The organism is Staphylococcus pettenkoferi (assembly GCF_002902685.1).
GTDB lineage: Bacteria > Bacillota > Bacilli > Staphylococcales > Staphylococcaceae > Staphylococcus > Staphylococcus pettenkoferi.
Genome location: NZ_PPRN01000020.1, coordinates 1 through 57671 on the forward strand (window position 1 = coordinate 1; position 57671 = coordinate 57671).

Here is a 57671-nt window from a genome sequence, read left to right on the forward strand (position 1 = left end):
CCTTATATAAACTATTACATTCACATACATAATTCAATATAATATTAGAATATGTCTAGTAATTTGAAATATCTATTTAATTTTAAATAAATATTTATAATACGACGTACTCGTCATATTTTGTATAAATTTTTAAATTTTGGTTAGCTTACAACGAACTTAATGAAAGTACATCATAGAGATGGATATCATAAAACGAATTTAAGAAATTAGATAAGATGGAGTATATAGAGGGGGGAACGATAAAAATTACCAAACTAAAAAAACTGGAAAGGCAAATGCCTTTCCAGCGTTTCTTCAATAAATATTATACAGTTTCAGCCCAGTGACTTGAACCTGCACCGCCGTTCCATACTTTGTGAGCTACTTGGTCTTGTACGTGTTCAGGTACTTTAGCTGGAGAAACACCTTGGTATTGAGAAGGTGCTACGCTGTCCCATGTACTTTGTAAGAATTGGTATTTACCTGCTGCACCACTTGATGGGTTTACTGCAGTTGGGTCACCGCCTGATTCACGTTGAACGATGCCTTCCATACCAGCTGGTGTACCAGCGCTTGAACCTTTAGATGAAGTTGATTGTTGTTTTGGTTGAGCTTGTGTAGTTGATTCTTGTTTAGGTTGTTGAGTTTGAGCTGTTTGTGGAGCTTGTTGTTGTTTAGGTTGTTGTTGAGTTGAAACTTGTTGAGTGTTTACGTTACTAGTAGTTGCTGCTTCTTCTTGAGTGTTGTCTTGTTGAGCAGCTTCACCGTATCCGTTCCAGCTCCAGCTCCAAGTTGAACCATTTGATTCGAAGTGGTAATGAGCACCATTGTAGTCAAAGTCATAGTTATATGAACCCTCTTGTACAGGGCTTTCGTTTAATTGTTGTGGATTGTTTTGAGCTAATTGAGCTAATTCAGCTTTGTTTACTCCTTGTTCAGCTGCGTCTGCTGAGTGATGACCACCCGCTACGCCTGTTACTCCTAATCCTACTGCTACTGTTGAAGCAATTAATGTTTTTTTCATTATCAAAAATCCTCCTATAAGGTAATTAGTTTTATGATCAATTTGCAAGTACTACTATAACATCCATATTTGCCTCGTAGGTTACAGTGAAATAAAAAAAACACGCACTTCTTTACAACATAATTACATTAAATTCTTTTAAGATTAAAGTTAATTTAACTTAAATTCCTTTCATGACAGTTCTCATTTCTATAAATTTACGTATTACTATGTAACATTCATGTAATTTGTCTGATATTTCTTCACTAAAATAGCCTTGTATTTATGTATATTTGCGAGTTGTCAAAAGGAAATTCAGCTAAATATTAAGCGGCTACTCTCTATTAATAGACAAGGTCAATAGAAAGTAGCCATATGAAAGTATAAATTTAGGAGAAATAGAAAGTTAGTTTGTGTTCGTTAAACAATTTCAATAATTTCGTCTGGATTGATAGTTAAGGGATCTGGATTATCAAATGGATTATATGATTCTATAGTTGAAGTGTGAGTTTGGACTGTATGATCTGATTTGGGTGATGACATAAATTTAATATATTCGATATTGATCTCGGAAATGAAATGTGTCTGGCCTTCTTTATCGTATTTGCTTGAGTGTAATTGACCGGTTATGCCTACGAGAGAACCTTGCTTGAGGTAGTGTTCAATATTCTCAGCTAGTTTCCCAAAGGCTTTACAGAATAAAAAGTCAACGATGGGTTGATTGTTCTTATCACGATAATTGCGCTCCACTGCAACAGTGAAAGTCGCTCTCTTCCTCCCTTCCTTATCATAAATTTGAGGGTGTTTAGTAAGTCGCCCTACTACTGTAATATTGTTTAGCATGTGTCACCTCCTTTGGTAAGCTTATCTTATGCTAAAGCTTAAGAGAGAGTCAAAGTGCAGTTTTAAAGATAATCAAGCAATTCTCTCTAAAGTAATTGACGAAATTTGCGTGTTGCATTAATTTATAAGTTATAATGTATCTATAATGAAAAAAATCGTAGTATTTAAAATTTTTTAAATGGATGTGAGACGATGAAGACTTTCAAAGCTGTACGGTTTCAAATCGTATCTGAACAAGGCGGTTTAACTGAATTTGAACTCGAAGACGGCGTCATTATTAATAAAGAGAATAGAGGAACAGGTTGGTTGCTTGAAATCGTCATCTCTGATGCACATTATGAAGCGATGAAGCAATATCAAGATGAGGGTCGTCTTCTTGATATTCGTGTAGTAATTACACGTCCATCTAACGACCCTGCACTCTTTGATGCAACGATTCAACGTATAACGAAACTAGACAAGACGATTTCCGTAGTCTTTGAATGTCATATCTATACGTTACGTCAAGTCTACGCTGAAAGCTTACTTGAGCAACTCATAGACGAAGGTTTATCCGGCGAAGAATTGAAGAAGACCTTTAATCGCATGATGAAATCGAAACCGAAACTTAAGGATGAGCGAGCGAATAAGTAACCGCACAATGATCTTTCCCTTAAATAGCCGTTCTCTCTATACATTGAAAAAGCTCGTAGATGCATTTAACACATCTACGAGCTTTTTCTTATTTCTTCTATTATTGTGGGTCTTGCAATGCAAATGTGAGTTCACAACTACATGCAAGCTCGCCATCTACTGTTGCTTTAGCTGAGCCTTTACCGATTGGCCCTTTCATTTTAGTAATTTCCACTTCAAGTCTTAAAGTATCGCCAGGCGTAACTTGACGTTTAAAGCGACATTTGTCAATTCCAGCGAATAAAGCAAGTTTACCTTTATTTGCTTCGTTATTTAAAAGTGCTACTGCACCCGTTTGTGCTAACGCCTCTGTAATTAAGACACCAGGCATAACCGCATATTCAGGGAAATGACCTTGGAAGAAAGGTTCATTACCTGAAACTTGTTTAATGCTCACACAGCGTTGACCTGCTTCGTACTCAACTACTCGATCGATGAGCAAGAAAGGTTGTCTATGTGGGATAATGTCTTTAATTTGATTGTAATCGAATATCGTTTCCATAAATCTGCCTCCAATTTTAACTCAATCCATTTTACCTAGAACTGTCATTTAATCATTCACACGTTGAATATCCGCGCCTAATGATTTCAACTTACCATGTAAATCGACATAGCCACGGTCAAGATGTTTCAATTCAGTCACTTGCGTCGTTCCATCCGCAACGAGACCTGCGAGAATCAGTGCTGCTGCAGCTCTTAAATCCGTCGCTTTCACTGTGGCACCTTGTAAGTGACTCTTGCCTTCAAGCTTAGCACTACGCCCTTCTACAGAGATATTGGCGTTCATGCGCTTGAATTCACCTACGTGCATGAAACGGTTCTCAAAGACAGTTTCTGTAATTACTTTATGACCTTCTGCAGTTAAAAGCAAGGCCATCATTTGCGACTGCATATCTGTAGGGAATCCTGGATGTGGAAGTGTCTTGATATCCACTGGCTTGAGTTCGCCTTCAGCTGACACACGAATCGCATCATCTTGATAGTCTAGTTGAACGCCCATCTCTTCAAGCTTGTAAACAAGACTCGTCATATGTTCTTTAATCGCACCTTTGACGAGAATATCACCACGTGTAATTGCACCAGCAATGAGTAATGTACCTGCTTCGATACGGTCTGGGATAATCGCGTGTTCTACACCATGTAACGCTTCAACACCATTGATTGTAATAGTATCCGTACCGGCGCCGACAACATTACCTCCCATTTCGTTGATGTAATTTGCTAAATCAACAATTTCAGGTTCGCGTGCTACGTTCTCAATCACAGTCTTACCTTGCGCTAATGACGCAGCCATCACAATGTTCTGAGTCGCACCAACACTTGGGAAGTCTAAGTGAATTGTCGTACCTTTCAAACCATCTTTGGCATTGGCGTAGATAAATCCACCATCCATATGAATGTCAGCACCGAGTTCTTCAAATCCTTTGATATGTTGTTCAATTGGACGAGAACCAATCGCACAACCTCCCGGAAGTGCTACTTTCGCATGTCCAAGGCGTGCCAATAATGGTCCCATCACGAGTATGCTTGCACGCATTTTACTTACATATTCGTAGGGTGCTTCTTCGTTAAGTGTCTTCGTCGCATCCACTGTGACGCTTTCGCTGTCCTTGTCATAAGCAACTTCAGCGTTCAACGTTGAAATTACGTTGTTAATTGTTTCAACATCGCTGAGCGCTGGTACATTGCGCAAGATACTTTGTCCTTTACTAGCGAGAAGCGAAGCCGTTAACACGGGTAATACTGCGTTCTTTGCGCCAGAAACTTGCACCTCTCCTCTCAACGTGTTGCCACCATTAATTACTATCTTATCCATCTTAAATCCTCCACTTAATTCCGATTCCACTGGGATAGTTGAAGTCATCGTAACGATGCTTCCTCTCCCCTCATTTCTATCCGATAAAGAGTTATTTGATTTACTTTCTTTAACTGAGATGACGTCAGCTGACCTCAGTATTTCACTAAGTTCAGAAATCGTTCACAAGGGTTGACGACGTCATCGCGTCATTGTAATGCATACCCTTTCTCAATTATTTATAACGTTGATGCCCTAGCCTTTCATACTTAAGGTTGAATGTTCTTCTTATAGTAAAATTAAGAAACAGTTGCAGTACAATAATAAAGTTGTTGACGTTTCATAGCATCAATTCAATAAATATTTAATTTGTGTTGAATATTGAAGTAAGTCGACGATAAAGTTACTTACTGCAGTACCCAATAATATCGCGAGAAATATCATGACGACCTGTACTTGGAGTGGATAGCCTTTTTTAAAAATCTGATCCAACCGCAATGAATGAATCGCCCAATAAGCTACACAAATACAGACTACATGCAGTAGAATATGTATTATCGCGAATTGACTCAAAAAATTCATTTTTCAAGCTCCTTACTCTATTCGTTATCTATAATTGTACATGAAAGTACGTTGAAATGATACTTTCTAAGTTGATGGTCAGCAACCATTGATAAAAATTTTAAGAGCCACTTATAACGATACTTACCTAAAGAAACTACCGAACAACTTGTGATTGCTCGGTAGTAAAGAGATTCATTTCAAATTTTACGCTTTATTGCCCATCGAAATAGAGATTCTGTTCCAAGTGTTGATTTGACCAATAATAAAGATTAAATCTGTATACTCTTCTTCGCTATAATATGCTCTTACTTTATCATAAAGATTGCCAGGTACTTTGCGTTCAGAAATTAAAGTAACAGATTCAGCTAGTTCTAACGCTGCTTTTTCTTTGTCACTATAGATATCTGTGTCATTCCAAGCGTTGAGTAGATAAATGCGTTTTTCATCTACACCTATTTTTCGTGCATCATCAGTGTGCATATTCAAGCAGAACGCACAGCCGTTAATTTGGGAGACTCTAATTTTAATTAATTCTTGTAATTCTTTATCGATAGTGTTGTTTGCCAGTAATTTTTCCATTTCAAACATAATTTTTATATTATCAGGTCTCACTTTTTCGTAATTGATTCTGTTAGACATTTCAACAACTCCTTTATTTCTATTTCTCTCTACTTAAATTATTAATCTGAATATGTATTTTCACAAAACTTTTGCTTATAAAGTTAATTTAATTATATCTATTTTACAATCAGGGATTGCAGCCGTTAGCTTAAGAGCGTTTAAACCTGACGTTTCAGGTAATAATGATAGCGAGGTGATAAATATGGCAGTTAAAATTGCACGTATCTATGATGCTAAAGAAGAGAAAGGCGTACGTGTGCTCACAGATCGAGTCTGGCCTCGAGGTGTATCGAAAGAAGATGCTAATTTAGATCATTGGCTTAAAGAAGTGGCACCAACGAGTGATTTGAGAAAATGGTTCAACCACGATCCACAATTATTTGGTGCTTTTAAAGAAAAATATGAGAAAGAGCTTAGAGAAAACGAGGATCAAAAAGAAGCATTTGAAGAATTGAAACAAATTGTTAAAGAAAGTAAGCAAGACGTCTTACTTCTCTTCGCTGCGAAAGATACTGAACATAACCAAGCCGTAATCTTAAAAGATTTACTAGAAAATCAATAATCCTTACGCATTGGTTAACAACTCAATAACGAGAAACCAAAAAAGAAGTTCCCATAACAGGAACTTCTTTTTCTATATTATTGCATGTTAGCGACACGAATTCTATTGTTCGCACGTTTCAAAGCACGTTTCGCTCTATAGATGTCGCTGTTATCATCTTCACTACTCAAATGAGATTCTGCTCTAGATTTTGCTAATTCAGCTCTAGCTACATCTATTTCAGTAGCAGGCTCTGCAGTTTGAACGATTATAGACAATTTGTGTTGTCTAATTTCAACAAAGCCTTCACTTACTGCAATGTATTCTGAACCATTCGCAAAGTTTACTTTGACGTGGCCAATATTAAGTGCTGCAACTGTAGGTATATGTCCATGCATAACACCCATTTCACCAGCTGTTGTCTTTAAGACAGCAAGTTCAACATCTTCGCGTTCATAAACAGAACCATTAGGAGTGACTATGTTTAGGCTTAATGCTTTCATCATCCATACCTCCTAATATATTAAACTTCAACACCCATATCTTTCGCTTTTTCAAGTACGTCTTCCATACCACCAACGAGACGGAATGCGTCTTCTGGGATATGGTCATATTTACCTGCTAAGATGTCTTTAAAGTCTTCAACTGTCTTCTTAACTGGTACATATGAACCTTTTTGACCTGTAAACTGTTCAGCTACGTGGAAGTTTTGAGATAAGAAGAATTGAATACGACGTGCGCGTTCAACTGTCTTCTTGTCTTCTTCTGATAATTCGTCCATACCGAGGATAGCAATGATATCTTGTAACTCACGGTATTTCTGTAATGTAGATTGTACGCCACGTGCAACTTCGTAATGTTCTTCACCAACGATTGCTGGTTCTAATGCTCTTGAAGTTGATGCAAGTGGGTCTACGGCTGGGTAGATACCCATTTCAGTTAATTTACGTTCTAAGTTTGTAGTTGAGTCTAAGTGAGCGAATACTGTTGCTGGTGCAGGGTCAGTATAGTCATCGGCTGGTACGAAGACCGCTTGGATAGAAGTTACTGAACCTTTAGTAGTAGAAGTGATACGCTCTTGTAATTGACCCATTTCTGTAGCCAATGTTGGTTGGTAACCTACTGCTGATGGCATACGTCCTAATAACGCTGACACTTCAGAACCTGCTTGAGTAAATCTGAAGATGTTATCGATGAAGAGAAGTACGTCTTGTCCTTCTTCATCACGGAAGTATTCAGCCATTGTTAAACCAGAAAGTGCAACACGCATACGCGCACCTGGTGGTTCGTTCATTTGACCGAAGACCATCGCAGTCTTGCTAATAACACCACTGTCGCTCATTTCGTAGTAAAGGTCGTTACCTTCACGTGTACGTTCACCAACGCCGGCGAATACTGAGATACCACCGTGCTCTTGAGCGATGTTATTGATTAATTCTTGGATTAATACAGTCTTACCTACTCCGGCACCACCGAATAATCCGATCTTACCACCTTTAATGTAAGGTGCTAATAAGTCTACTACTTTAATACCTGTTTCAAGAATTTCTACATTTGTAGAAAGTTGATCAAATGCAGGTGCTTGTCTATGGATAGGATCACGACGAGCTGAGCTATCGATTTCACCATTTAAGTCGATTGGCTCACCAAGTACGTTGAATACTCTTCCTAAAGTCTTCTCACCTACTGGAACACTGATGCTTTGTCCGCTGTCTTGAACTTCAGCACCGCGTTTTACGCCGTCTGTTGAGTCCATAGCAATCGTACGAACGACATCGTCGCCGAGTTGTAACGCTACTTCTAAAGCAAGTTTATGTGTACCGTCTTCTCTTTCAACTTCAAGGAAAAGCGCGTTATTAATATTAGGGACTTCGTTATGTTCGAAACGAACATCAATGACAGGACCCATGATTTGTGTGACACGGCCTACTCCCATGCTTTATTCCTCCTTTAATTATTATTCAAAAGCTGTCGCGCCACCAACAATTTCAGTGATTTGTTGTGTAATGGCTGCTTGACGTGCGCGGTTATATTCTAATGATAAGTCATCAATAAGTTCGCTCGCATTATCAGATGCATTCTTCATCGCTGTCATACGTGCAGCGTGTTCACTTGCTTTAGCATCTAGAATCGTACCGTAGATTAAGCTTTCTACATATTGAGGTAAGATTACATTCAATATAGAAGCCTTATCCGGTTCGAATTCATATGAAGACATCTGTCCATGTCCGAGACTTGAATCTTCAGGAGATAATGGAAGAACTTTTTTCTTGCTTGGCTTGTTTTCTAAGACACTCACAAAGTGACTAAAGAAGATTTCTAATTCGTCGATTTCTTCATCACTATATAAATCTACTGCTTTAGTAGCGATGGATTGAATATCTTTGAATGTAGGTTGGTCAGGTACATCAGTCATTACTGTACGGATGTTATATCCTCTGTTTTCTAAGAAATCTATACCTGATTGACCGATGACGAGCAATTCAAATTCGTCTTGACTGTTGTGCTTTTCATCTAAAGTTTGAACGAGATTCTTAAGGATATTTGCGTTATACGCTCCGGCTAAGCCTTTATCACTCGTAATCACTAAGTAACCGCTCTTCTTAACTTCACGTTGTCGAAGCATAGGATGGTTCGCTGTTTTGTCAGCACCTGCAACTGCAGTAATCGCATCTTGCATCTTGTCCATGTAAGGTTTGAATTGCTTAGTATTCTTCTCAGCACGACGAAGTTTAGAGTTAGAAACCATGTTCATCGCTTGAGTGATTTGCTTCATCTTCTTCGTCGATTTAATTCGAGTATCTATTTCCTTTAGAGACGCCATTATCTCACCACCTTCTCATTCACAAAGTTAATTATTCTGATACACTGAAGCTTCGTTTGAATACGTTAATTGCTTGTTCGAATTTAGCATCGTCAGGTAAAGCACCTGAAGTTCTAATTTCGTTTAATAAATCACTTGCATTAACTTTAGCCCAATCATTAAATTCACTTTCGAAACGAGTGATATCTTCTGTTGGGATGTCATCTAAGTAGCCTTTAGTAAGTGTGTAAATAATTAACACTTGGTTCTCAACAGGTAGTGGTTTGTTCTTAGCTTGTTTAAGCACTTCAACAGTACGTTTACCACGCTCTAATTTCGCTGCAGTAAATTCGTCTAAATCTGAACCGAATTGAGCGAATGATTCTAACTCACGGAATGAAGCGAGGTCGAGACGTAATGTACCTGCGACTTTCTTCATTGCCTTAATTTGAGCAGAGCCACCTACACGAGATACAGACTGTCCGGCGTTGATCGCTGGTCTTACACCTGAGAAGAATAAATCAGATTGTAAGAAGATTTGTCCGTCTGTGATTGAGATAACGTTTGTTGGAACGTATGCTGAAATGTCCCCTGCTTGCGTTTCAATGATAGGTAAAGCAGTGATTGAACCGCCGCCTAATTCGTCATTGAGTTTCGCTGCTCTTTCAAGAAGTCTACTATGTAAGTAGAACACGTCACCTGGATAAGCTTCACGGCCTGGTGGACGACGTAATAATAATGAAAGTTCACGGTAAGCTGCCGCTTGTTTAGTTAAATCATCATACACAATTAGGACGTCTTTACCTTGGAACATAAATTCTTCACCCATTGATACACCTGCATATGGAGCGATGTATAACATTGGAGAAGGTTCAGATGCTGACGCAGATACGACGATTGTGTAGTCTAATGCACCAGCTTGACGTAATTTTTCAACGTTTGCACGAACTGTTGATTCTTTCTGTCCGATTGCAACGTAAATACAAATTGTGTCTTGATCATGTTGGTTCAAGATAGTATCGATAGCGATTGTTGTCTTACCAGTTTGGCGGTCACCGATAATTAACTCACGTTGACCTTTACCAATTGGTACAAGTGCGTCAATCGCTTTAATACCTGTTTGTAATGGTTCGTCTACTGATTTACGATCCATAACACCAGTTGCTTTCTTCTCTACTGGACGTGTTTTCTCAGTATGAATTGGACCTTGTCCATCAATAGGTTGACCTAATGGGTTAACAACACGACCGATAAGTTCGTCACCTACAGGTACTTCCATGATTCTACCTGTACGTTTCACTTCATCGCCTTCGCTAATGTCATCATATGGCCCTAAAATAACGACACCGACATTTGATTCTTCTAAGTTCTGTGCTAAACCTAGAACGCCGCTTTTGAATTCTACAAGCTCACCAGCCATAACGTCATTCAAACCATGGATAAGTGCGATACCGTCACCAATTTGAAGTACCGTACCAACATCAGTTACAGACATTTCCGACTCATAATTCTCAATTTGTGAGCGTAATAATGCACTGATTTCTTCAGCTTTAATGGCCATCTATGTCACTCCTTCTTCGTTTATTAATTCACTCTAGTAAATTGCTTTTCTAGCTTTCTTAGATCATTCTGTACACTTGCATCCATCACTTTAGTATTTACTTTCGCTCTAATACCACCGATAAGAGAAGGATTAACATGATTAGTCACAATGAGATGATCTAAATTAGTTTGTTGTTTGATTACTTCAGAAAGACGTTCTATCTCTTCTTCTGATAGTTGATATACAGACTCGATCTCTGCGAAGTCTTGGTTGTGATGCTCATTGTAAAGTGCTTGGAACACTTTGAATACGTCTGCTACATAGCTAAGATGACGATTGTCAGCTAGTATGTAGAGCATATTCTCTATATAGTCGTTCACATCTTTGAATACATTTGTGACGAATCTACGTCTTTGATGCACATCTTTAGCAGGATCTTCGTCTAAATCTCTCAAAGCGTCGACATAAGATTCGACAGCTTGATCAATCGTAGCGAATTCTTCATAAATCGCTTCAAGCATATCTTTATCAAGGGCGACATCATAAAGGGCTTTGGCATATTTCTTTGCTACTTGTGCCATTATTTATCCCCTGCCTCTTTGATATACTTTTCAACTAAAGCTTTCTGATCTTGTTCAGAAATTTCTTTTTGAAGAACTTTAGACGCAATCAGAACTGAAAGCTCTGATACTTGATTATTAATATCTGCTAAAGCACGCTCTTTTTCACTATTGATTTCATTTTGTGCTGTTTCAATCATACCGTTTGCACGCACGTTCGCTTCATGAATAATTTCTTCATGTTGTTGACGTGCTTGGACTTTAGCGTCCTCAATAATACGATGTACTTCTTCTTGAGTTTCTTTAAGCGTTTGTTGGTTTCTTTCTTCTAACTCTTGTGCGCGAGCTTTTGCTTGTTCTGCATCGTCGATATCTTTGTTGATATCACGTTCACGTTGATCCATTACTTCTTTTAATGGTCCCCAAGCAAATTTCTTCAGTAAGGCAAGTAAGATTGCGAACGTAATTAACGTTACAATAATAGTACCCCACTGAGGGACGTGCGCCGCACCGAGTACGAAACTGTTTGTAGTCGCAGTCACTTCCTCAGTACACTCCTTTCATTCATAATAGCGTAATGCTTGTAAACAAAAATGAATGGCGAAAGTCGGCTGACTTCGCCTTTAATTGACTGTAATTATCTAGACATTACGATGAATGAAATTACAAGACCAAGGATAGGCAATGCCTCAACTAAACCAATACCGATGAACATAATTGACATTAATTGTCCACGTGCTTCTGGTTGACGCGCTACACCTTCGACTGTTCTTGAAACGATAAGACCGTTACCGATACCTGCACCTAATGCTGATAAACCGATTGCAATTGCTGCTGCTATTAAATTCATATTATAAAATCCTCCTAATTATAAATAAGTAATAAGTTAAATATTAATGGCCGCTTTGAACTTTGTGGGACATGTAAACCATAGCTAACATAAGGAATATGTAAGCTTGGATTGTACCGACGAACACTGAGAAACCTTGCCAAACGACAAGACCAGGTAGCCCAATGATCCAGCCCCATGCTGGTTGTGCGAACACAAGTGTTGCAAGTAAACCTAAGAGAAGTTCACCAGCAAAGATATTACCGTAAAGACGGAGACCTAACGTAAGAGTTGAAGTGAACTCTTCAAAAATGTTGATGATTGCTAAAGGCCAATACGGTTTTGCATAATCAACAAAGTACGTCTTAGCACCTTTCATCTTCACACCATAGAAGTGTGTAAGAAGAACCATCAATGTTGAGAGTGTCAATGTGACAGTAGGATCAGCTGTCGGTGATTTCCACCACAATTTATCATCACCGGAAGCGATAGACATTGGAAGACCCAACATGTTTCCGACGAAGATAAAGAGTATCAACGTGACAGCTAGGAAGTGGAACTGGCCACCTTTCTTCCACGCCATGTTACTCTCAATAATCCCTCTTACGAAGTCAAACACCCATTCGATGAAGTTCTGCTTGCCAGATGGACGTTTCTTCAGATTACGAGTACATATGATTGCGATAATAAAAACGATAAGCGCTGTAATCACCATCATAAGAATGGAAGATAAATCAAAAATGATATCGAATCCGAAGAGTTTCCATGTGACAAGAGGATGATCGTGTTCCATAAACTCACCTCTTTCTTGTAGAACTATTTAGTAAGATAGAAAGGTCTAAATATCATTAAAAGATAAGAAATAATTAGACCGATGACCACACCAAAAATATTAATATGCTCTTTGAACATAAACCATATGACACAGACAATAAACACTGTTAAATATCTCCAAATGCTGCCCGTAGAAATATGTATGGAATCTGCACTACTACTTCGTGCAAGGTAATATTCAAATATAAAAGTATTTACCAGTGATCCCGTCGTGCCTAGGATTAAGCCTAATATAAATGGTGAGTTTGTGAAAAAAAGCACAATACCCAGTACAATTATAGCATACAGGTAGTATTGAATAAATTGTTGAAAAATGACGTAGAAACGTTTCAAATTATGAGCCTCATTTCTCTCGAAAAGTCCGCATTGAAAACCGTTCCACTCACATAGTTTTAATAATAATATAGGGGGAAATATGTGTCAATTCCATTAGAATTTTTCTCTTAAAAACACCTAAAAAATTCATGATTTTGTCACATTTCCCGCCATATTATTAACGAAATGGTTCCGGTTTCGTCTTTGATAAACCTAAATAATACTTAATGTGCCCTACTATTCTTTCCGAAGCATGACCATCACCATATGGATTGGATGCCTCGCTCATAGCACGAAATACAGCTTCGTCAGTAAGTAATTCATGTGTTGCTTCATAGATGTTCTCTGTTTCAGTTCCTACTACTTTTAACGTACCTGCTTCAACACCTTCAGGACGCTCAGTAGCATCTCTCAAGACAAGTACAGGCTTTCCTAGTGAAGGTGCCTCTTCTTGCACACCGCCAGAGTCAGTAAGAATAAGATGTGCTTGTTGCGCAAAGTTGTGAAAATCAACAACCTCTAGTGGTTCAATTAATTCTATTCGATCATGCTGTCCTAAATATTTGTCTGCCAACTCACGTACTTTTGGATTTTTATGCACAGGATAGACGACAGTCACATCAGAATGGTCATCAACGATGTTTTTAACTGCCTGAAAGATATTGCGCATAGGTTCACCGATATTCTCACGTCGATGAGCAGTTAATAAGATGACACGTTGACCAGGATGTCGATTCATCACTGTAGATTCATAGTCATCACGTACAGTATAAGCCATCGCATCAATAGCTGTGTTACCTGTGATAACAATGGACGATTCAGGCTTACGCTCTGCTCGAAGGTTCTCTGCTGCTGTTACCGTAGGAGCAAAGTTCAAGTCAGCCATCACGCCAACCATCTGTCTATTCATCTCTTCTGGAAACGGAGCATATTTATCCCACGTTCTTAATCCCGCTTCCACATGACCAATAGAAACCTGATTATATAAAGCTGCAAGACTGCCTGCAAAGGTGGACATCGTATCGCCATGTACGAGTATCATATCTGGTCTCACTTCTTTAATGACATCATCAAGTTGCGTCAAGATACGTGAGGTCACTTCAGTAAGTGACTGCCCTTGTTTCATGATGTTCAGATCGTAATCCGGTTCAATATGAAAGCTGTGCAATACAGAATCTAACATTTCACGATGTTGCGCAGTTACGACAACAATGGGCTCAAGCTTTTCCTCTTTCTTTAAGGCTTGAATCAGAGGTGCCATCTTTATAGCCTCTGGTCTTGTGCCAAACACCGTCATTATCTTCTTCATCGACGCCACTCCTAAGCTTGACTATTTCGTACCGAATAATCGGTCACCGGCATCACCAAGACCCGGAATAATGTACGCATTCTCATCTAATTTCTCGTCTAACGCTGCGATGTAGATGTCAACATCTTCGTGTGCCTCTTTCAATTTCTCTACACCCTCAGGCGCAGCAATGAGACACATAAAGCGAATATGTTTTGCCCCTCTTTTCTTCAATGAGTGGATCGCTTCGATTGCTGAAGCTCCAGTCGCTAACATAGGGTCAATAACGATAATTTCACGATCTTCAATATCTTGTGGGAGTTTCACAAAGTATTCCACTGCTTTCAACGTTTCAGGATCGCGGTATAAACCTACATGACCTACTTTAGCTGCTGGCACTAAGTGGAGGATTCCTTGCGTCATGCCAAGACCTGCTCTCAATATAGGGATAAACGCAAGTTTCTTACCTGATAAACGTTTCGCAGTAGTTCGTGTCACTGGTGTATCGATTTCAACATCTTGTAACTCGAGATTACGCGTAACTTCGTATGCCATAAGCATACCTACTTCGTCTACGAGCTCTCTAAATCCTTTCGTACCAGTGTTCACATCTCGAATATAACTTAATTTGTGTTGAATCAACGGATGATCAAATACATGTACTTTCCCCATGGTTATGTTCCTCCAATATTAATTATATAGTGGGTACTTAGAGGTTAGTGTACGCACACGTTCTTTCCCTTCTTTAAGTACTTGTTCATTCTCTGGGTCTTTCAAGACTAAGCTCATTATTTTAGCCACTTCTTTAAAAGCCGCTTCGTCAAATCCACGCGTCGTCGCTGCTGGCGTACCTAGACGTAAGCCACTTGTCACGAAAGGTTTTTCCTCATCAAATGGAATTGTATTCTTGTTGCAAGTAATTCCGATATCATCTAATACTTCTTCAGCAATTTTACCAGTAATGCCTACTGAACCTTTAACATCTACACAAACGAGATGGTTGTCAGTACCACCTGAGACGATACGGAACCCTTCTTGTTGAAGCGTTTCAGCTAACACGCGTGCATTAGCGATAACTTGAGCTTGGTAGTCTTTAAAGTCAGGCTGTAAAGCTTCTCCTAATGCGACAGCTTTAGCAGCGATAACATGTTCTAATGGTCCGCCTTGAATACCTGGGAAGATCGTCTTATCTACAGCTTTCTTGTACTCCTCTTTGCAGAGAATCATACCGCCACGTGGTCCACGCAACGTCTTATGCGTCGTTGTCGTCACGAAATCTGCATACTCTACAGGGTTAGGATGTAAGCCTGCTGCAACTAAGCCAGCGATATGTGCCATATCCACCATTAATTTCGCTCCAACTTCATCTGCAATTTCCTTAAAGCGTTTAAAATCAATTTGGCGTGAATAAGCTGAGGCACCTGCTACAATGAGTTTCGGTTGATGTTTCTGCGCTAAACGTCGCACTTCATCATAATCAATCTTCTCAGTTTCTTGATCTACGCCATACTCGACGAAATTATAGAACTGCCCGCTAAAGTTCACTGGCGCACCATGTGTAAGATGTCCGCCCTGACTTAAATTCATGCCTAATACAGTATCTCCATGTTCTAATGCTACAAGGTAAACGGCCATATTCGCTTGAGACCCAGAATGAGGTTGTACGTTTGCGTGTTCAGCGCCAAACAGCTCTTTCGCATGCGCGATAGCGAGACGCTCAGACACATCGACGTAGCTACATCCCCCATAATAGCGACGGCCCGGATACCCCTCAGCATATTTATTCGTTAATACTGAACCTTGTGCCTCCATTACCGCTTCTGAGACAAAGTTTTCTGAAGCAATAAGTTCAATATTATTATTCTGACGATTAAATTCGTTCTGAATTGCGTCATAGATTTCTTGATCTTGTTTCTGTATGAATGACATAAGATAACCCCTTTTCTGTATTAGTCGTATTTCGCTCGCTCGCCACCTATCTTCTTAGGTCTTGAGGATGCGATAGTGACAACTGCTTCCCCTATTTGTTTAACTGATGTACGAATTGGAATAGCAACATGTTTCAAATGCATACCAATCAACGTTTGTCCGATATCAATCCCTTTAGGTACTGTGATAGATTCCACGACCATCGGATCTTTCATATGTTGATAAGCGTATGTTGCGAGACTTCCTCCTGCATGTACATCTGGAACGACTGTCACTTCTTCCATCTTGTATGGATCGTAATCAGCTCGCTCTATGGTGATCGCTCGGTTAATATGTTCACAACCTTGATAGACGAAATGCACTCCTGTTTCTTTCTCGATTTGTTGAAAATGCTCAAATAATGATTCAGCAATGTCCATCGAACCAACTGAACCAATGCGTTCACCGATTACTTCGGACGTCGAACAACCAATGACACATAATTCGCCTTTACGGAAGAATTGTTGTGCTTTGAGTTCGTCTAGTAGTTGTTGTAACTTTTCCACACTCCCACCTCTTTCATTAGCAGATTGGAGGCAAGCGCTCGCATGCTTCGTCGAATGATGTTGTCGCTTGCTCATTCACTTGAAGTAAAATCTCGGCTCTCCATCATGTCTTCTTCTTGCCTGGCAAACGCTTTCTCTCAATCTTCTTTTGCGATTTAGAAGGCAAGCGCTCGCATGCTTCGTCGAATGATGTTGTCGTTAACTCATTTACGTGAAGTAAAATCGCGACTCTCCATCATGTCTTCTCCTTGCCTAACAAACGCTTTCTCTCAATCTTCTTTTGCGATTTGGAAGGCAAGCGTAGGCAATCGAGTTTAAAAGTTGTTGCTCACATATTTTAGTGAAGCAACACCACTTTTATTAAAATTAATGCCACACGCTCCACCTTCATTCATCGTCAATCGCAATAAATAATAATAAACAGACTCATAGCATGGTGCTATACAACTTCAATTATAACGTATTTATTGGCCGTCTCATACTATAAATATATGCGTCACACATTTCATAAGATCTTCTCAGCTTTACTGCTCATTTTTCAACTTTTTACTTAATAGACGAACTGCATGGTCAATCTGCTCAAATGTCTCCTCATAAGTCGCTTTACTGCCACCAATTGGATCAGCAATATCCCCGTCTAGACCAACATATTCATTAAGCGTAAAGACATGACGCGCATCCGGGTTCATCGACTGAATGATCTGCTGATGTTCACGCGTCATCGTCAGAATTAAATCCGCTTCCTTAACGCCATCCCCTAACGACCGTGCAGAATCAGGTTCAGGATAGCCTTTCGATTTGAGAACATCTATGCTATGCGCGGAGACTGGGGCGCCATCCATCGCAAAGATACCTCGTGATTCGCTTTCTACATCCGGCATATAATGTTGCGCGCTACTCTCTGCTAGTGGGCTTCGACAAGTATTTCCCGTACACACGAAGATTATTTTCATAACTCATCCCCCGTTACTACTTCTTGATTCGCAGCCTTCATCAAACGATTCATATACGCTTCCGCTTTCGGCTGATGAGTAAAACCATAAATGTACGCACTCGTAATTTCATCATCCGTATCTAAATCATGTAGGATGCGATATAGATTATGGTTAGCCGCTTTTACATCTTCTTCGTCGTCACACAGTGAGATAAAATGACCGTTGTTAGGCACCCATTCTTGAAGGCTTTTCGGAACGACAAATGCAGTATGTTGCCAATCTTTGTCATTTGGGAGTGGACCATCCAATTGTGTTAACACGGTTACCGGCGTATCAGGTGCATAATGTTTATATTTCATACCCGGCGCAATGGGTTTCCCATCTTTCAAACCACTTTTACCCTCTACACTGTGTGGTAACACAGCTTCAATCATCTCTTTCGTAACCGCTCCAGGTCGTGCAATTTGGAACGGATAAGTCGTACAATCTAAGACCGTACTCTCAAGTCCTTCTTCACTTTGATCGCCATTTACTATGCCAGCAACACGGCTATTCAAGTCATCGAAAGCATGTTGAAACATAGTGGGTGAAGGTCGGCCACTTAAATTGGCACTCGGCGCCGCGATAGGTAGATTGACATACTGCAGTATACGACGTCCCACAGGATGGCTTGGCATTCTTACCGCGATAGAATTTAAGCCCCCTGTCACTCGTTCACAAAGATATCCTGCTTTCAACGGTAAAATAAAAGATATCGGTCCAGGCCAGAAAGCACGCATTAGCTCACGAACTTCTGGGGATACTTCCTCAACGAAATCATTGAGTTGGGTCATGCTATAAATATGCACGATTAATGGATTATCTGAAGGTCGCCCTTTCGCTTCATAGATACGCTTTACCGCTTCGTCACTACATGCGTTACCACCAAGACCATAGACCGTTTCAGTAGGAATGACGACTAGTTCTGACGCTTCAAACTGTTCTTTAATTTCATTTAAATCTTGTTCACTAATGTGATCGCGCATATGCCAAACTTTCGTTTCCATCCGACTTCCCTCCTTTGAGATAAAATGTATTATCGTTATCGCTAAACTATATAAAAAAAGAAGGTGTGAGCGAGCATAACTTTAGTTTGTGATCTAAAGTTTGCTCTTCTCACCCCCTTATACTCAAGCATTCTAATATGAGTCACTTATAGCTATTGTCATGTCTTTAACGCAATTACGATTCTGACGTCCATACAAATGACGCTATACGCTCATTGCCATTGATATCTTGAACGACCTCGACATTGAGCCATGGGTATAACGCATGAATCAATTGTGTAATACGTTCCCCTTGTAGGTAACCTATTTCAAAGGTGACTACTGCCTCTGGATTCAGTACTTGAGGAAGTTCTTTTAAGATTTTATGATAAATCGCTAAACCTCGCTCTTCTGCAAATAACGCTAATTGTGGCTCATAACGTCGTACAGACTCACCCATCACCTCAAGCTCATCTTCACTGATATAGGGTGGATTTGAAATTAACCCATCTACTTTAATCCCTTGCTCTATCAATGGTTCAAGTGTGTTTCCCTCAAGAAATTCAATATCTACCTCGTGTTCAGCAGCATTAGCACGAGCGACTTGCAACGCCTCTGTCGAAATATCCGTAGCGAACACTTCCGTTGATGGCGCAAGATGCTTAATCATAATTGGCAAGTTGCCACTGCCAGTACCTATATCGACTACTCGCGCGTGAGGACGAAGTTGTTTCACAAAGTGCAACATGACTTCCTCCGTTTCCGGACGAGGGATGAGGCAAGATGGATTCACTTTGAACCGTTCCCCATAAAAGTACTGATAGCCGAGGATGTATTGAACAGGTTCACCTTGAAGTAAACGTTGCATTCCTCGCTTAAACTCGGTCTGCTCGTTCTCAGGCATCGCTGCGTCTTTCTTCATTATAAAGTCATTACGACGCCAGTCTAATAACTCGAAAAAGAGCCATTCGACACTTGCATGTTCCACACCGTATATTTCTGCGTCGTTTTGTGCTTGTTGAAGAACGTCGCTATAGCTCGCCATTATTAAGTTCTTTCAATTTCTCAGTTTGCTCTGATAGTGTGAGCGCATCAATAATTTCATCGAGTTTACCTTCGACGATTTGATCTAATTTTTGAATCGTTAAACCGATACGATGGTCTGTTACACGATTTTGTGGGTAGTTATACGTTCTAATACGTTCTGAACGGTCACCTGTTCCTACTGCGGACTTACGTTCAGAAGCGTATTTTTCTTCTTCTTCTTGAACTTTCATATCGTAAACACGTGCTTTTAAGACTTTCATCGCTTTTTCACGGTTCTTAATTTGAGATTTTTCATCTTGAGAAGTTACAACCGTACCTGTTGGTGTGTGCGTAATACGTACAGCTGAGTCAGTTGTATTAACGTGCTGACCACCTGCACCGCTTGAACGATACGTATCAATTTTAATATCTTCGTTTCGGATTTCGACCTCTACGTCTTCAGCTTCTGGCAGTACCGCCACAGTCGCTGTAGAGGTATGGATACGACCGCCTGATTCTGTCTCAGGTACACGTTGAACACGGTGCGCACCGTTCTCATACTTCAATTTAGAATAAGCACCTTGTCCTTGAATCATGAAACTGACTTCTTTATAGCCGCCGTGATCACTTGCGTTCATTTCCACGATGTCTGTCTTGTAACCTAATGTTTCGCTGTAACGTGAATACATTCTTAATAAGTCACCTGCGAAGATAGCTGCTTCATCTCCACCAGCTGCGGCACGAATTTCCACAATAACGTTCTTATCGTCATTAGGGTCTTTAGGGATGAGTAGAAATTTCAGTTGTTCTTCAAGTTCAGGAACTTGAGGTTTCAAATTGCTAGCTTCTTCTTTAAGCATATCGATTTCGTCTTTATCTTTCGTTTCTCTTAACATCTCATCGATATCAGCTAAATCCTCTTTAACCTGTTTATATTCGCGGTACACATCGACCGTCTTTTGCAAATCTGCTTGTTCTTTAGAATAAGCACGGAGTTTGTCCGAATCATTGACAACTTCTGGGTCACTCAATAGTTCGTTTAATTGTTCATATCTTTCTTCAACAATATCTAATTGATCAAACACTTAAAGTTCCTCCTTCTCTTTCTCGTCATCACTCGGTGCAACGATATGATGTGCACGACACCGTGGCTCATAACTTTCATTAGCACCTACTAATATTACAGGATCATCTACTTTCGCTGGCTTACCGTCAATGAGTCGTTGTGTACGGCTTGAAGACGACCCACAAACTGCACAGACTGCTTGAAGTTTAATGATAATTTCACTTACAGCAAGCATTGCAGGCATCGGTTCAAACGGCTGTCCACGAAAGTCCATGTCTAGTCCTGCTGTCACAACACGATGACCTTGATCAGCGAGTTGTTCCGCTATATGTACAATTTCAGCGTCGAAGAACTGTACTTCATCAATACCAATAACATCGACGTCTGATAAATCATATTTTAGAATTTCGGCAGCGGTAGTGATATTAAATGCTTCTATCGCATTACCATTGTGGGACACAATCTTGTCTTTGTCGTAACGATCATCAATCGCAGGCTTAAACACAATCACTTTCTGTTTCGCGTAAAGCCCTCTGCGTAATCGTCGAATCAACTCTTCAGATTTCCCACTAAACATGCTTCCTGTAATACACTCTATCCAGCCAGAGTGATAAGTTTCGTACATGATGTGATCCACCTTTTTAAAAACATAATCGGTTTATTATATCATATTTTGGGGAGTGAGACAGAAATCAATTTATTGATTTCGTAGTCTCACCCCCGCAAAGACGACTAGTGTTCGAAACTGCATAAGCAATTTCGAATTCAGTCGTCTACTGCGCTAATGTCTAATTAAAAGTAATAGTGAAAGTCCATAATATTATTTGATAATCCTACTATAGACAGAAATTAGAATAATTTCGTTGTCTTGCCTCGCAAGGTTAATTTGTATTTGAGACAGCGCTATCTATCTCAAGTATAGACAGCTACTGCGATTATGTATAAACAGAAAAAAGCATCCCCATACACGGATGAGAATGCTTGAATGTTAGAATTAATTGTTGTTGTTTGATTTGAAACCAAATTTCTTGTTGAAACGTTCCACACGACCATCCGCAGCTGCGAATTTTTGACGTCCTGTGTAGAATGGGTGTGAATCTGATGAAACGTCTAAACGAATTACTGGGTATTCGTTGCCGTCTTCCCATTCCATAGTTTCTGATGATGTTTTAGTAGAACCACTTAAGAATTTGTAGTTAGTTGTAGTATCTAAAAAGATAACTTTGTGGTAATCTGGATGGATTCCTTGTTTCATTATTTTCAGCTCCTTTGCCCTGAACCATCTGGAACAGAGTTATTTATGAGTTTTTAACCAATACTAAACCATTATAAGTGCTATATGAGTAAAACGCAACCCCTTGAGGAAGAACTCTTCATTCTTTCTCTCTTACGATAAAACGCTTGGCATCAGCACAGTTTCACTAAATAATTGGCTTACCGGTCTTCGTACTTTCTTTCGCTGCCTCTTGTAATTGAATAAAGAATTCATGGTTGTTATCAGTACGTTTTAACTTGCGGATAAAACGCTCTGTGAAATCGAGTGAATCTGTGAACATGTTGCGTAACTGCCATAGGGATTCAAGCTCTTTGCGAGAAATAAGCAATTCTTCTTTACGTGTAGAACTGCGACCGATATCAATCGCTGGGAAGACACGACGCTCAGCGAGTTTACGATCAAGATGGAGTTCCATGTTACCTGTACCCTTGAACTCTTCGTAAATCATATCATCCATACGTGAACCTGTGTCGACAAGTGCAGTAGCAAGAATCGTTAAACTGCCGCCCGCTTCGATATTACGCGCCGCACCGAAGAAAGCTTTCGGTTTGTGTAATGAAGCAGGATCAAGCCCACCTGATAATGTACGACCACTTGGCGGGATAACTAAGTTATATGCACGAGCAAGACGTGTGATAGAATCCATCAAGATAATCACGTCTTTACCGATTTCGACGAGACGCTTCGCACGTTCTAATAATAACTCAGCAACTTTCACGTGGTGTTGCGGCGGTTCATCGAAAGTAGAGTGCACGACTTCCGCACTTTCAACAGAACGCTCAATGTCTGTAACCTCTTCAGGACGTTCACCAACAAGTAAGACGAAGAGCTCTGCATCTGGCTTGTTCTCAGCCATCGCATTAGCGATTTCTTTCAAGAGTGAAGTCTTACCTGCTTTCGGTGGTGCAACGATGAGACCACGTTGTCCTAGACCGATCGGCGTGATTAAGTCCATGATACGTGTTGAATAATTTGTTCGCGTTGTTTCGAGCATGATGCGTTCTTCAGGATAGAGAGGTGTGAGCGCTTGGAAGTGAGGCCGTTTCTTTACTTCTTCCGCATTCTCATCATTGACGAAGTCGACTTGAAGTAGGCCGTAGTATTTCTCGTTGTCTTTTGGCTTTCTCACTTTACCTGTGACCTTGTCACCACGTTTAATTTCAAAGCGACGAATTTGGCTAGCAGAAATATAAATGTCCTTCTCACCTTTGGAGTAGTTGACTGTTCTCAAGAATCCGTAGCCATCTGGTTGTATATCATCGAGAATCCCTTCCATGTAGTAATTCCCGTCTTTTTCCATTTGCGCTTCCATAATCGCAAGCACTAATTCTTTTTTATTTAATTTACTATAATTGGATAGCTTTAAGTTTTTAGCTTTTTGAGTGAGCTCTTTAGTAGTGTTGTGTTTATATAACTCGTGGAACGATTCATATTGAGGAGATGTACGTTCTTTTTCAGGCATAATCTTGCACCCATTTCATTTAAATTTAGTTAACAAGATTGATTGTTATATAACATTCTGGCATATCATCCAATAAGTCGAAGAGCGCCTTATAAGATGATGAGTTAAGATATGTATAATTAAGCTGTATAACGTACAATTTACACGCGTTCTCGGTGCACTATCGTCTGAGTTGAATCGCAGTCCTATATTCAGTAATAGGTGACTACCAATTTCTTAAATTATATAATCTTCTCAATCTTATTACCTTAATTACTATAGCAAAATTTATCCGCAAATACAAAAACATTCTTGTCCTGACTTAACGTTTTAAAATAGCAAGTAGTTGGCAGTTATCGCCATGCCCCTCATCACGATTCATACATATTTAAAAGAGCCCGTTCAAAGCATATGCCTTGAACGAGCTTGAAATCATCTTCATCTATTATTTGTAATAACCTGCGATAGATTTCACTTCTAAGAATTCTTCGATACCGTAGTCGCCCCATTCACGACCTAAACCTGATTGTTTGTAACCACCGAATGGAAGATCAGGTTTTCGTCCAGCTTCGTTAAGTTCTACAGTACCTGCTTCAATGTAGTGTGCGATGTGACGCATTGTTTCTTTATCTTTACCGAAGACGTAAGAAGCAAGACCGTATTTCGTATCGTTCGCAATTTCGATTGCTTCGTCAATGTTATTGTAAGTGATGATTGACATTACTGGACCGAAGATTTCTTCTTGTGCAATAGTCATTTTATTATCTACATTATTAAAGATTGTTGGACGTGCGAAGTAACCTTGTTCGAGACCTTCTGGTTTACCAGGACCACCGAAGAAGAGTTCTGCGCCTTCTTCAACACCTTTATCAATATAAGATTGAACTTGATCGAATTGTTTTTTACTAATGATTGGACCTACTTGCGTACCCTTTTCACGAGGATCGCCAACTTTCACTGCTTCGAATTGTTTCTTCACAGCAGTTAAGAAATCGTCTTTAATGCTTTCTGGAACGAGTGTACGTGTACCTGCAGTACATACTTGCCCAGTGTTGTTGACAACTTTCATTGTTGCGGCTTTCGCTGCTTCTTCGATATCAGCATCATCAAGGATGATATAAGGTGACTTACCACCTAACTCAAGAGATACTTTCTTGAAGTCCTTAGACGCTTTCTCCATAATCTTGCTACCTGTACCGCCTGAGCCAGTGAATGACATCATGCGTACTTTAGGGTGTTCACTAAGTGGGTTACCTACACCTTCACCGTCACCGTTAACGAGGTTGAACACACCTTTAGGTACACCGACTTTATCGAAGATTTCAGCTAAGATGATTGCCGCGTAAGGTGTTTCTTCAGACGGTTTCAAGACAACTGGACTTCCTGCTGCAAATGCTGCTGCAAGTTTCAAGGAAGTTTGGTTTGTCGGGAAGTTCCAAGGTGTTACGAGACCAGCAACACCAATACCTTCTTTAACTACTAAGTCGTCGCCACGACGTTCTTCAAATTCAAATGAATCTAAGGCATCTCTTGCCGCTTGGAAGTGGTTGATGCCTGCTTGGTAGTGTACATCTTCAGAAACTTTAAGTGGTGAACCTAATTCATCAGTAATTGCTTCGATGATATCTTGCTTTCTATTCTTGTATTCTTGCAAGATTTTGTCTAATAATTCTTTACGTTCTTCTACTGAACTATGACGGAATTCCACTGCAACTTGATCTGCAGCTTCTACCGCTTTGTCGACATCTTCTTTATTACCTGCTGCGATTGTTCCTAATACTTCTTCTGTCGCAGGGTTGATGACTTCGAGTGTTTCACCGCTTGCACTCTCTACCCATTCACCGTTGATATATTGTTTATTATAGTTTCTCATGATTATTATACACTCCTTATTTCGTGTTGGTATTACTATTTCCTTTTTCCCAAATCATTAAACATAGTAAAATGGTAAGGTTTATGCTATTAGAAAAAGCGATAGTACGCAACGAAAGTGCTTTCCGTCGCATGACTACCGCTTAATGAGTTGAAATTATACTATAGTGACCCGCCAACACTAATGTTCTTCAAGTTGAATGTGTTCTTGAGCCCACTCTTCAATCGGTTCGAGTGCTTGAGCGAGTGATATACCTTTATCTGTAAGTTTATAGACAATCGTTACCGGATCGGTAGAGACAATGTCTTTCGTTAGCAATCCCCAATCGCTCAATTCCGTCAGTTTTAAACTGAGTGAACGTGGCGTGATTGTCTTTAAATCTCTCTTCATTTCTGTAAAATGCGCTTGGTGCTCAGGACATCGTGAAAGATAATTGATGATTAAACCGTTCCAACTACGCCCGAGTATTTTAAAGGTTTCTTCGAGATAAGGACATACTTCCATTTGCATCACCTTTTAACCAAAGTTGGGATAACGACTTTAACTGAAATGATTACCTCACAAATTAACTATGGCGATTCAATAAATGCCAACTTAGCCTTCTCATTTCAGTACAAATCTTATATTAAGTATAGCACATGACTTTAAACTTCTTCAGTCCAAATATCTGCACCTAAACGCTTCAATGTTTCTACAATTTGTGTATAACCGCGATAAATATGTTTCACGTTGTAAATCGTAGTGACACCTTCAGCAAGCAATGCAGCAACAATCAGACATGCACCTGCACGCAAATCACTCGCATAAACACTTGCTCCGTGAAGTGTTGAAGGTTTGATTGTCGCAGTACCCTGATCGGCAGAAATATCTGCGCCCATGTTCTGAAGCTCTTCGACATGTTTGAAACGGGCTGGATAAATCGTATCCGTCACAAGTGAAATCCCTTCACTCAAGAAGAGTAGAGGTGTAATCGGTTGCTGTAAATCTGTGGCAAACCCAGGATAAACGAGGGTCTTGATATTCACACTATCATACGGCGATTGACGACGAATCGTTACACTATCTTCATGCATATCCACGTCGACACCTAGTTCTTTCAATTTCACTGTGAGTGGTTCTACATGCTTAGGAATAATATGGTCAATTGTCATTTCTTCGGCGCAAGCAGCCGCGATACACATATAAGTTCCTGCTTCAATGCGGTCTGGTATCACTTGATGGCGTGAACCGTGAAGATGTTCTACACCTGTGATCTTAATCGTACTCGTTCCTGCGCCCTTAATATTTGCACCTAGACTAGAGAGAAAGGCAGCGACATCCACGACTTCAGGTTCTTTCGCCGCATTCTCGATTACTGTCTGTCCTTTCGCACGCACAGCAGCAAGCATAATATTAATTGTCGCGCCTACACTGACCATGTCTAAGAAGATATTTGCACCTACGAGTTGATCCGCTTCAATCTTCATAGATGTCTCACTCGACTCATCCACGACAGCACCTAATGCTTTAAATCCTTTAATATGCTGATCAATCGGTCTTGGTCCTAGTGGGCAACCGCCTGGCAGACCAATGACACATTTTTTAAAACGGCCCAGCATTGCGCCCATCATATAATAAGACGCACGTAAAGATTGTACTTTATTGTTCGGTAATGGTGCATTCTCAATTTCTGTCGGATCTATATCTAGCGTTGTACCGTCTAACTCAGTATGGATATTCAAATCGCCCAATAAGCTTACTAGCGTATCGACATCAGAAATTTGCGGCAACCCTTCTACCGTTACCTTATCTTCCGCTAGAAGCGTAGCGGGTATTATCGCTACGGCACTGTTCTTAGCACCGTGATTATGTACTGTACCAGAAAGTGTTTGACCACCTCTGATTTTAATCACTTCTTGAGTCATGCCTATGTTCTCCTTTATCTCATCTCGATCAATTTTCTAAAAATACATTATTAGCATTATAAATTATTATAATATAGTTTGCAAAGTTTCGTTAGCTTTGTCTGAATATAAGTGTAAAAATATTTATATTGTGCGCGTAAATCTAAATCATGTAAGTATATATCATGGTTATGCGAAGATTTACGTTAATCCTTTCCCGATTCTAATTGAATTAACCACATGCTGCACAAGAATCTAAATCGTTGAAAAAAGCCAATCTTTATGTCCTTTAAATCCGCTTTATCTTTTTCAGATAGCACAGATTTTAATAACTCAATTGAATATGTTTGATCATGCTATCTTATTCCACGGAATATTATACCAAATTTCTGCTCAGAAAGTATAAAAATTATATGACCGGAGATGAATTTATCAATATCAGAAGTCAGTCATCTTAAGTGAGCCTTAACGAGTGTGAGGTTGCTACTAAGCGCAGAATATCATCGATGAAAGCCACATGATATGAAGCTCTATTTGAAAATATCGCATTTCTTAATTACAATTATTAAGATATATCATGTGGGAGGTATCGCTATGTCTAAGATTCTCAACACGCAAATCAATGGCGTGTTTAATCGTCTAGAGAAACAAGAGTTAGATATACAAATGGCAGCTCAATGCCTCATTCAAGCGATTGGTGGCGAAGGTCATGTCTATGTCAAAGGCTATGAAGACTTGAAATTCTACGAAACGTTTGTCACTTCAAGTAGTGAACGCTTAGAATCAAGCAAATTATTAGATGAGTTAGCCAGCTTCAATGAACTAGATACGACAGATAGAGTCTTTCTATTCGGGCCTTATTACTCTGAAGAAATGGCTGAAGATGTACGCAAACTCATCGATATCGATGCAGATTTCGTCGTGATTTGCAATAAACCGAAAGAAACAGAATTCCCTGATCATCTGTTCCATTTCGTTAATTTATCTACGCCACGTCCCATTGTCTATACCGAAGACTATGATAAAGTTGTCACGCCCCATCCAATTGCTTTCAACTATGTCTACTACGAAATCTATACACAAATGGTAGAAATGATTCGCGATTTAGACCTTTGATAAGGTACGTATAAATATCTTCATACTTACGAAAAAACATCTCATTTGAGCTGACACTACTCAGCAAATGAGATGTTTTATTATGCTATGAGCTTTTATCGCATACTATTTTGGTTTTTAAGGAAGAAAGGACAACATGCACTCACTTTCTCCCTACTTCCAAACAATCATTTTACAATTGATAGGTTAAATGTGCTCTCTCACTTCTTATTGTTGTTTTTCTTGATGTTTCAAGCTTGCTTCTACAAAGGCTTTGAAGATAGGTTGAGGTCGATTTGGACGAGACATGAACTCTGGATGGAATTGGCAAGCGACAAAGAAGTCATTCTCTGGCACTTCTACCATCTCAATTAAACGACCATCTGGACTTGTTCCTGAGAACACCATTCCATTTTCTTCAAGTTGTTCACGATAGTTATTGTTGAATTCATAACGATGACGATGTCTTTCTTCAATATCTGTCTCATTATAAATATCGTAGGCAAGTGTGTCTTTTTTAATATGACAAGGATAAAGACCTAAACGTAACGTACCACCAAGATCCTCGATATCTTTCTGTTCAGGTAATAAATCGATAATTGGATGTGGGGTATTTGGATCAAGCTCTGCTGAATGTGCACCCTCTAAGCCGAGCACGTGGCGCGCAAATTCAACTGTCGCAAGTTGCATACCAAGACAAATACCGAAGTATGGTACATTGTTCTCACGCGCATATTTAATCGCCGCAATCTTACCTTCACTTGCACGGAAACCGAAACCACCTGGCACGAGTACGCCATCAACGTCTGATAAGTAATCCGCCACGTTGTCGTCAGTGACTTCACTAGAATCAATCCATTTCACTTTCACATCTTTCTTGAATGGATAGCCCGCGTGTTTCAATGATTCAACGACAGATAAATACGCATCTTGCAAGCTGACATACTTACCAACGAGACCGATAGTAATTGTGCCATCTAAATTGTTTACAGTATTAAGTAAGTATTGCCACTCGTCTAATTGTGTTTCGTATTTCGCTTCAAGACCTAAACGCTCAATTACGATGTCATCCATATCTTGATCGCTGAGTTGAAGTGGAATTTCATATAAAGATTCTGCGTCACGGCACTCAATAACACTGCGTTCGTTGATATCGCAGAATAGCGCAATCTTATCTTTCAAGTCTTGTGTCATTGGATATTCAGTACGAACCACGATTAAGTCAGGTTGAATACCTAAACCACGCAATTCTTTCACACTATGTTGCGTCGGCTTCGTCTTCATTTCCCCTGCTGCTTTGATAAATGGTAACAGTGTACAATGCACGTACATCACATTATCTCTACCTAAATCGCTGCGAATTTGACGAATTGCTTCGATAAATGGAAGCGATTCGATATCCCCTGTCGTACCACCGATTTCAGTGATAACAACATCTGCATTCGTGCTTTCTCCAGCAAGAAGTAAACGTTCTTTAATTTCATTCGTAATGTGCGGGATAACTTGAACTGTACCTCCGAGATAATCGCCGCGACGTTCTTTCTTCAACACATCAGAATAAACTTTCCCTGCAGTCACGTTAGAATATTGATTTAAGTTAATATCGATAAAGCGTTCATAGTGACCTAAGTCTAAGTCTGTTTCAGCCCCGTCATCAGTAACGAAGACTTCACCATGTTGATACGGACTCATCGTACCTGGGTCAACGTTTAAATATGGATCAAATTTCTGAATCGTCACGTTGAGACCGCGGTCTTTCAATAGTCGTCCTAGTGATGCTGCCGTAATTCCTTTACCTAGCGATGATACTACGCCACCTGTTACAAAAATAAACTTCGTCATTGTTCGACCTCCTATTGTCGGGCAGATTTAAGTTTTAACATTTTTAAATTTAATTCGTTAATATGTACATCCATTCAACTGTAGTAAGAGCGATGTATTGCGCTAATCACACGTCGTACGTTTAGCCTGTTGATGTGGTTAAAATTGTTACCGTACAACGCGCTAAAATGTACTTGATAAAAATCAACTCACATTGTTTCTAACATCGTCTGTTCTCCCACTTATAATAAAAAAAGCGCTCCCTCTCACACGTTGTAAGGGGGAGCGTATAACATTTATACACGTCGTCCTATTTTAAGGAGCCCGAATAAAATTTTATCACTTTTACAGAAAAAGTCAATCATCGCCAACAACGATTAATCGTTCATATCTGTTTCATCTTCGAAGACTTCTTCGTCTTCTTCAAGACCATCTTCATCTTCGTCAATCACGATGTCGTTCTCGTTCATTTCGTCGTCAACTTGTTCTTCATCTTCGTCTTCAACATCTTCTTCAGTTTCGCCTTCGTTGTTTGGTTTCTCTTCGTCGTCCTCTTCTTCATCACCTAGAAGTTTGAGGTTCTCATCTTCTTCGTCATCATCGTCTAAGATGTCGAATTTCTGAATCGTTGGTGCGATTTTTTCTTCAATATCATCTACAGAATACCAGTCTCTAAGACCCCATTCGTTCTCACCTACGTTAAGGAAACGACCGTCTGTATTTAAATCTGTATAGAATTGTACGATTCTGTTTTCAATTTCATCATTCTCATAATGACCAAGTTCTTTAAATTCGTCGATAATATCATATAAATTCATCGTTTCGCCTTTTTGATTTAACATCGTATAGGCCATATCGATAAATGATTTTTCGTCTACCATTTCTTTAGTATAATCTTGAATCTTCATCATCCATATACTTCCTTTCACAGGCTGTTCTTTATCATAGTTTACAATGAATTGAGCAGAGCGACCTCACCTTTAACCATGCGAAGCAAACACTCACACAGCGCTTACTCCGATTCTGAAGTCTCCTCTCAACCTTGCTTACATTCGTATTTCATACTTAATCATATTAACAAAGTTAAATGATAAATGACAATATTGAATTTCGCAACCCACTTAATAATTGATATATTTTTCAAACATCACGTAATGCTCCGTCGCACTCGTCTCCACGAAGTTACTGTGCGTACACATCGCTCGCAGCTCGTCATGCGCTCCATAGAGGGTTATCGTTATCACATTCACATCTTTAAAATGCTTGCGCACATACGTTGCAACTTGACGTAAAGCACTTTGCGCAATACCACTTTGGCGCATCTCTTCGTCAACCTCAATGGCAGCAATATTAATTCTGGAGGTATGTAATTCTAGTGCTAGAAAGCCTACTTTCTCATCATCTTTCAGTAAATTTACGATGTAAATCCCATGGTCATCTTCTTGCGTGTTTGGCTTGAGACGGAGCGAAGATACAAATTTCGCATCTAAATCAAGATAGTAGAGTCGCTCCTTACCAATCGGACCTTCCTCTTTCGTCGCTGCATGCATAAATCCTGAACGTTCATACAAGTTCCATGCCGCTTCATTCTCTGCATCTACAACGAGATACAAGTGATTGAAGTCTGGGAAGAGCTCCTGTACATATTGTGGTAAATACATCATTACCTTTGTGCCATACCCATGCCCTTGAAATGTTTCGTTCACCGATAGTGAACGCACATATACCACGTGGTTTGGCGTATCATAACCTTCATGTTGATAATATTCATGTAGCACGAAGAAAGCGACAACTTCGCCATCCTGATTACGCGCTATATTCGCGACACGGTGAGGATCTTCGAGGGCTTCATCAAGTACGTCCTTTGGTAACGATGAATAAATTTGTTGACGCTCACTTAATTCAAATTGTTCCACTGCCTCACGGTAACATTCTTCAAATTCTTGTACGATTAAATCTTCAAACTGTGTTTGATAAACCATTCATAATCCCCTTTTGTTAGTCTCTTGTTATCTTACCCAATTTATTGAATTTAGTAAAAAGTTACAGTAATTTATTTCTCTAACCTTGATTTACCCACAAATTATTATAATATTAGAGATGATGTAAATATAAGTTGAGGTGACAACATATGAAAATCGGTATCGATGCCGGAGGAACTTTAATCAAAATCGTGAAAGAAGAAGCAGAAACACGTACATACGAAACTAAGTTAACGACTGACATAGATGAAGTGATCGAGTGGTTAGACCAAGTTGACTGTGAAAGTATCAGTTTAACTGGTGGTAATGCCGCATTAATCAATGCTCGTTTAAGCTGTCCATCCCGTGTCTTTGTGGAATTCGACGCAGCAGCTAAAGGCGTAGAAATGTTACTGCAAGAACAAGGTCATGATTTAGACAATTATATTTTTACCAATGTAGGAACAGGCACTTCTTTACACTATTCAGATGGCAACGGCCAACAACGTGTAGGCGGTATCGGTACTGGCGGCGGTATGATTCAAGGCTTAGGCTACCTTCTCACTAACATCCAAGACTATGAGGAGTTAACTAACCTAGCACAACAAGGTGACCGTGATAAAATTGATCTTAAAGTCAAACACATTTATAAAGATACAGAACCACCTATTCCAGGTGATTTAACTGCAGCAAACTTTGGCAACGTACTCAATCATGTGAATGACGAGATGACATTAGCCGACAAACTTGCTTCAGTCATTGGTGTGGTCGGTGAGGTCGTAACGACAATGGCTATTACTGTGGCGCGCGAATATCAAACGGAGAACGTCGCTTATATCGGCTCTTCATTCCACAACAATCCATTATTGAAATCAGTTATAGAAGACTATACTGTGTTGCGTGGATTTAAACCATATACGATTGATAATGGCGCATTTTCAGGTGCTCTAGGCGCGATTCATTTATAAAAATGAATCGTGAAATTTAAGCGCTCATCATTTCATACAATACAACAAGCCCCGAACTCGATTTGAATGAACAGAGTAGTGACGCACTTAACCATGCGTCGCCTCTCCACCATCTTCAATCTAGCTCGGGGCATTTTATACGTTCTTTAGAATGTTAATTCGTTTGAAACTTTTTGTGCAGAAACCACTGTACCTACGACGCCAGTCTTCAAATCGATGGCAACTGCATTGTCATCATCGCGCAATTCATCTAACCATTCTCCGAAGACTTCACCTTCGACTTCGATGAGTTCACATTCTTCAAAGTCTTGGTCGCGAACGGCTTGCGCTCGCTCTTTGTCACTCCATACTGGCATAATGTTAGGTTTCTCATTCTTATGGTCACTAATCATCATAAATTGTTGTTGACCTTTTTGAGATAAACCATACACTGCGTCTTCTTTCGCTACAACTTTAACAAACTCTTTGAGACGAATATTGTCTAAATCAGACATTAATTCATTCGCTACAGCGACAACATCTACGAGTTCCCCTTCACTAGGGCCTGTTGGATTGATAAGGATTTCATCACCTTTGTCAAAGACCTCATCCAGTTCGTAAGTGACGAAGCGGTCTATATCCATTTGATGAATTTTGTCGTAATTAATATCTTCTTTCTTTAAAAAAGCTTCTGCATCTTTTTTCTGTGTCCACATGCATACTACATTTTTACCTAATACTTCATGCTTCACTAGCTTTTTATCATGTGTTGCAATAAAAAATATCTCATTCACTAATATGTCTTCATAAAAAGAATAATTTCTGTATGACATAGAATTCCCTCGTTTCTAATACTATAAATGTCACTCATATAAAATATAAATTAGAATATTTTTCGAGTCAAACAAGTGGATTAGCAAACGCTTTTATGAGCAAATTGTAAGCGCTCTGGGTAGATGTATGCTCAAAATTCAAAGGTCCACCTGCTCTTTCACTATACTTTCATACCCTTTAAACTTGTCCTAATTCTTTCAGAAACTGGGTCTCTAAGTGCTCTATTTCTTCTTTACTGCGCCCGTGCCAAATACAACCAAAGCGCGAACCTACGAATTCATCCGTAAACCACTCGCCTTCGTAATAAGACAACGGATAAAGCACACCTTTCTCAACATATTTAACAATCGTCTCATAAAAATGCGCATTATCCTTTTGTGCAACATAACTAAAGAACTTATGATAACCAGGCGTCAACAAAGGTTCCAGTAGCAACATGTCTGTAGAACCGTTCTGTCTGAAATTTAAATCAATCGCATAAACCTCTCCTTGGTCATCCACGAGCAAATCAAATCCTGCTACGCCATGAAATCCTTGGCTCACACCCATCTCCATAATACGACGTCCTGCTTCAATCACCGCTTCAGGTACTTCAGTCACATTCTCATTACCGTTATAAAACCCATAATCATTCGTCAGCTGTTGCGCGCTACCTAAGTACTGAATAGCGTCTCCTTCCTTACATGCAAACTGTACACAGTAATTTGCGACAGCTTCGACTTTCTCTTCAATAATCATATACGCCGTCTGTTCTTGAGCCGCTTCAATACGCTCCAAAGCATCCGCTAATTCTTGCTCATTGTAGACGATAATTACACCGTATCCTCCTGCAGTAGGTAAATCATCTCCCGGTTTCAACACATATGGAAAGTTCCACTGCTGTAATTCATCCTTCAATTTATCGATTTCCACTACAGCACGTTTCGGCAAGTACTGCCCCGCTGTCCATTCAGGAATTTTCGCTTTATTATTCAGTGCGATGAACGTCGTTTTATCTAAGGCATAGTGCGTATCCTCTAAGATGTCGTCATCGTGTACATATTGAAAGTAAATCTTCTTCCCTTGTTCATGCGCTAATTCTCGCAACAAGCTTTCATAACTTTCCTTACTGTTAAAAGGCAAGACGTTCGACGGTTTCGGCATGTCTACGAGTTGAAAAAGATGTTCCAATTTCTTTGTTACACACGCTTCATGCACGATCACCGGCAATTTATTTGAAATGAGTAATTCTCTCCCAGTTAAAAAGTTAGATTGATGTTCCTCGGGTTCTAACCAAGGATTTGAAATGTAGGAAGGCCTCGCAGAATATACGACATCTTCCGCGTACAAATCACTCAAAGTTAACTTTGGTTTAATCCCCTTGCTTTCTGTCATTTAGTCGTCCCCTTTATATGTTGATGCTCTGTGCGAATGGCTTCTAACAATTGCGGATCTTCAATTAAGTTCATTCCCATCAATGCGATAATCTTAGCGCCTCTCAATAGAGCTTGGTCTCCATGCGCGCTAATCGCTGCCTCACGAAAACGATGCGTGTGTCCTATGAGATTACGTGAACCTATTTTAATATGAGGGTGAATCGTAGGAACAATGTGACTCACGTTACCAGTATCAGTCGAACCGTACCCGAAATCATCGTTACTCACTTCTTCGCCGAGTTCACGTGCATAATGTTCAAACAAATCATCCAGTAAAGGCGCTTTCACAAACTCGTTCACTCCATTTTGAATAGGTGAAAATTCGTAGTCACAACCCGTTTGAATTGCAGCACCACGTGCAATTTCGCCTACACGTTCAGTTAAGTGATTGAGCGCTTTACGTGTTAACGCACGTGTATAAAATCTCGCATGAGTGTAATCTGGAATAATGTTCGCAGCTTGCCCGCCATCTAGAATGACACCATGAACACGTTGGTCTTGCTCAATATGTTGACGTAGTTGCGCGACCCCATTGAAATAAGAAATCATCGCATCCAACGCATTTCGCGCCTCATAAGCTTTCTCTGAAGCATGTGCACTTTTACCATAGAACTTAATGTCTAGCACATCTACGGCTAACGTATCAATCGTACGATACGTTTCGTTACCAGGATGAATCATCAATGCCACATCAAGTTCATCGATAACCCCCTCTTTCACGTAAGACGCTTTCGCACTGCCATTCTCTCCACCTTCTTCAGCTGGACAACCTAACACGATGACTGTCCCGCCGAGTTGATCAATCACTTGTTTCAACGCAATACCTGCCAGTACACTTGTTGTTCCGATGATATTGTGCCCACATGCGTGTCCTAAACCTGGTAAAGCATCATATTCTGCTAAATAACCAATTGTCGGCCCTGGTCGTTCACTTTCGTATTTAGCGATAAACCCCGTGCCATGTCCTGCTATATCTTTCTCCACCTCAAAGTCGTGTTGCGTGAGTTGGTCGATGAGCGTTCGCGAAGCAAAGATTTCCTCGTTTCCCAGCTCAGGTCGTTGATGAATCTGATGGCTAATGGTTAAATACTCATATTGATGATTATCGATATAGTCTAATAGTTGTTGTTTGATCCCCGTCATGTTTGTAGTGCCTCCCGCATGTGCATCTGTATAGAATTATATTTAATATACCTAATTTTCTGAAATTATTAAATAAATATTACTTTCTACTCTCTCCTTTTTTATGAAAGTAGATTGCTATTTATTTTAGCGAAATCTGTGTCATTTGTCATTCACTTTACCTCATGCAATTATGTAATTTAATCTACCCGCCATACCGCGCGTGACGTTCATTGTAAAAGGCTGTGAGTGTTGTTACAATAATGAAGAATCTAGTAGTAGGAGGAAATAGTATGCCAAAAATGAACGTTGAAAGTTTTAATCTCGACCATACTAAAGTGGTTGCGCCTTTCGTTCGCTTAGCAGGTAAGATGGAAGGTCAAAACGGAGATAGCATTTATAAATACGATATTCGCTTTAAGCAACCTAATAAAGAACACATGGAAATGCCAGGTCTTCACTCTTTAGAACACTTAATGGCTGAGAATATCCGCAATCACAGTGACAAAGTTGTCGACATTAGTCCAATGGGTTGCCAAACAGGTTTCTACGTATCATTCATCAATCACCAAGATTATGATGATGTCTTACAAATTCTCGAAGACACGCTTAACGATGTCTTAAACGCTGAAGAAGTGCCTGCTTGCAACGAAGTTCAATGCGGTTGGGCAGCAAGCCACTCATTAGAAGGCGCGAAAGAAATCGCTCAAGCTTTCTTAGATAAACGTAATGAATGGAACGAAATTTACAGTTCAGCTCAATAATTATTTAAAAAATGCCATTCGATGCTACGCACGGTGCGTTCATCGAATGGCATTATTATGTGTAAGACGAGCTAAGGTAACAGCAGGTTGAGTCACACCTCTACCTGCTTCATCTTACCTCACATTTTACAATTTACTAATCATACGCATAAGGATAAATTGTAATGGTAATCTAGCATAAAGTACCCATGTTGGTAATTGCTTATCACCAAGCGGTAATTTCTTACGTGCCATATAAATGTTAGCTGGGAAGACAGCAATCAAGAAAGCGTTGATGCTCTTCTTCCAGAATTCACTTGGACGTTTAATCGTCATGATGATACCGAAGAGAATTTCAAATACGCCAGTAACTAAGACAGCTGTCTTACGTAATGGCAAGTAATGTGGCACAATATTTCTAAATTGACGTTCTTTCACAAAGTGTAAGATACCGATTCCTACGAAACCAATACCTAATAAGATACGGATGAATTGTTTCATCTGTGAACCCCCATTTCTTTTAAATAACTTTTACCATACTCAGGCAACTCAACTCCAAAGTTGTCTGCGATAGTCATCCCAATTGAGCTGAACGTGGCATCTGGCGAAAGCTCATAGCAGTAATCGACTTGCGGACTATACATTAATACAGGTACATATTCGCGCGTGTGGTCTGTGTCCTCTGCAGTTGGGTCGTTACCATGATCAGCCGTAATAATCAGCAAATCATCCTCTTTCAGATGATAGAGAATTTGCGGTAAACGATCGTCGAAATCTTTCAACGCTTGCGCATATCCGGCTTTATCACGACGATGACCATATTTCGCATCGAAATCTACTAAGTTAAGGAAACTCAAACCTTCGAAGTCTTGCTGTAAGGTCTGAACGAGACGATCTACACCATCCATATTATCTGCGGTACGTATCGCCTGCGTTACGCCTTCACCATCGTAAATGTCATTGATTTTACCTAAAGCAATCACGTCATAATTCGCTTCTTGCAGCGTATTCATCACTGTCTTTCCAAAGGGCTTTAACGCGTAATCATGACGATGAGCTGTACGGGTAAAATGCCCTGGCTCGCCAACATAAGGACGTGCGATCACACGACCTACGAGATACTCAGGATCTTTCGTAATTTCACGAACTTGTTCACAAATATCATAGAGTTCCTCGAGTGGAATGACATCTTCGTGAGCGGCAATCTGCAATACAGGGTCAGCTGATGTGTACACGATCAAATCGCCTGTCTCCAGTTGATGTTCGCCCCACTCTTCAATAATTTGTGTCCCTGATGCAGGACGATTCGCTACAACTTTACGTCCTGACACACGCTCGATCTCATCAATCAGTGATTGTGGAAAGCCTTCAGGATACACTTTGAAGGGTTGCATAATATTCAGCCCCATAATTTCCCAGTGCCCTGTCATCGTATCTTTACCAATTGAGGCTTCACTCAACTTGGTATACCATGCTTGTGGCTTCTCTGTAGAAGGTACGCCTGGTAAAGTTTCTATATTACCTAAACCGAGTTGAGCGAGATGCGGTAGTGTCACACCGCTATCTTCGAGTGTGTGTTTCAATGTATGCGTGCCTTCGTCGTTAAATGCGGCTGCATCTGGGCCTTCTCCAATACCTACAGAATCCATCACGATGAGATGAACTCGTTTAAATGGCTTAACCATTATGTTTCAGCTCCATTTCTTCTCTACACTTATTCTAAATCATCTATGAAATCATCGACAATCCTCGCGCATTCGTGCCATCGTTATTCTAAGGCATCAATGATTGCTACACCTGCACTTGTGCCGACACGCGTCGCACCTGCTTCAAGCATTTGAAGGAAGTCATCGGCAGTACGAACGCCACCTGAAGCTTTCACTTCCATCGCTTGGCCTACTGTTTCTTTCATTAGTTGAACATCATGTGTCGTTGCACCGCCACCTGCGAAACCAGTCGATGTCTTCACAAAGTCAGCTCCAGCAGATTGACTCAATTCGCAAGCTTTCACTTTTTCTTCATCTGTTAATAAGCACGTTTCAATGATGACTTTCACCGTCTTATGATTCGCAGCTTGAACGACAGCAGAGATATCTGCTTCTACACGTTCATAATCTTGTTCTTTCAGCGCTCCAATATTGAGCACCATATCTATTTCTTGTGCCCTATTTTTAATCGCATCTTCAGTTTCAAACACTTTAGTTTCAGTTGAAGTGGCTCCAAGTGGGAAACCAATCACGGTACAAATTAAGACGTCACTGTCGCCTAGCTTCTCAGCTGCATGACGCACATGTCCTGGATGGATACAAATGGATTTGAATTGATACGCTTTCGCCTCATTAATGAGTTGGTCAATTTGTTGCGTCGTCGCATCTGGTTTTAATAATGTATGGTCAATATACTTCGCATATGACACATGGATGCCCTCCTTAAGTAATGGGTAATAAGAGTTGAATGTTAGTGAATTCAAATATGTTGGAAGTCATTTTGCTAGTAAAAGTAAGCACTTATACGTGAATTCGTATTGTAATGCTGAATTGTAATGCAAGCGACCTTCCTGATTTTTAAAACGACAAAGCTTTCAGAAATCAAAACATTCAAACTCTGTTAAAATAATTTCCATTTTTATACTACAAAAATTCGCCAAAATAATAAACCAATGTTATCTTAAGAAAGAAGAAAAAATGAAGGAGCAATGGAACATGACACAAGCTACACCGCATATTCAACCTAACGGCGTACCTATCGCTAAGACCGTCTTGATGCCGGGAGATCCACTTCGAGCAAAATACATCGCTGATAACTATTTAGAAGACGTGCAACAGTTTAACGAAGTACGCAATATGTTCGGCTATACAGGAACTTACAAAGGGAAACAAATCTCAGTGATGGGTTCAGGCATGGGCATGCCAAGTATTGGAATTTACTCATATGAACTCTACAATTTCTTTGATGTTGAGACGATTATCCGCGTAGGTTCATGTGGCGCGTTACAAGATGACATCAATCTATACGATATCATCATCGCCCAAGCTGCTTCTACAAATTCAAGTTATGTAGACCAATTCAACATTCCAGGCCATTATTCACCAATCGCTGATTTCAATCTCATCACTGAAGCGCAACGTCATGCTGAGGCATTAGGCGCTACGACGCATGTAGGTAACGTGCTCTCATCTGACACTTTCTATAACGCAGACGAGACGTTTAATACGCAGTGGCAACGCATGGGCATTCTCGGTATTGAAATGGAATCTGCAGCGCTTTACCTCAATGCGACCTTCGCTGGTAAAAAGGCTTTAGGGATCTTCACTGTAAGTGATCATATCTTTAGAGACGAAGCGACAACAGCTGAAGAACGTCAAAACGCCTTCACACAAATGATGGAAATTGCTTTAGAAACAGCTGAATAAATACGAAAGCCTAGGTGCAACGCCTTTAAATAAGTGCGTTACATCTAGGCTTTTTTCGTTATAAACTATTAACATAAGGTGAGTTTTAAAATCGTTACTATCTTCTTATTCACCTAAATAAGATTTCAACATCCAGTTGTGTTTATCAATATCTGTTTGCATACCGATAAACATATCTTCAGTCACGTCATCTTCTGCTTTACCTGCAACTTCAATTGCTTCTTCTAATTGTTTAGAAACATTTGTGAAGTCTTTAGAAAGTTCAGCAACCATTTCTTCAGCTTTGTAATATTTACCTGCTTCATCGATGATTGAAATGTCTAAGCTTTCTCTTAATGTCGCTACAGGATTTCCTCCGATAGCTAAAATACGTTCAGCTAAATCATCGATAAATTGACTTGCCTCATCGTAAAGTTCTTCAAATTTAGTGTGTAGGGCAAAGAAGTTAGGTCCTTTCACGTACCAGTGGAAATTGTGCAATTTAGTAAATGCAACCGTCCAGTTAGCAACCTGTTGATTCAATACGCGTACTACATCTTCATTATTATTAGCCATGATTATCTCTCCTTTAAGTTAGACGTCGACTAGAACGCCTTATCTTTAATCATTATTATATCATAATAAGTTTAATCATCAACAACAAAGCTCATAAAGTTTAATATTTCTAAAACACCTTTATCACAGCTTTTAAAAGTAGTTATTTCTATCTCTAACTCTAATATTAATTGAGAAAATAGAACTTTAATTGATAATACAATTAGTCTTCTGCATGTTCTTGCTTATCAATAAAAAATGATTTTTCATAGTCATTTGGACGATGCCAATGTGTTTTCCACATAATTTTACGATTCTGAGCAAAAAAGTCATACGCCGCATCACGAATCACACTTGGAACTAATTTCAATAAATAAGCCATCCACTTATATTTTGGCAACGTTGCGATGAGCGATAATATAGCATCAGACTTATATTGTAAGTGGTCGCCATGTTGCACAATCACGCTATCGTATTTTTGAGATTCAGGATAATCCTTTTTAAGTTTTTGACCTGCATCACTTTGTAATTGCACAAATTCATAACGCGGAGATAAACCATGTTGGATGAGCCAAATGGCATAGTTATAGCAATAGACACAGGTACCATCGTAATAAATTATAGGCATGAAGCTCCCTCCAATTGCATTTCATCTTACTCTTTATATATCCTTTTTAGTCTCGCTTAAATCATATAGCTCCTTTTCCCTCAACCAACTAAAAAGAGAACTCAAGCTACTCATTACAGTCACTCAAGTTCTCTAATTCAAACTCTATTCAATTATTGATCTTCATTCACACGGACGATACGTGTATATTTCAAGAATTGAGGACTATATTTCTCTTTAATCGTCGCTAAATCATCGTATGTGATACCAATGATATGCCAATTCGGATTAAAGTGATAGAACGAATCTTTCTTACGAGACCACTTAATCATCTTGCCCTCTTTGTTATAACGCGGTAACGTAATTTCGTAGCCATCAAGGACATTTAAATACATTTGGAAGACATCCGGATCTATGCGATTGAAATTATCTATGACAAGGTAGCTTTTATCTTTACGAGGCATATTCTGCGTGATAAAGCCTTCACGGTAATACAACGCACCGTTTTCGTTCGGTAAATATTTACCATAGAGCATATCTTCAGTAAAGTCAGGATGGCCTGTCGTAATAACTGGATTAGCATTCGTCTTCTGCAGCAACTCTTGAGCCGCTTCTAAACCTTGTTTATCTCGATTGACCACGAGCAAGATGAACGGCTTAACATCATCTTCTTCTGAGTCTAAGACATGCGTTTTTTCAACCTTCTCAAACTGTGGCTTCAAGCCATTATTCTCACTCATTTCAAGAATGGCTTCGTACTGCGTTTGAGATAAACTTGCGATCGCTTGTTTCGCATTTTCCTGTAAAAAATATAAATTCTTCAATTTCGGGTGTTTATTCAACGTCGTTAACGTTACTGGATTAATCGTGCGTTCGAAATAAACTTCGATAGCCGAGCTATTCGTACGACCTGGAATCGGTGGTTTCTCGTGTAAATGATGTGACACTTCACCCAATCCGATCACAGATTGATTCGCATTCTTATTAAAGAAGACGAGTTGATCTCCAACTTCCAGCTGCGTATAGTGATGATAACCATTACGTTTAATTCCGTTATATGTATGTGTATAAACGGTATAATCTTCATCAGGTTCAAAGTCCTGTGTTTCAGAAAGGAAGAAATAACGAGGAATCTTCGTTTCACCACGTCCTAAACTCACGATTAATTCGAATTCTTCTTCTGTAATTTGATTAAATAATGTTTCTTTCATATTACGCATTCTAAATTCAAGTTGTTCACTTCGCTTCAAATAGTCTGATGTGAGCGGTTTTAACTCTTCTTTCAACTCGAAGTGCACACGAATCTTATTCTGCGCGCCAGTTTGTACACTGACAATCTCCCCATGACCTAGGAGACCTGTATCCATTTGCACTTGATAGAAGATAACTCGGTCCCCTACTTGCGCATTTTTAAAAGCTCTAAAGCCTTGTGACGGATTGAAATGGGCTCCTGATTCAAATAACGTAGTCTGTCCTACGAGTGGTTCGTGATGGTCCCAACGATTATACCCACAATTCAACCAAAAGTAATTTGTTTCCTCAGCCATGTAGAATACTCCTTGCTTCTCTAAGTTTATACTATCTTGTCTATTATAAGTTTAAAATGTAACGAGTACAAGAAATTCTGAAATCATCTCTTTGTACTCTCATGTAAAATAAGTGCTATCCAATCCACATATGTTCTATCATTTACGTTCTAGACGTAGCTTCTCGAGTAGGTTCGGTGTTAAATCTTCTGATAGTTTTTGCAATCCTCAACATAATACGCTGTCTACTTTTACCATAAATGCGTGAACCACATCGTCACTAAACTTGATACGATGACTACGAACCATGTGACCAGCCCGAGTAGGATGGGTTTAAATCCTGCTTCTTTAAACTGTTTAAAATTCACGCCCAGACCGATACCCGCCATCGCAATACTGATAAAGAACAGAGAAATCTTTTGAAAAACATGAATAACCGTTGGAGAAAAGTTAAATACCGTACTGATGAGTGAAGCGAGAATAAATCCGACGATAAACCATGGAAAGATCTTCACAATCGACACATTCGCGTCTTTCGATTTCATCTTATTCATGGTTCTCACTGCGAAGAATAACACGACCGGAATAATCATGAGAGTGCGCGTAAGTTTAACGATCGCACCTGTCTGAAGTGCTTGATGTCCGTAAATGGATGACGCTGCAATCACACTTGAGGTGTCGTTAATCGCCGTACCACTAAAGTAACCAAAGGCAGACTGACTCATATGGAAGAGGTGACCCATGGGCGGAAAGATAAAGACTGCAATCAAATTAAACAGAAATACGGTAGAAATCGAGAATGCGACTTCACTTTCCTTAGCACGGATGACGGGACTTGTCGCAGCAATCGCTGAACCACCACAAATCGATGTACCTACGCCGATGAGTATTCCGATATTCTCATCAATATGTAACAACTTCAACAATAAATAGACGATTAAGAATGCCACAATCAGCGTAATAAAGATGATAGGAAGTGACTTCCAGCCCACACTACCAATCGATTGAAAGCTGAGCGTAAAGCCAAGTACGATAATGCTGTAGTGAAGCACTTTCTTACTGCTAAATTTAATCCCGGGTTGGAACGTGTCAGGTACACGCCAAATATTACCGATGATCATTCCGATGACGATGGCAAATATTGCGCTACCAATAATAGGTAGCCAAGTACCGAGAATCGTCGCTATTACTGCGATACTCACCGTCAGAATTAATCCTTTTAAACGATTCATGTTATCACCTTTTCTGCAAATCTTCTAGGTTCGTGATGACTATAGGGCGAATGATAACCTCATTGATGCATCATTGAGAATGCACCGAACAACGGCATAATATTGATGAGTAATCCTCCGAGTTTCAGTAAGCCATTCACTTCTTTATCACGCAGTGTTACAGCAACACAAATAATTCCGAGAATATTTAATACTATCGGCACAAATAATACTGGAAAGATTGGAAGTTGAAGAAATATACCTGCGCCGGTGATGACACCACAAATCAGTGCGATATAAATAAACTTCTGCATCGTCCATACGCTCCTTATATTATAAATAACTAATAATGAGTTCAAAGTCACCTTCAAATACTGTATCTAAATCGTGAGATGTAAGTATAAAGTTGGAACCTTTTTCAATAGCAAAGATATCTCCGTCTGTAATCACTTCACCTTTGCCCTCGATAACTGAAACTAAGACAAATTCACGCGGTTTCATGTAATTTAATGTCCCTGATATTTCCTATTTCACCATAGTAAAGAAGTCATTAGACACGAGTTGCGTCCGCTTGTGATTCTCTCGATACTCAACATCCGTCGTCGAAACATTCTCAATATCAGGCGTTTCTAACACTTCAAGTGCTTGCGTCTTGTTTAAACCTCGATGATTCTTCTCATATTCCCGACCATAATCGTAAATACGGTAAGAAACGTCAGAAGACTGCATCGTCTCATATACGAGCACGCCAGCGCCAATTGAATGGACCATACCTGCTGGAACATAATAGAAATCGCCTGCTTGCACTTCAACTTTATTGAAGAGCCCGTCGTAATCTTGCTCCTGTAAACGCGTGAGATTATCTGAAGCTTCCTCATCTTTGAAACCATAGATAATCTCAGCGCCTGGTTCTGCTTCAACGATGTACCAACACTCTGACTTCCCGTATTGGCCATCTTCGTTCTCATACGCATAGGCATCATCGGGATGAACATGTATCGATAAAGGCCCTTGTGCATCAATCAACTTCGTCATAAGCGGAAATTCATGACTCGGAAAGTCCCCAAACAATTCTCGATGTGAATCCCACACCTCATCTAGCGTGCAACCTGAGAATCGGCCTGTTGTAATCTCACACTGTCCACTTTGATGTGCAGAGATTGTCCATGCCTCACCCACTGTGTCACTAGGCAAATCGTAACCGAATGTCGTTAACTTCTTCCCACCCCAGACTTTGTCTTTCAACACTGGTTTTAAGAATAACGGCATTACTGCACCTCCGTCTTAGTATTCGCTACACTCTATCTCTCTATAGCTTTATATGTATATTCAATAAATTGTCGTCAATATATATTTGAAACCTTACTTTTATTAATATCTTAACGAACACTTACTCTGATTGTATCACAACATGCGGGCTACGCGGTAATTGAGTTAGGTATAGACACCGGTTCAAGCCCTAAACGTCACAATTTCTTAATACTTTCACTACAGTTTGTTGCTTTTTGTAGTTAAAAGTAAATAATTGCACTAAATCAAGTCTTGTTTTCGTTTTAAGATAGGCATTATAATTGAATTAGGAAGTCATTGAAGACTTCCGGTCATGATTTAAGCATATAAGGTAATAGATATGATAAAGCAATAAGTTGATTGAAGCGCAACTTATTGACTTGAAAATTTGCGAAAACCCCAGTCGTCGATCACGACTGGGGTTGTTTTATACGATATTTTATGACTTCATTTGATATTAAAAGTATTGAAAAGCGCGACAATCATCTTTATCGTTTACTGTCGCTTCATTCATTTGCATGCCACTCCGCATTAAATTTGTGCAATCGCTTGCTTAATATCTGTGGAACCTTGAACAATTTGGAATTCTTGATTATCTTCCCCGTCTTCATGTGCAACTTCTTTTAATACGGTAGCAACATCCTCACGTGGAATCGCACCGTTACCTTCAAAGAAAGCACCTACATCAATTTTACCACTACCAGATTGATCTAAAAGTAGACCAGGATGCACGATAGTGTAAGTTATACCGGATTGTTTAAGATATTCATCCGCATAGTGTTTCGCAATCGTATAAGGTTTCAAATCCCCACTTGCGTCAAACGCTTCACGACGAGAGTCATACGTTGAAACCATGATAAAGCGTTGTACACCGGCAATCTTGCTCGCTTCTATCGTCTTCACTGCGCCATCTAGATCGACGATGATGGTCTTATCCGCGCCAGTGTTACCACCTGAACCTACAGAGAAGATTACTTTATCGAATCCTTTCACTTTCTCTTTTAGCGTATCAATATCATCTTTCTCAACATCAATGAGTTGCGCCTTAATACCGCGTTCCTCTAACTGTTTCTGTTGCTCTTCAGAACGAACACCTGCAGTGAAATCTTCACCATCTTGAGTTAATTGATCTACAAGCTTGCTACCTACGCCTCCATTAGCGCCAATCACTAAAATACTCATCTGTTCGGCCTCCTATCTTGTTCTTTAAGTATTTGAGTATAGCTTACCGTAACAAGTCGCTTAACTCTTGTCCAAAGTTTGACTCAGTACGAAGAATATTTTAATATATGAATATATGTTCATATATTAAAATAGGAGCTTATACATATGGAGAATCAAACGCAAGATATCGAACGTCATACACTTGAACGCGTGACGGAAATATTTAAAGCACTCAGCGATGGCACACGTGTAAGAATCTTACATTTATTAATTCAACATCCCTGCAGTGTCGGTCATATTTCACACACGCTAAATCTAAGTCAATCCAACGTCTCTCATCAACTTCGCTTATTAAAACAAGCACATCTGGTTCATGCACAGAGACAAGGTCAATCTAAGATTTATCAACTCGACGACCAACACGTGACACAACTGTTAGAACAAGCACTCAATCATGCGACACATCATTAGGAGGCTCAATTATGTCTGAACACACACACGACCATTCACATGCACACAGTCATGTTCATACGAACAACAAGAAAGTGCTGCTCATTAGTTTTATTCTTATTTTTACCTTTATGATTGTAGAAATTATTGGTGGTATTATTGCCAATAGTTTGGCATTACTATCAGACGGTGTACATATGCTGAGCGATGCGATTTCGTTAGGCGTGGCGCTCATTGCTTTTATCTATGCGGAAAAGCACCCGACCGTTAATAAAACGTTCGGTTATAAACGCTTTGAAATTCTTGCTGCACTCTTTAACGGCGCGTTGCTCTTCGTCATTAGTATCTTTATCATTATCGAAGCGATTCAACGCTTTATGCAGCCAGCCGAAGTACAGTCGACGCAAATGTTTATCATCAGCACAATTGGTTTAATCATCAACGTTATCATCGCTGGGATGATGTTTGCCGGAAGCGATACAGAGCATAACTTGAATATGCGTGGTGCTTTCTTACACGTTATCGGTGACCTACTCGGCTCAATCGGCGCGCTTATCGCAGCTGTGCTAATTTGGTTATTTGGCTGGAATTTAGCCGATCCTATCGTCAGTATCCTCATGTCGTTAATTATCTTGAAAGGTGCATGGGGCGTGCTCAAATCTTCCCTCAATATCTTAATGGAGGGTACACCTGAGAATGTTGATTTAAATACGATTATTGAAGCGATTACGGAAGAACCTGAAATTGATAATGTGCACGATTGTCATATTTGGACTATTTCTAACGCTATGAATGCGTTGAGTTGCCATGCTGTAGTCTCACCTACACTGACGATGGTTGAAACGGAAGCAGTATTGAAACGTGTAGAACATAAATTGAACCATTTAAATATTCAGCACGTGACGATTCAATTGGAGACAGCCAATCACGATCACGAAGATGCAGTATTCTGCTCTACACTCCATCATGATGAACACCAACATCTACATTCACATGCTTAAATTGAAACTGTGAGTAAACAACAATATGGACGAGTTTCAAATTATTTTGCAGATCTCGACTATATTGTGAGTTTACTCACGGTTTATTTTTGTGTTAAAACTATGTAAAGTCGACGATTGAGAGGCTTAATCGTTGTCTATTTATTTTGAAAAAGATATAGTATTTGATATTGTGTGTATATCAGTGAAAAGGAGTGCAAAAAATTGTTTAGTTTTCATACATCGGCTTTTAAAAATATCAAGCCACAAAACTGGAAAGTCATAGGCTTTACATTCATTAGTGCGATTATGCTAGCCATTATGACTTTCGCTAGCTATCTGCTTTTAGGTTTATCAACGCAAGGTTTAGAGCAACAACAAATGCAAGCTCAATTGGGCGGTGGCAGTGGTATTACCGCTTCAGCATGGTTACCAGTGATTGCTGCGATTGTTCTCGTCGCCCTACTTTGGATACTCTTAGCCTACCCAGTATTCTCAAGTTTAATCTACATGATAAGCAAAGCGACACGAGGCGAGACAGTTAATATCCGCGATATCTTCTCAACATTCTTTAAGGGGAGATATGCGAAAGCGTTATTGATGGGTCTCATATCATTTATCATGTTTATCATCTATCTAATAATCAATGGATTAATTATTTATCTATATTCTGAATTACTTAATTTAATCCTTAAACAATTCGCTAATTCATTACAAAACTCAAGTAACCAGATGACAATCTTTACGACTATCCAAATTATTAATGGCATACTCACTTCATTAATCATAGCCATTCTCACAATTATCCTAGCTATGATTGTAATTAATATGACAACTTCATTTGTGAATGATATTAACCGTAGTGTAGGTACAAATGTTAAAAATGGCTTTAAAGGAATTAAGAACGGCCATAAAACATGGTTCAAGTTCTTCATTGGAACACTGTTAATATGGTTGATTAGTATCTTAATAAATCACGTTTTAATGCCTATCATTGCAATTAATACCCAACAGATGTCACAAAATGTAGTCGTTATGATTATGCAGACGATGAGAATCATCTCAATGATCGTCAAAGTAATTCTCTTCTATATCCTTACTGTAGGAATGGTTCATTACTTTAACCGTAACGGCAAGAAACCAGAGAAATCAACAAAAGCATAAGTATAATGAATAAGCCAGTCAGTGGGCATCTGCCTCCACCGACTGGCTTTTTTTCTACTAATAACTCTATATTTTATCCTCTCTCAACTACAATAAGTGTTCCTTAAGGTAGTGTGCTGCGCCATCTTCTTCGTTCGTCAACGAAGTCACGTCTTTCGCTAATGCTTGCACTTCAGGACGTGCATTTTTCATCGCAACCGTGTAATGACCGAACTCAAACATCGCACGGTCGTTATCGCTGTCTCCGATAACTAAAGTACTTTCACGTGGAATATCAAAGTGTTCAATCATCTCTTTAATCGCTGTTCCCTTATTCACACCATACGCCATCGTTTCCGCATTAAAGCGTGAAGAGTTTGAAACTGAAATATTCAATTGTTCTTGATCTTCAATCAGTTGGTCACGGAAAGCTTGAATTTGTGATTGTTCTTTTGAGAATAAATAAATCTTCGCGTACGGTTCATCCGGTAAGGCTTCTACCCATTCGACCTTATCCTTTAAAGCATCTTTACGCGAATGCCATTCACTCACGCTCACTCCGCCTACAGGTTCCTCTTCAGCAACCATCGCTTCGATCCATTCTTTATCTTCTGTTAAAATGCGTCTTTGTCCATCATATGGAAAGACTTCATAATAAATGTGGTTGTTCTGAGCTAACTTCACTATGTCTTGTACTTGAGTTAAAGTCATGCCATGTTGGAATATCGTCTCGTCTTGAACCTTACCTTGTGTACCGTTTGAACTAATGATGCCATCGACACTGAAATCCTCTGATACAAAATAATGAATCTCATCATGAGAACGACCTGTAGCAAGAAAGACTTTATAACCTTGCGCTCTCAATTCGCGAATAATTTGAGTGGTATCATCACTCACTCGGTTATCACTATGTAAAATCGTTCCATCCATATCAAGGAAGATTGCTTGTACATTATCCATTATGCTTGACCTCCAACGTCTCTTATTAACGTTATTATCTCACTTCGTTGGAGCGGACTCAATCACTTCAGCTTTTGAGAAATAGCGCGTAACGTCCATGTAGACGCGTTAACTCTACAGGGCGGTCGAAAAATGCCGAAAGTGTGTCGCTGTTGAGTACTGATTCAATTGCACCCTGTTTGTAGCATTCTCCATCTTTTAATAGGAACCCTTTTCCCACCTCAGAAGTCAATTCCTCAACGAAATGCGTGACATAGATGACTGCTAAATCAGGATAATGATGGTAAAGATTGTCGAGCGCAGTTAATACTGCTTCCCGTGCTAGAAAGTCCAATCCAGAAACCGGTTCATCTAACACGAGTAGATCAGGCTCTCCCATTAAAGCACGTGCAATGAGTACGCGTTGTCTTTCGCCAGTAGATAATAAACCATAATACTGCTCTTTAAAGTCTTCCATCCCTACTTGCTGGAGTAAGTTCAATGCATTCTCACGTACTTCCTCTGATGGCTCGGTATATAAGCCAATAGATTTATATGCCCCACTCATGACGATATCTTTAACAAGTTCCCCTTCTTGAAAACGTTCCATCAAACTATTAGATACAAAGCCGATATGATTACGCACATTGTCAGCGGAATAACCGACTTTACCTGGTTGCATGCCAAATAAGGTCATTTCTCCCCTCGTGGGTGATTCGTAGGCATTAATGATATTTAATAATGTGGTTTTACCTGCTCCGTTGAGTCCATAGAGTACCCAGCGGTCGCCCTCATTGATCGTCCAGTCAATATCATTGAGTATCGTCTTTCCTTTCTTAATACGTCCAATTTTTTCAAGATTGATAAGCATGTCCTTCCCCTCCTTGTACACGATTAGCTTTATTGTACGATAATTCAGATATTTTTAAAACCTCAATTTACATATAAATAAAGAGAGCAAATGCCCGAAAGCATCTACTCTCTTCTAGTAAAGCATACTACTTTTATTCTACTGTTACAGATTTCGCTAAGTTACGTGGTTTGTCCACGTCTAAGTCACGGTGTAGTGCTGCATAATAAGCAATCAATTGTGTTGCTACTACAGATACGAGTGGTGTCAATAATTCGTGAACTTGTGGAATCACGTAAGTGTCGCCTTCTTTTTCAAGACCTTCCATAGAAATCACGCAAGTGTTCGCACCACGTGCTGCAACTTCTTTCACATTACCGCGAATTGAGTTATTCACGTTCTCTTGTGTCGCAAGTGCTACTACTGGCGTACCCTCTTCGATTAACGCGATTGTACCGTGTTTCAATTCACCACCAGCAAAACCTTCAGCTTGGATGTAAGAGATTTCTTTCAGTTTCAACGCACCTTCAAGGCTGACATTGTAATCAATTGTACGTCCGATGAAGAAGGCATTACGAGTATCATCCATAAATTCTTTCGTAATATCTTCTAACTTCTCAGCATCGTCTACAATTGCCTCAATTGCTGTTGTCACTTTCGCTAACTCTCTCAATAAATCAACTTCCGCTTCGTGACCGTGTTCTAACGCTACGATTTGAGACAAGATTGAAAGCACTGCAATTTGTGCTGTGTAGGCTTTCGTAGACGCCACAGCAATTTCTGGACCTGCATGTAACAATAAAGTGTGGTCCGCTTCACGTGACAATGTAGAACCTGGAACGTTCGTAATTGTGAGTGATTTATGACCTAATTTCTTCGTTTCTACGAGTACAGCACGACTGTCTGCAGTTTCGCCTGATTGAGAAATGTAGATAAATAATGGATTTTCAGATAGTAATGGCATGTTGTAAACGAACTCTGAAGCAACGTGTACTTCTGTCGGAACGCCTGCCCATTTTTCAATAAACTCTTTACCTACTAAACCAGCATGGTAGCTCGTACCTGCTGCAATAATGTAAATACGGTCTGCTGCCGCAACGTCATCCACGATATCTTTGTCCATCTTCAAGTTACCTTCGCAATCTTGATATTCTTGGATAATACGACGCATAACGGCTGGTTGTTCGTGAATTTCTTTAAGCATGTAGTGATCGTAAACGCCTTTCTCAGCGTCTGCCGCATCAATTTCAGCAGTGTATGTTTCACGATCTTGAACATTGCCGTCTTGATCTTTAATAACTACGCTCTCACGTTTCACGATAACAATTTCATGGTCGTGAATTTCTTTATATTGATTTGTTACCGGTAACATTGCTAACGCGTCTGAAGCAATGACATTAAAGTCGTCACCGACACCGATAAGTAATGGTGATTTATTCTTCGCAACGTAAATTGTATCATTATCTTGATCGTCTAACAGACCAAGTGCGTATGAACCTTCGAGCATTGAAACTACTTTCGTAAATGCTGTTTCTGTATCTAAACCTTCGTTAGCGAAGTGTTCAATAAGTTGTACAACAATTTCTGTATCTGTTTCTGATAAGAAATTAACATCACTTAAATATTCTGCTCGTAACTCTTCATAGTTCTCGATTACACCGTTATGTACAAGTGTGTAACGTTTAGAAGCAGATTGATGAGGATGTGAATTTTCATGGTTAGGAACACCATGCGTTGCCCAACGTGTATGACCGATACCTAGTGTACCGTCAAAGTCATTGTCATCTGCTACTTTTCTTAAATCAGCAATACGACCTTTTTCTTTAAATACTTCTGTACCTTCGTCGTTGGTTAAAGCGATACCTGCTGAGTCATAACCTCTGTATTCTAATTTCTCTAAACCTTTAAGTAATAGTTCTTTGGCATTATCATGCCCAATATATCCGACAATTCCGCACATAAATATTTCCTCCAATAATCACACGAAGCAAAGCATGGGAGCGTAGACTAGAATTGCGCATAGTAAAAGAAGACATCGATGGTTCTATCCATGCCTGTAATCACACACTTTTTCAACGCATCCTAGCAACTGCTCTCTTACAATTCGTGTGTTGCTATAGTCTTGTAGGCTTGCTTAATAACTTTGTGCACTAAGTTACCCTAGTGTTTTCATCATTAAGCTTACGAATGAGCCTAACCATCCGGGATAGCATCCGCCGAAATCTCGATAACTATCCACCTCGTCTACAAATACAGACGACCTATCTATTAAGATTTCTGATATTAAACCTTAAATGATGGATAAGACACTGCATTTGTACTGGCGCTTTAATTGAATTATGTTGTCTGTCCTCCTTTCTATCAACATACATAATTCTACAATGTAATGGTATTGTAATGCAAACATTACCACATTGGAACCGCCCCTTGTTTATCCCTTTTCTACTATAATTAAACATCGTTTACAAAGTGATGTTTGTCACACTTTGACTGACAAAGATGTCATTAGTTGTTATTGTGCGAACGCTTACACACCTCATACAATAGACTTATAAACTTATTATAAAAGAGGTGTCCTCAATGTCAGATACACAAGAGAACAAAGGAATCGGCCGTAAAGTCCAAGCCTTTGGGTCATTCCTCAGTAGTATGATTATGCCAAACATTGGTGCGTTTATTGCTTGGGGCTTAATCGCAGCGATCTTCATCGATGGCGGTTGGTGGCCTAACAAAGATCTCGCAAGTTTGGCTGATCCGATGATTAAATATTTAATTCCATTACTTATCGCATATAGTGGTGGTCGTCTCCTCCATGAAATGCGTGGCGGTATTATTGCTGCCGTTGCAACAATGGGTGTCATCGTAGCGATGCCGGATACACCAATGTTACTTGGTGCTATGGTTATGGGGCCTTTAGTTGGCTGGTTGATGAAGAAGACAGATCAATTCATCCAACCTCGTACCCCACAAGGTTTCGAAATGTTGTTTAACAACTTCTCGGCCGGAATTCTCGGCTTTATTATGACGCTCGTAGGATTTAAGATTATCGCACCTATTATGCACGGAATTATGTACATCCTATCCGTGATCGTGGGTAGTCTTGTACACGCGCACTTATTACCTATCGTAAGTGTCATCGTTGAGCCAGCGAAGATTGTATTCTTAAATAACGCGATTAACCACGGTGTGTTCACACCCCTTGGCGCAGACCAGTCCGCACATTTAGGTAAGTCTATTCTTTATACGATTGAATCTAACCCTGGACCAGGTCTCGGAATTCTCGTCGCTTACATGATCTTCGGTAAAGGAACTGCGAAAGCAACATCATATGGCGCAGGTATCATCCACTTCCTCGGTGGTATCCATGAGATTTACTTCCCATATGTATTGATGCGTCCGTTACTCTTTATCGCAGTGATCCTTGGTGGTATGACAGGTGTTGCAACTTATTCACTCTTTGACTTTGGTTTTAAAAGTCCAGCGTCACCAGGTTCATTCTTGGTCTACATTTTCAACACACCTAAAGGCAACTACTTGCACATGATTCTCGGTGTGCTGCTCGCAGCGCTCGTTTCCTTTATCGTCGCATCACTTATTTTACGTTTTACTAAAGAACCTAAACAGGATCTTGAAAGTGCCACAGCACAAATGGAAAAAACGAAAGGTAAGAAATCAAGAGTATCTTCACAACTATCAGGGAACAAAGATACTAAAGATACATCAGCTCAAACAGATAAAGCCGAAGATGAAGGTACTACGTCTGATGCTAATGCAGAAGAGGAAGAAGACCTCACAGAGAAATATGATACAGAGAACGTCGACGCGCACGACTACAGCAAGATTAACCACGTCATCTTCGCATGTGACGCAGGAATGGGCTCTAGTGCGATGGGTGCCAGCATGTTGCGTAATAAGTTCAAGAAAGCTGGTTTAACTGATATCGACGTAACGAATACAGCGATCAATCAGTTACCACAAGATGCACAACTTGTCATTACGCAGAAGAAATTAACAGATCGTGCAATTAAGCAAACACCTAATGCGATTCACATCTCTGTGGATAATTTCTTAAACTCACCAAGATACGAAGAGTTACTCGAACAGTTAAAGTCTGATCAGTAATCCTTCAATCCCATAGATCAACTAAAGGAGGATACAGCTATGTTACTGAGCAAACGTGAAAGAGCCATCACTGAAATGTTACTCAAGCATCAAGACCAATATTTAACGATATACGATATTGCTCAAACGCTTGCTGTCTCCTCTCGTACGATACATCGAGAATTGAAATCACTTGAAGAGACGTTGACTCAACTGGGGCTAAAGTTGGAACGCGTCGTGCGTAAAGGCGTGAAGTTAAGTGGATCAACTACTGCCGTTGAGCGTTTACAACAACTCGTCCAGGATCAACCCATGGCAGACTTATCTGAAGAAGAACAACAAGTCATCATCTTATATGCCTTAATCCAAGCAGATGCCCCTATTAAGCAATATAGTCTCGCACATGAGATTGGGGTCTCGACTCAAACACTGTCTAAAATATTGGATCAACTCGAACAAGTACTCACTAACTATCAGCTCACGCTTCAACGTAAACGCGGCGAAGGTATTTCACTTCAAGGTGCAGAATCTAAAAAACGTGAGCTACTGAGTTTACGGATGGTCAACAATCTAAACAGTACAAGTGTTTACTCTGTCATCGAGAACCACTTCGTTTATCAGTCACTCAATCAAACACAGTTATCTATGGTAGATATGGATAAGATTTTTCGTGTCGAACGACTATTAATGGATTATCTTGATTCACTGCCATATACATTGATTGAGTCAAGCTATATCACGTTGACCGTTCATATCGTTCTGAGTATTGATCGCATGCAGAAAAATGAATATGTGACTTTAGAACCTGCAGTTTACGAAGAGGTACACCATACCCGTGAATTTGAAGTTGCAACTGCACTTGCCCATCGTTTAGAAGCGATTTACGATGTGACTTTTACTGAAGCTGAAATTACCTTTATTACAATTCACCTTAGAGGTGCGAAGCGTAAAGATATCACAGAAGATGATGAACATGACGAAACACAAATTCAACGTTTTATCCAACGCGTAAGTAACTTTGCGAAGATGGAATTTAGTGAGTTAGATACGCTAACTGAAGGGTTGAAGTTGCATCTCATTCCTGCTATGAACCGTTTGAGAGCAAATATTGAAACCTATAATCCACTCACACAAATGGTGAAGCAGAAGTATCCTCATCTCTTTCACAGTGTGAAGTTGGCGGTAGAAGCAACGTGGAGCGATTTAAACTTTCCTGATAGCGAGATTGCCTTTCTCGTTCTCCATTTCGCCGGTGCTATTAGACGCGAGGAACATCACACGTTAAATGTCTTAGTCGTCTGTAGCAGCGGGATTGGAACAAGTCGTTTATTAGCGACGCGATTAGAGCAAACATTTCCAGAAGTCACGTCGACAGAACAAGCTTCGGTTGGAGAGTTAGCGCACATATCGCTTGAAGCCTATGATGCCATTATTTCGACGGTCAATCTTGATATTGAAGCGGATTACTTAACTGTTAATCCTTTACTGCCGGATACCGATATTCATCTTGTCGCTCAATTTTTAAAAAGCCAGAGTGACTACGTGCAAACTGAAACTAAGACTGAAATTCCGAGCAATCTTTGGAAACCGAAACAACCTTCTCAAGCACAACGAGATACTGAACATATCTTGAATCAAGTTCGAGATGGCTTACGACTTCTTGACCACTGTGAAGTCGAACAAGTTCACGTGGATGATGTCGTAAGTTATCTAACAGAAAGTTTACATCAAAGGAAGATTATCGACGATCGACAGTCATTCTCTGAATTACTGGTAGACCGCATGGAAGAAGATGGGTACGCTTTAGCGCCCTATCCTCTTGCTCTTCCACATCTGAGAAGTTCAGTCATCCAGAAACCGATGTTGCTTCTCACTGTGTTGGAACAACCACTCGAGCTACCAAATCATAATGACACACCGATTCGTTATTTAATTAATATCTTTATTCCTGACGATCCTAACTTAGCACAACTCGTCAGTCATTTTACCGGTGAACTCATTCACCACCTTGATGATATCGACGTACTGATGTCAGACCCGGACAAATTGATTTCAATATTGAAGGATCAGTATGTCGCCTATTTACAACAAATCTTAACTATGGAGTGATACGATTATGAGCGAATTATTTAGCAATGACAATATTTATCTTAACCAATCTATTAGTACACAAGAGGAAGCCATCGAACAAGCTGGCCAAGCTTTAGTTAAAAGTGGTGCGGTGACTGAAGGCTATATTCAAGCTATGAAAGAGCGTGAACAACTCGTATCTACGTTTATGGGTAACGGTTTAGCAATTCCGCACGGTACTGATGAAGCGAAGACAGAAGTCA

At 39.8% G+C, this 57671-nt stretch carries 59 protein-coding genes and 1 pseudogene (1 of these 60 running past the window's edge); 12 read left to right on the forward strand and 48 right to left on the reverse strand.

Annotation, left to right across the window (positions count from 1 at the left end):
* Window positions 1-307: 307 nt before the first annotated feature.
* Both CD126_RS04280 and CD126_RS04285 read right to left on the reverse strand, forming a co-directional pair.
* A complete protein-coding gene (locus tag CD126_RS04280) occupies window positions 308-1006 on the reverse strand; it encodes a transglycosylase family protein (RefSeq protein WP_103370086.1) in 699 nt (232 codons plus the stop codon).
* A gap of 399 nt (window positions 1007-1405) precedes the next feature.
* On the reverse strand, window positions 1406-1828 hold the full coding sequence (locus CD126_RS04285) for a single-stranded DNA-binding protein (RefSeq protein ID WP_049405716.1): 423 nt from the start codon (window positions 1826-1828) through the stop codon (window positions 1406-1408).
* Between the two features lie 192 nt (window positions 1829-2020).
* On the opposite strand from CD126_RS04285, the gene CD126_RS04290 reads away from it, so the two are divergent.
* Window positions 2021-2461, forward strand: a complete 441-nt coding sequence (locus tag CD126_RS04290) for a YwpF-like family protein (RefSeq protein WP_049405715.1) — start codon at window positions 2021-2023, stop codon at window positions 2459-2461.
* A 100-nt stretch (window positions 2462-2561) separates the two neighbouring features.
* Here CD126_RS04290 and fabZ read toward each other — a convergent pair whose 3' ends face one another.
* From fabZ to CD126_RS04310, 4 genes are all read right to left on the reverse strand, one after another.
* On the reverse strand, window positions 2562-3002 hold the full coding sequence (gene fabZ, locus CD126_RS04295) for a 3-hydroxyacyl-ACP dehydratase FabZ (protein WP_002471640.1): 441 nt from the start codon (window positions 3000-3002) through the stop codon (window positions 2562-2564).
* 48 nt (window positions 3003-3050) lie between these two features.
* Window positions 3051-4316, reverse strand: coding sequence for a UDP-N-acetylglucosamine 1-carboxyvinyltransferase (murA, locus tag CD126_RS04300; protein WP_049405714.1), 1266 nt, complete (start codon window positions 4314-4316; stop codon window positions 3051-3053).
* A 327-nt stretch (window positions 4317-4643) separates the two neighbouring features.
* Complete coding sequence (locus tag CD126_RS04305; protein ID WP_040806344.1) at window positions 4644-4877, reverse strand: DUF1146 family protein; 234 nt, start codon at window positions 4875-4877, stop codon at window positions 4644-4646.
* Between the two features lie 186 nt (window positions 4878-5063).
* Entirely contained in the window at window positions 5064-5498 is a 435-nt protein-coding gene (locus tag CD126_RS04310) for a carboxymuconolactone decarboxylase family protein (protein WP_049405712.1), read from the reverse strand.
* 184 nt (window positions 5499-5682) lie between these two features.
* On the opposite strand from CD126_RS04310, the gene CD126_RS04315 reads away from it, so the two are divergent.
* Window positions 5683-6042, forward strand: a complete 360-nt coding sequence (locus tag CD126_RS04315) for a DUF488 domain-containing protein (RefSeq protein WP_049405711.1) — start codon at window positions 5683-5685, stop codon at window positions 6040-6042.
* Between the two features lie 77 nt (window positions 6043-6119).
* Here CD126_RS04315 and CD126_RS04320 read toward each other — a convergent pair whose 3' ends face one another.
* The 23 genes from CD126_RS04320 to CD126_RS04430 all read right to left on the reverse strand — a co-directional run bounded on the left by CD126_RS04320 (window position 6120) and on the right by CD126_RS04430 (window position 27213).
* Window positions 6120-6524, reverse strand: a complete 405-nt coding sequence (locus tag CD126_RS04320; RefSeq protein WP_040806347.1) for a F0F1 ATP synthase subunit epsilon — start codon at window positions 6522-6524, stop codon at window positions 6120-6122.
* A 20-nt stretch (window positions 6525-6544) separates the two neighbouring features.
* Complete coding sequence (gene atpD, locus CD126_RS04325; protein WP_002471643.1) at window positions 6545-7957, reverse strand: F0F1 ATP synthase subunit beta; 1413 nt, start codon at window positions 7955-7957, stop codon at window positions 6545-6547.
* A 21-nt stretch (window positions 7958-7978) separates the two neighbouring features.
* Window positions 7979-8845, reverse strand: coding sequence for an ATP synthase F1 subunit gamma (gene atpG / locus CD126_RS04330; protein WP_002471605.1), 867 nt, complete (start codon window positions 8843-8845; stop codon window positions 7979-7981).
* Between the two features lie 31 nt (window positions 8846-8876).
* Window positions 8877-10385, reverse strand: coding sequence for a F0F1 ATP synthase subunit alpha (gene atpA / locus CD126_RS04335; protein WP_103370087.1), 1509 nt, complete (start codon window positions 10383-10385; stop codon window positions 8877-8879).
* Between the two features lie 23 nt (window positions 10386-10408).
* Window positions 10409-10948, reverse strand: a complete 540-nt coding sequence (locus tag CD126_RS04340; protein WP_049405709.1) for a F0F1 ATP synthase subunit delta — start codon at window positions 10946-10948, stop codon at window positions 10409-10411.
* Window positions 10948-11469: a F0F1 ATP synthase subunit B gene (locus CD126_RS04345; protein WP_002471663.1), complete on the reverse strand. Its 522-nt coding sequence runs from the start codon at window positions 11467-11469 to the stop codon at window positions 10948-10950. The genes CD126_RS04340 and CD126_RS04345 overlap by 1 nt, the downstream gene beginning before the upstream one ends.
* Window positions 11470-11564: 95 nt before the next feature.
* Window positions 11565-11777: a F0F1 ATP synthase subunit C gene (atpE, locus tag CD126_RS04350; protein ID WP_002471666.1), complete on the reverse strand. Its 213-nt coding sequence runs from the start codon at window positions 11775-11777 to the stop codon at window positions 11565-11567.
* A 43-nt stretch (window positions 11778-11820) separates the two neighbouring features.
* The gene (gene atpB / locus CD126_RS04355) at window positions 11821-12549 is read right to left on the reverse strand and encodes a F0F1 ATP synthase subunit A (RefSeq protein ID WP_002471667.1); all 729 of its coding nucleotides are present in this window, start codon (window positions 12547-12549) and stop codon (window positions 11821-11823) included.
* Window positions 12550-12572: 23 nt separating this feature from the next.
* Window positions 12573-12923, reverse strand: a complete 351-nt coding sequence (locus CD126_RS04360; RefSeq protein ID WP_040806350.1) for an ATP synthase subunit I — start codon at window positions 12921-12923, stop codon at window positions 12573-12575.
* A 160-nt stretch (window positions 12924-13083) separates the two neighbouring features.
* Complete coding sequence (gene wecB, locus CD126_RS04365) at window positions 13084-14214, reverse strand: non-hydrolyzing UDP-N-acetylglucosamine 2-epimerase (RefSeq protein WP_103370088.1); 1131 nt, start codon at window positions 14212-14214, stop codon at window positions 13084-13086.
* A 21-nt stretch (window positions 14215-14235) separates the two neighbouring features.
* Complete coding sequence (gene upp, locus CD126_RS04370; RefSeq protein ID WP_103370089.1) at window positions 14236-14865, reverse strand: uracil phosphoribosyltransferase; 630 nt, start codon at window positions 14863-14865, stop codon at window positions 14236-14238.
* An 18-nt stretch (window positions 14866-14883) separates the two neighbouring features.
* A complete protein-coding gene (glyA, locus tag CD126_RS04375; RefSeq protein ID WP_103370090.1) occupies window positions 14884-16122 on the reverse strand; it encodes a serine hydroxymethyltransferase in 1239 nt (412 codons plus the stop codon).
* Window positions 16123-16142: 20 nt separating this feature from the next.
* Window positions 16143-16667: a TIGR01440 family protein gene (locus CD126_RS04380; RefSeq protein ID WP_049405703.1), complete on the reverse strand. Its 525-nt coding sequence runs from the start codon at window positions 16665-16667 to the stop codon at window positions 16143-16145.
* Between the two features lie 524 nt (window positions 16668-17191).
* Entirely contained in the window at window positions 17192-17620 is a 429-nt protein-coding gene (locus tag CD126_RS04385) for a low molecular weight protein arginine phosphatase (RefSeq protein WP_049405701.1), read from the reverse strand.
* The gene (locus CD126_RS04390) at window positions 17617-18648 is read right to left on the reverse strand and encodes an L-threonylcarbamoyladenylate synthase (protein ID WP_049405699.1); all 1032 of its coding nucleotides are present in this window, start codon (window positions 18646-18648) and stop codon (window positions 17617-17619) included. The genes CD126_RS04385 and CD126_RS04390 overlap by 4 nt, the downstream gene beginning before the upstream one ends.
* 175 nt (window positions 18649-18823) lie before the next feature.
* On the reverse strand, window positions 18824-19672 hold the full coding sequence (prmC, locus tag CD126_RS04395; protein ID WP_049405698.1) for a peptide chain release factor N(5)-glutamine methyltransferase: 849 nt from the start codon (window positions 19670-19672) through the stop codon (window positions 18824-18826).
* Complete coding sequence (gene prfA, locus CD126_RS04400) at window positions 19659-20738, reverse strand: peptide chain release factor 1 (RefSeq protein ID WP_049405696.1); 1080 nt, start codon at window positions 20736-20738, stop codon at window positions 19659-19661. Before prfA ends, prmC begins: the two co-directional genes overlap by 14 nt.
* Entirely contained in the window at window positions 20739-21344 is a 606-nt protein-coding gene (locus CD126_RS04405) for a thymidine kinase (RefSeq protein WP_049405694.1), read from the reverse strand.
* 369 nt (window positions 21345-21713) lie between these two features.
* Window positions 21714-21974, reverse strand: a complete 261-nt coding sequence (locus CD126_RS04410) for a type B 50S ribosomal protein L31 (protein ID WP_049405692.1) — start codon at window positions 21972-21974, stop codon at window positions 21714-21716.
* Window positions 21975-22140: 166 nt separating this feature from the next.
* On the reverse strand, window positions 22141-23457 hold the full coding sequence (gene rho, locus CD126_RS04415) for a transcription termination factor Rho (protein ID WP_002471611.1): 1317 nt from the start codon (window positions 23455-23457) through the stop codon (window positions 22141-22143).
* Between the two features lie 424 nt (window positions 23458-23881).
* Window positions 23882-25309 (reverse strand): aldehyde dehydrogenase family protein, encoded by a 1428-nt coding sequence (locus tag CD126_RS04420; protein ID WP_049405691.1) that lies wholly within the window; start codon window positions 25307-25309, stop codon window positions 23882-23884.
* A gap of 180 nt (window positions 25310-25489) precedes the next feature.
* Entirely contained in the window at window positions 25490-25813 is a 324-nt protein-coding gene (locus tag CD126_RS04425; RefSeq protein WP_002471619.1) for a winged helix-turn-helix transcriptional regulator, read from the reverse strand.
* Window positions 25814-25953: 140 nt separating this feature from the next.
* The gene (locus tag CD126_RS04430) at window positions 25954-27213 is read right to left on the reverse strand and encodes a UDP-N-acetylglucosamine 1-carboxyvinyltransferase (RefSeq protein WP_049405689.1); all 1260 of its coding nucleotides are present in this window, start codon (window positions 27211-27213) and stop codon (window positions 25954-25956) included.
* A gap of 573 nt (window positions 27214-27786) precedes the next feature.
* Between CD126_RS04430 and CD126_RS04435 the strand changes: the two genes are divergently transcribed.
* Window positions 27787-28308 (forward strand): DUF2529 family protein, encoded by a 522-nt coding sequence (locus CD126_RS04435; protein ID WP_049405688.1) that lies wholly within the window; start codon window positions 27787-27789, stop codon window positions 28306-28308.
* 207 nt (window positions 28309-28515) lie between these two features.
* Here CD126_RS04435 and CD126_RS04440 read toward each other — a convergent pair whose 3' ends face one another.
* The 3 genes from CD126_RS04440 to CD126_RS04450 all read right to left on the reverse strand — a co-directional run bounded on the left by CD126_RS04440 (window position 28516) and on the right by CD126_RS04450 (window position 32090).
* On the reverse strand, window positions 28516-30129 hold the full coding sequence (locus CD126_RS04440; protein WP_049405686.1) for a CTP synthase: 1614 nt from the start codon (window positions 30127-30129) through the stop codon (window positions 28516-28518).
* Between the two features lie 356 nt (window positions 30130-30485).
* Window positions 30486-31016 carry a DNA-directed RNA polymerase subunit delta gene (gene rpoE / locus CD126_RS04445; RefSeq protein WP_040806356.1) on the reverse strand — a complete coding sequence of 177 codons (531 nt, stop codon included), beginning with the start codon at window positions 31014-31016 and terminating at the stop codon, window positions 30486-30488.
* Window positions 31017-31229: 213 nt separating this feature from the next.
* Complete coding sequence (locus CD126_RS04450; RefSeq protein WP_103370091.1) at window positions 31230-32090, reverse strand: GNAT family N-acetyltransferase; 861 nt, start codon at window positions 32088-32090, stop codon at window positions 31230-31232.
* A gap of 149 nt (window positions 32091-32239) precedes the next feature.
* On the opposite strand from CD126_RS04450, the gene coaW reads away from it, so the two are divergent.
* Window positions 32240-33037: a type II pantothenate kinase gene (coaW, locus tag CD126_RS04455; RefSeq protein WP_049405683.1), complete on the forward strand. Its 798-nt coding sequence runs from the start codon at window positions 32240-32242 to the stop codon at window positions 33035-33037.
* A 146-nt stretch (window positions 33038-33183) separates the two neighbouring features.
* On the opposite strand, the gene CD126_RS04460 is transcribed toward coaW, so the two are convergent.
* From CD126_RS04460 to CD126_RS04470, 3 genes are all read right to left on the reverse strand, one after another.
* On the reverse strand, window positions 33184-33849 hold the full coding sequence (locus tag CD126_RS04460; protein ID WP_049405681.1) for a DUF2750 domain-containing protein: 666 nt from the start codon (window positions 33847-33849) through the stop codon (window positions 33184-33186).
* A gap of 178 nt (window positions 33850-34027) precedes the next feature.
* On the reverse strand, window positions 34028-35224 hold the full coding sequence (gene ldmS / locus CD126_RS04465; protein ID WP_049405679.1) for an L-aspartate--L-methionine ligase LdmS: 1197 nt from the start codon (window positions 35222-35224) through the stop codon (window positions 34028-34030).
* Window positions 35221-36408: a M20 family metallopeptidase gene (locus CD126_RS04470; protein WP_103370092.1), complete on the reverse strand. Its 1188-nt coding sequence runs from the start codon at window positions 36406-36408 to the stop codon at window positions 35221-35223. The genes ldmS and CD126_RS04470 overlap by 4 nt, the downstream gene beginning before the upstream one ends.
* A gap of 272 nt (window positions 36409-36680) precedes the next feature.
* Here CD126_RS04470 and CD126_RS04475 point away from each other — a divergent pair, with 272 nt between their 5' ends.
* Window positions 36681-37151, forward strand: a complete 471-nt coding sequence (locus CD126_RS04475; protein WP_002471650.1) for an S-ribosylhomocysteine lyase — start codon at window positions 36681-36683, stop codon at window positions 37149-37151.
* Window positions 37152-37277: 126 nt separating this feature from the next.
* Here the strand turns inward: CD126_RS04475 and CD126_RS04480 are convergent, their stop codons facing one another.
* The 3 genes from CD126_RS04480 to deoC form a co-directional block, all read right to left on the reverse strand.
* The gene (locus CD126_RS04480) at window positions 37278-37631 is read right to left on the reverse strand and encodes a DoxX family protein (RefSeq protein WP_049405675.1); all 354 of its coding nucleotides are present in this window, start codon (window positions 37629-37631) and stop codon (window positions 37278-37280) included.
* The gene (gene deoB / locus CD126_RS04485; protein ID WP_103370093.1) at window positions 37628-38815 is read right to left on the reverse strand and encodes a phosphopentomutase; all 1188 of its coding nucleotides are present in this window, start codon (window positions 38813-38815) and stop codon (window positions 37628-37630) included. The genes CD126_RS04480 and deoB overlap by 4 nt, the downstream gene beginning before the upstream one ends.
* A gap of 83 nt (window positions 38816-38898) precedes the next feature.
* Window positions 38899-39546, reverse strand: a complete 648-nt coding sequence (gene deoC, locus CD126_RS04490) for a deoxyribose-phosphate aldolase (RefSeq protein ID WP_103370094.1) — start codon at window positions 39544-39546, stop codon at window positions 38899-38901.
* A gap of 286 nt (window positions 39547-39832) precedes the next feature.
* Between deoC and deoD the strand changes: the two genes are divergently transcribed.
* Window positions 39833-40543 carry a purine-nucleoside phosphorylase gene (gene deoD, locus CD126_RS04495; RefSeq protein WP_049405670.1) on the forward strand — a complete coding sequence of 237 codons (711 nt, stop codon included), beginning with the start codon at window positions 39833-39835 and terminating at the stop codon, window positions 40541-40543.
* A 105-nt stretch (window positions 40544-40648) separates the two neighbouring features.
* Here the strand turns inward: deoD and CD126_RS04500 are convergent, their stop codons facing one another.
* The 7 genes and pseudogenes from CD126_RS04500 to CD126_RS04530 form a co-directional block, all read right to left on the reverse strand.
* Window positions 40649-41098 carry a Dps family protein gene (locus CD126_RS04500; protein ID WP_002471606.1) on the reverse strand — a complete coding sequence of 150 codons (450 nt, stop codon included), beginning with the start codon at window positions 41096-41098 and terminating at the stop codon, window positions 40649-40651.
* Between the two features lie 202 nt (window positions 41099-41300).
* Window positions 41301-41705: a thiol-disulfide oxidoreductase DCC family protein gene (locus CD126_RS04505; protein WP_049405667.1), complete on the reverse strand. Its 405-nt coding sequence runs from the start codon at window positions 41703-41705 to the stop codon at window positions 41301-41303.
* A 152-nt stretch (window positions 41706-41857) separates the two neighbouring features.
* Window positions 41858-43231: an EVE domain-containing protein gene (locus tag CD126_RS04510; protein ID WP_049405665.1), complete on the reverse strand. Its 1374-nt coding sequence runs from the start codon at window positions 43229-43231 to the stop codon at window positions 41858-41860.
* A gap of 230 nt (window positions 43232-43461) precedes the next feature.
* On the reverse strand, window positions 43462-44442 hold the full coding sequence (locus tag CD126_RS04515) for a YeiH family protein (protein ID WP_049405663.1): 981 nt from the start codon (window positions 44440-44442) through the stop codon (window positions 43462-43464).
* A 59-nt stretch (window positions 44443-44501) separates the two neighbouring features.
* On the reverse strand, window positions 44502-44735 hold the full coding sequence (locus CD126_RS04520) for a hypothetical protein (RefSeq protein WP_002471655.1): 234 nt from the start codon (window positions 44733-44735) through the stop codon (window positions 44502-44504).
* A 19-nt stretch (window positions 44736-44754) separates the two neighbouring features.
* A pseudogene (locus tag CD126_RS04525) lies at window positions 44755-45690 on the reverse strand (type I phosphomannose isomerase catalytic subunit).
* Between the two features lie 552 nt (window positions 45691-46242).
* Window positions 46243-46893: an SDR family oxidoreductase gene (locus CD126_RS04530; protein WP_049405659.1), complete on the reverse strand. Its 651-nt coding sequence runs from the start codon at window positions 46891-46893 to the stop codon at window positions 46243-46245.
* A 147-nt stretch (window positions 46894-47040) separates the two neighbouring features.
* On the opposite strand from CD126_RS04530, the gene CD126_RS04535 reads away from it, so the two are divergent.
* From CD126_RS04535 to CD126_RS04545, 3 genes are all read left to right on the forward strand, one after another.
* Entirely contained in the window at window positions 47041-47346 is a 306-nt protein-coding gene (locus tag CD126_RS04535; protein WP_002471660.1) for an ArsR/SmtB family transcription factor, read from the forward strand.
* An 11-nt stretch (window positions 47347-47357) separates the two neighbouring features.
* Complete coding sequence (locus tag CD126_RS04540) at window positions 47358-48326, forward strand: cation diffusion facilitator family transporter (protein ID WP_049405657.1); 969 nt, start codon at window positions 47358-47360, stop codon at window positions 48324-48326.
* Between the two features lie 204 nt (window positions 48327-48530).
* Window positions 48531-49469 carry a DUF2189 domain-containing protein gene (locus CD126_RS04545; protein ID WP_103370095.1) on the forward strand — a complete coding sequence of 313 codons (939 nt, stop codon included), beginning with the start codon at window positions 48531-48533 and terminating at the stop codon, window positions 49467-49469.
* A gap of 87 nt (window positions 49470-49556) precedes the next feature.
* Here the strand turns inward: CD126_RS04545 and CD126_RS04550 are convergent, their stop codons facing one another.
* From CD126_RS04550 to glmS, 3 genes are all read right to left on the reverse strand, one after another.
* On the reverse strand, window positions 49557-50408 hold the full coding sequence (locus tag CD126_RS04550; RefSeq protein ID WP_103370096.1) for an HAD family hydrolase: 852 nt from the start codon (window positions 50406-50408) through the stop codon (window positions 49557-49559).
* A gap of 67 nt (window positions 50409-50475) precedes the next feature.
* Entirely contained in the window at window positions 50476-51258 is a 783-nt protein-coding gene (locus CD126_RS04555) for an ABC transporter ATP-binding protein (RefSeq protein WP_103370097.1), read from the reverse strand.
* Window positions 51259-51391: 133 nt separating this feature from the next.
* The gene (gene glmS / locus CD126_RS04560) at window positions 51392-53197 is read right to left on the reverse strand and encodes a glutamine--fructose-6-phosphate transaminase (isomerizing) (protein WP_103370098.1); all 1806 of its coding nucleotides are present in this window, start codon (window positions 53195-53197) and stop codon (window positions 51392-51394) included.
* A 620-nt stretch (window positions 53198-53817) separates the two neighbouring features.
* Here glmS and CD126_RS04565 point away from each other — a divergent pair.
* The 3 genes in view from CD126_RS04565 to CD126_RS04575 are tightly spaced (at most 39 nt apart) and all read left to right on the forward strand, a layout consistent with a single transcriptional unit that may run on beyond the window.
* Entirely contained in the window at window positions 53818-55359 is a 1542-nt protein-coding gene (locus CD126_RS04565; protein WP_103370099.1) for a PTS mannitol transporter subunit IIBC, read from the forward strand.
* A gap of 39 nt (window positions 55360-55398) precedes the next feature.
* The gene (locus tag CD126_RS04570; RefSeq protein ID WP_103370100.1) at window positions 55399-57447 is read left to right on the forward strand and encodes a BglG family transcription antiterminator; all 2049 of its coding nucleotides are present in this window, start codon (window positions 55399-55401) and stop codon (window positions 57445-57447) included.
* A gap of 7 nt (window positions 57448-57454) precedes the next feature.
* Window positions 57455-57671, forward strand: the 5' end (the start) of a protein-coding gene (locus CD126_RS04575) for a PTS mannitol transporter subunit IIA (RefSeq protein WP_049405645.1). Its footprint extends 218 nt past the window's final position; the window shows 217 of its 435 coding nt (coding positions 1-217); its start codon is at window positions 57455-57457; the stop codon falls past the right edge of the window.

Bases quoted from the DNA above. Each gene is read 5' to 3' on its own strand.
- CD126_RS04565 (WP_103370099.1), top strand. From the start codon at position 53,818: ATGTCAGATACACAAGAGAACAAAGGAATCGGCCGTAAAGTCCAAGCC.
- CD126_RS04500 (WP_002471606.1), bottom strand. From the start codon at position 41,098: ATGGCTAATAATAATGAAGATGTAGTACGCGTATTGAATCAACAGGTT.
- glmS (WP_103370098.1), bottom strand. From the start codon at position 53,197: ATGTGCGGAATTGTCGGATATATTGGGCATGATAATGCCAAAGAACTA.
- CD126_RS04510 (WP_049405665.1), bottom strand. From the start codon at position 43,231: ATGGCTGAGGAAACAAATTACTTTTGGTTGAATTGTGGGTATAATCGT.
- wecB (WP_103370088.1), bottom strand. From the start codon at position 14,214: ATGAAGAAGATAATGACGGTGTTTGGCACAAGACCAGAGGCTATAAAG.
- deoD (WP_049405670.1), top strand. From the start codon at position 39,833: ATGACACAAGCTACACCGCATATTCAACCTAACGGCGTACCTATCGCT.
- CD126_RS04425 (WP_002471619.1), bottom strand. From the start codon at position 25,813: ATGGAAGTATGTCCTTATCTCGAAGAAACCTTTAAAATACTCGGGCGT.
- CD126_RS04505 (WP_049405667.1), bottom strand. From the start codon at position 41,705: ATGCCTATAATTTATTACGATGGTACCTGTGTCTATTGCTATAACTAT.
- CD126_RS04430 (WP_049405689.1), bottom strand. From the start codon at position 27,213: ATGACTCAAGAAGTGATTAAAATCAGAGGTGGTCAAACACTTTCTGGT.
- CD126_RS04320 (WP_040806347.1), bottom strand. From the start codon at position 6,524: ATGAAAGCATTAAGCCTAAACATAGTCACTCCTAATGGTTCTGTTTAT.
- CD126_RS04460 (WP_049405681.1), bottom strand. From the start codon at position 33,849: ATGTCATACAGAAATTATTCTTTTTATGAAGACATATTAGTGAATGAG.
- CD126_RS04570 (WP_103370100.1), top strand. From the start codon at position 55,399: ATGTTACTGAGCAAACGTGAAAGAGCCATCACTGAAATGTTACTCAAG.
- CD126_RS04410 (WP_049405692.1), bottom strand. From the start codon at position 21,974: ATGAAACAAGGAATCCATCCAGATTACCACAAAGTTATCTTTTTAGAT.
- CD126_RS04515 (WP_049405663.1), bottom strand. From the start codon at position 44,442: ATGAATCGTTTAAAAGGATTAATTCTGACGGTGAGTATCGCAGTAATA.
- atpA (WP_103370087.1), bottom strand. From the start codon at position 10,385: ATGGCCATTAAAGCTGAAGAAATCAGTGCATTATTACGCTCACAAATT.
- prmC (WP_049405698.1), bottom strand. From the start codon at position 19,672: ATGGCGAGCTATAGCGACGTTCTTCAACAAGCACAAAACGACGCAGAA.
- CD126_RS04405 (WP_049405694.1), bottom strand. From the start codon at position 21,344: ATGTACGAAACTTATCACTCTGGCTGGATAGAGTGTATTACAGGAAGC.
- atpE (WP_002471666.1), bottom strand. From the start codon at position 11,777: ATGAATTTAATAGCAGCAGCAATTGCAATCGGTTTATCAGCATTAGGT.
- CD126_RS04555 (WP_103370097.1), bottom strand. From the start codon at position 51,258: ATGCTTATCAATCTTGAAAAAATTGGACGTATTAAGAAAGGAAAGACG.
- atpD (WP_002471643.1), bottom strand. From the start codon at position 7,957: ATGGGAGTAGGCCGTGTCACACAAATCATGGGTCCTGTCATTGATGTT.
- CD126_RS04285 (WP_049405716.1), bottom strand. From the start codon at position 1,828: ATGCTAAACAATATTACAGTAGTAGGGCGACTTACTAAACACCCTCAA.
- upp (WP_103370089.1), bottom strand. From the start codon at position 14,865: ATGGGGAAAGTACATGTATTTGATCATCCGTTGATTCAACACAAATTA.
- fabZ (WP_002471640.1), bottom strand. From the start codon at position 3,002: ATGGAAACGATATTCGATTACAATCAAATTAAAGACATTATCCCACAT.
- CD126_RS04340 (WP_049405709.1), bottom strand. From the start codon at position 10,948: ATGGCACAAGTAGCAAAGAAATATGCCAAAGCCCTTTATGATGTCGCC.
- CD126_RS04535 (WP_002471660.1), top strand. From the start codon at position 47,041: ATGGAGAATCAAACGCAAGATATCGAACGTCATACACTTGAACGCGTG.
- atpB (WP_002471667.1), bottom strand. From the start codon at position 12,549: ATGGAACACGATCATCCTCTTGTCACATGGAAACTCTTCGGATTCGAT.
- CD126_RS04310 (WP_049405712.1), bottom strand. From the start codon at position 5,498: ATGTCTAACAGAATCAATTACGAAAAAGTGAGACCTGATAATATAAAA.
- coaW (WP_049405683.1), top strand. From the start codon at position 32,240: ATGAAAATCGGTATCGATGCCGGAGGAACTTTAATCAAAATCGTGAAA.
- CD126_RS04470 (WP_103370092.1), bottom strand. From the start codon at position 36,408: ATGACGGGGATCAAACAACAACTATTAGACTATATCGATAATCATCAA.
- CD126_RS04440 (WP_049405686.1), bottom strand. From the start codon at position 30,129: ATGACGAAGTTTATTTTTGTAACAGGTGGCGTAGTATCATCGCTAGGT.
- CD126_RS04450 (WP_103370091.1), bottom strand. From the start codon at position 32,090: ATGGTTTATCAAACACAGTTTGAAGATTTAATCGTACAAGAATTTGAA.
- CD126_RS04475 (WP_002471650.1), top strand. From the start codon at position 36,681: ATGCCAAAAATGAACGTTGAAAGTTTTAATCTCGACCATACTAAAGTG.
- CD126_RS04420 (WP_049405691.1), bottom strand. From the start codon at position 25,309: ATGAGAAACTATAATAAACAATATATCAACGGTGAATGGGTAGAGAGT.
- CD126_RS04280 (WP_103370086.1), bottom strand. From the start codon at position 1,006: ATGAAAAAAACATTAATTGCTTCAACAGTAGCAGTAGGATTAGGAGTA.
- CD126_RS04435 (WP_049405688.1), top strand. From the start codon at position 27,787: ATGTCTAAGATTCTCAACACGCAAATCAATGGCGTGTTTAATCGTCTA.
- murA (WP_049405714.1), bottom strand. From the start codon at position 4,316: ATGGATAAGATAGTAATTAATGGTGGCAACACGTTGAGAGGAGAGGTG.
- atpG (WP_002471605.1), bottom strand. From the start codon at position 8,845: ATGGCGTCTCTAAAGGAAATAGATACTCGAATTAAATCGACGAAGAAG.
- CD126_RS04315 (WP_049405711.1), top strand. From the start codon at position 5,683: ATGGCAGTTAAAATTGCACGTATCTATGATGCTAAAGAAGAGAAAGGC.
- glyA (WP_103370090.1), bottom strand. From the start codon at position 16,122: ATGTCATTCATACAGAAACAAGATCAAGAAATCTATGACGCAATTCAG.
- CD126_RS04305 (WP_040806344.1), bottom strand. From the start codon at position 4,877: ATGAATTTTTTGAGTCAATTCGCGATAATACATATTCTACTGCATGTA.
- CD126_RS04550 (WP_103370096.1), bottom strand. From the start codon at position 50,408: ATGGATAATGTACAAGCAATCTTCCTTGATATGGATGGAACGATTTTA.
- deoB (WP_103370093.1), bottom strand. From the start codon at position 38,815: ATGGTTAAGCCATTTAAACGAGTTCATCTCATCGTGATGGATTCTGTA.
- CD126_RS04520 (WP_002471655.1), bottom strand. From the start codon at position 44,735: ATGCAGAAGTTTATTTATATCGCACTGATTTGTGGTGTCATCACCGGC.
- CD126_RS04390 (WP_049405699.1), bottom strand. From the start codon at position 18,648: ATGGAAACGAAAGTTTGGCATATGCGCGATCACATTAGTGAACAAGAT.
- rho (WP_002471611.1), bottom strand. From the start codon at position 23,457: ATGCCTGAAAAAGAACGTACATCTCCTCAATATGAATCGTTCCACGAG.
- CD126_RS04385 (WP_049405701.1), bottom strand. From the start codon at position 17,620: ATGAAAATAATCTTCGTGTGTACGGGAAATACTTGTCGAAGCCCACTA.
- CD126_RS04290 (WP_049405715.1), top strand. From the start codon at position 2,021: ATGAAGACTTTCAAAGCTGTACGGTTTCAAATCGTATCTGAACAAGGC.
- CD126_RS04480 (WP_049405675.1), bottom strand. From the start codon at position 37,631: ATGAAACAATTCATCCGTATCTTATTAGGTATTGGTTTCGTAGGAATC.
- CD126_RS04530 (WP_049405659.1), bottom strand. From the start codon at position 46,893: ATGAGTATTTTAGTGATTGGCGCTAATGGAGGCGTAGGTAGCAAGCTT.
- ldmS (WP_049405679.1), bottom strand. From the start codon at position 35,224: ATGACAGAAAGCAAGGGGATTAAACCAAAGTTAACTTTGAGTGATTTG.
- CD126_RS04540 (WP_049405657.1), top strand. From the start codon at position 47,358: ATGTCTGAACACACACACGACCATTCACATGCACACAGTCATGTTCAT.
- rpoE (WP_040806356.1), bottom strand. From the start codon at position 31,016: ATGAAGATTCAAGATTATACTAAAGAAATGGTAGACGAAAAATCATTT.